We start from the raw sequence: 57671 nt of genomic DNA on the forward strand, positions 1-57671 counted from the left end.
AATAAACAGTCCGGCATAAAGACCCGTTGCATAGGTCAAAAGGTTGCTCGCCCCGGCAAGTGCAAGGATTTCGTCCTTCATGGAAGGGACAACTTCCGTCAGCGCACCAGTGCAGGCCGCCATCATTGATCCACTGCCGATCCCGCATGCCATTGCAAGGGCGCGCGGATCAAAAACATCAATGCTGGCAAACAGCGACGCCAGAATGGCAAAAATGAAGGTGCCGAAAAGTGTGCCGATCACATAGACGCCCATGACACCCGCACCTTCCGGGCTTTTAAGCGTGTAACGGTCGGCAATGATGGCAAGGTTCGGTTCACGTGCGATCGAGAAGGTCGCACCAATGGCCTCACGGCCCATTTTCAGGCCCCAAACCGCCAGCGGGAATGCCAGAACAATCGTGCCGAGGTTCCCAAGTTCCTGCAGCAACAGCGCAGGACCCGCTTCGATGATGGTTTCGATTGCCGGGCCGATGGTGGTTCCGAATTTGGCGATGAACGGCATGATCGCAATGACGATCAGCGGTGAGGCCGCCTTGACTTCTTTTTCACCGATGAACTTGCCAAATTTCGGCATGACATTCGGATTCATAAGGGCTGCCATGATAAAGGCATAAAGCAGCGGCAACAGAAGGATTGCCCCAATTCCCAACGGAATTTTGCGGATGCCGATCAGCTCGGCGATTGCCCCAATGATGATAACGGCTAAATGGAGCTTCCATAGCCCCATTTGTCCCCGAAGCGCATTCATTTCCCAGTCTCCTTGACAGACAGTGGCGTTTACGACGCAAGGACACCTTTCCCATTGATGCGGGAAACCAAACGCGCCTTGTCATCCCTGTAAAATCCGGCGACGCAAAATTCATCGTTTTGCCATTTTTAGATCCGGAATTTCCGACCGAGAATGGGAACATGCCGATTCATGGGCAAGTGCCATTTTGGGATGCTTCTGTTGCCGAAATGGCAACAGGTCACGCAAGGTTATTCATGTTCTTCGGGATACCAGGCGGAGCCAAATGCCTCCATCCGATCGCGGATCATGCCTGTAACAGCCCGCACAGCGGCGGTTTTGGGGCGCTCCTTACGCACCAGCAAGTGTGAAGGAACACGCGCCAGGAAGGGATCGGTCATCGGGATGGCAACGACTTCTCCTCTGCGTAGTTGTCGTGATACCGCAAACGCAGGCAGATAGGTAATGCCGCCCCCCGACAGGACAAAGTGAATGGCAACATTGATCGAATCGGCGGTCAGAAAAGCATCCCGCGCAACGCGATTTCCCGGATCGGCATTTGCCAAAAGTTTGGACACCCCGAAATTCTGATCCAGCAAGGCGGCCGGATAATTCAGCGTTTCATTCAGTTTGCAGCTTTGCTTGGAGGCAAGGGCAAATTCCGGCGGGACCAGCACGCAAAGCGGGCTGTGGTTTTCTGCAAGTAATTCGAGCTCTGGTGTGCGCGGCGGGTTGAAAACCAGCCCCAGATCATAGTCATCGCGTAGAATGCCATGGGTGATCTTCTCGGTTCCGGCAACATCGACTTCAAGCCGAATATCGGGGAACTCGTCGCGCAGAGGGCGGATCACGTGATTAACAAGATCGACAACAAAGCCCTCCCCGGTTGCGATGCGCACCGTCCCGGCAATGGCGCCACGGGCGGCGGCCAGATCAACTGCAAATGCTTCGTCGATTTCAATGCGCTTGCGTGCATGTGCCGCAACCATATGTCCCGTTTCGGTAAAGATGATCCCGCGTTTGGTGCGTTCCATCAAAAGCGTATTCAGATGGGCCTCAAGGCTTGAGATCTGTCGACTGATCGCGGAGGGGGCAATGCGCAAGTTCTCGGCAGCAGTCCGGATCGAACCGGCTTCGAAAACAGCCAAAAAATAACGGAGAGGTTTGTCATCGATCTTCATATCGGGGCTTCGAATTGTGGGGCGATGTCGTAATCAGAGCATATCTGTTGCTGTTTCGGCAACAACATGTTCCGGCAATTGATCTTGAAACAGCGGTGCTTCCGCCGGAAGTTGATCAGGAAATCAAAACAGAAAAGGGCGGAAAAGAGCGGTCAAAGGCGAAGATTGTCAACTTTGATACAGCGCGTAACGACCCCAAAGCAGCAAAGAGGCAGCAATCGTGACACAAACACACATCAATGACAGCGGAACCGTCGGGGTCATTGGGCTTGGAAATATGGGACTTGGCATGGCGCGCACACTTTTGCGCGAGGGTCACGCGGTAACGGGATTTGACCTTTCCGTCGAACGCCAGGCGGATGCTGCGCGCGATGGTGTGACCATTGTTGCCACCCAACAGGAACTTTTTAGTGCCTGTGAGACCATCATTCTTTCCTTGCCGACAGCACGCCACGTGCAAACCGTTCTGACCGGGGATAATGGCCTTGCATCTTGTGATCTTGCGCCGCGCCTGATCATTGATACGACAACGTCTGAACCCGATGTGACCCGCGAACTTGACGCGGCTTTGCGCGTGATCGGTCATGTCCTGATTGATGCGCCGGTCAGTGGTGGCCCCGCTGGTGCCAATAGTGGGCAACTGACCATGATGGTTGGCGGCGATGATGCCGGTTTTGCCAAGGCGATGCCGATTCTTTCAGTTCTGGGTGGCAAGATTACCCATGTTGGCCCGGTGGGGGCTGGTCATGCCGTCAAGATTATCAACAACATGCTGGTTGCGACCCATCTTTTGACCATGCGCGAAGCTGTTGCACTGGGCAAGGCGGCCGGGGTGGATACCAACTACCTGATCTCCGCACTTAATGCCGGTTCAGGGCGCAGTGCTGTTAGCGAAGTCAATTATCCGAAATGGGTTCTCACCGGGCAGTTTGACAGTGGCTTTACCATGGGGTTGATGCGCAAGGACATGCGCCTTGCCATGGATTTGGCATCGCAAAAGGACGTGGCGCTTCCGGTCAGTCAACTGGCCGGACAGATTTGGCAGGACAGCGCAGCGGCGCTTTCCGATGACATGGATTTCAATCGCATCACCGAATTGACCGCGAACACCAACACCGCCAAGGCAGGAGAATGACAATGAGCAGCGCAGATACCCTCATGGCCCGTGACTATGCCAAGGCCATGGCACCGTTCTTTGCCGATGGTGTTGTTGGCAGTTGGGTCAATGGTGCGATCATGCCGGGCAAAGGCGATGATATCGAATTGATCGATCCTGCAACCGGCAAGGCGTTCTTGACGTTCAATGATGCCGGTGGCGATGTAGTCGATGCAGCTATGAAGGCGGCGGTTGCTGGGCAGCGTGTCTGGTGGGCGATGACGGCGGCGGAACGTGGCCGCATTCTTTGGAAAATTGGCGCCCAGGTCCGCGATCATCTTGAACAGCTGGCACTTCTCGAATGCGTTTCTGCCGGTAAGCCGATCCGCGATACGCTGGTCGAGGTGCTTAAAGTCGCGGAGATGTTTGAATATTATGCCGGTTGGGCAGACAAGCTTCATGGCGATGTTATCCCCGTCCCGACCAGCCATCTGAACTATACCCGTCCCGAGCCATATGGCGTTGTTACGCAAATAACGCCCTGGAACGCGCCGATCTTCACGGCCGGTTGGCAGTTGGCCCCGGCCTTGTGTGCGGGCAATGCGGCGGTTCTTAAACCGTCGGAAATGACGCCGCTGACCTCTGTTGCGCTTGGCGTTTTGTCGAAAAAGGCAGGTTTGCCGGATGGTGTTATTTCGGTACTGGCAGGATTGGGCCATACCACGGGTGTTGCGGCGACAACCCACGATGCTACCCGCAAGGTCGTCTTTGTTGGATCCCCCAAAACCGGTTCTGTTATCGCGGCCCAAGCCGCCCAGAATATCGTGCCGTGTGTTCTTGAGCTTGGCGGGAAATCGGCAAACATCGTGTTCGAAGATGCCGATCTTAAGCGTGCCGTGACTGGCGCGCAGGCCGCGATCTTTAGCGGAGCCGGGCAAAGCTGTGTTGCCGGTTCGCGCCTGTTGGTCCAGCGTTCAGTGTTGGATCAGTTTCAGGAAATGCTGGTTACGGGTGCCAATCATATTCCGGTGGGCGATCCGCTTGATACCGCAACCCAGATTGGCCCGATCAACAATGATGCCCAGTATCAGACGGTAAATCGCCTGATCGCGGCGGGGCGTGCTGAAGGGGCCGATATTCTTGCGGGTGGTGCCCGCCCGGATGGGGGGGCTTGTGCCGATGGGTATTTCTTGCGTCCGACGGTTCTTGGCAATGTCCGCAACGATATGTCGATTGCGCGTGACGAAATCTTTGGACCGGTTGTTTCGGTCATCCCGTTTGAGGACGAGGCCGAAGCCATTGCCATCGCCAATGACAGCAAATTTGGCCTGGCCGGGGCGGTTTGGACCGGTGCGGTGGATCGCGCGCACAGGGTGGCAGCCAATGTGCGGGCCGGGACGTTCTGGATTAACAGCTATAAGACCATCAATGTCATGTCGCCGTTTGGCGGGTTTGGACATAGTGGCTATGGCCGATCCAGCGGCAAGGAAGGCTTGATGGAATATATGCAGCCCAAAAGTATCTGGACCGAAACCGCGGCAAATCCGCCGGTTGCTTTTGGCTATGCGCCAGAATGATCAAATGACCAAGTGACCAAATCATCAGACTGAATAATAAGGGCCGCAAAAAGCGGCCCTTATTTGTATGAGGAAAGTCAAAAAGGCTTACATATTCGGATAGTTAGGCCCGCCACCGCCTTCGGGCACGACCCAAACGATGTTCTGGGTTGGGTCCTTGATGTCGCAGGTTTTGCAATGCACGCAGTTTTGCGCGTTGATCTGCAGGCGCTTGCCACCATTGTCTTCGTCTTCGACGAATTCATAGACACCGGCCGGGCAGAAACGTGCCTCTGGCCCGTCATAGACGGCAAGGTTGGTGTTTACCGGAACACTTGCATCTTTCAGCGTCAGGTGGATCGGCTGATCTTCGCTGTGGTTGGTGTTCGACAGGAAGACCGATGACAGCTTGTCGAAGCTGATTTTGCCATCCGGTTTCGGATAGTCGATCTTTGGCATTTCTGCTGCTGGCTTCAGGCAGGCATGATCCGCATGGTTTTTAAAGGTCCAGGGTGCCTTGCCGCCGAACAGATAGGTATCAACCGCACTGTAGGCCATGCCACCCCAGAAGCCCCACTTGGCGAAGCTCGGTCGGATGTTACGCACCTTGTGCAGTTCCGGATAGACCCAGCTGTCTTTCAGACGCTGCGGGTAGCTGTCCATCTGTGCAGGCGTTTCGTCGGCCGTAAGGGCCTCAAACGCGGCCTCGGCGGCCAGCATGCCGGTCTTCATTGCGGTGTGCGAGCCCTTGATCTTCGGCACGTTCATGAAGCCCGCCGAACAGCCGATCAGGCAGCCGCCCGGGAAGACAAGATCCGGGATCGACTGGAAACCGCCTTCGTTCAGCGCACGTGCGCCGTACGAGATGCGACGACCGTTTTCAAAGATCTTGCGGATTTCCGGGTGCGTCTTGAAACGCTGGAACTCGTCAAACGGGCTGAGATGCGGGTTTTCGTAATCAAGACCGATCACGAAACCAACAACCACCTGATTGTTATCAAGGTGATAGAGGAACGACCCGCCATAGGTGTCCTTGTCCAGCGGCCAGCCAACGGTGTGCTGAATCAGGCCTTCCTTGTGGACTTCGGGGTCAACTTCCCAGAGCTCCTTGATCCCGATGCCATAGGTTTGCGGATCGGAATTTTTGCGCAGATCAAATTTCTTGATCAGCTGTTCGGACAGCGAGCCACGGCACCCTTCGGCAAAGAAGGTGTATTTGGCATGCAGTTCCATACCCGGTTCATGGTTCGGACCCGGCGTGCCATCACGTTGCAGGCCCATATCACCGGTGGCGATACCCTTGACCGATCCGTCTTCGTTAAACAGCACTTCGGCGGCGGCAAAGCCCGGATAAACTTCAACACCAAGGGCCTCGGCCTGTTCGCCAAGCCAGCGGCAAACATTGCCAAGGCTTACGATATAGTTGCCCTTGTTGTGCATCTGCGGCGGGGTCGGCAGCTTTTTCGCGCCAGTTTCGCTCAGCATCATGAACTGGTCTTCGCCAGCCGGCACGTTCAGCGGTGCGCCGCGTTCTTTCCAGTCCGGGAAAAGTTCATTGATCGAGCGCGGCTCCATCACGGCCCCTGAAAGGGTGTGTGCGCCGACCTCGGAACCTTTTTCAACCACACAGACGGTGATTTCTTTTTCCTGTTCCTGGGCGAGTTGCATCAGCTTGATGGCCGCTGACAGACCGGATACACCGGCACCAACAACGACCACGTCAAATTCCATGGATTCCCGTTCCATTTGGCCTCTCTCCTTTGGCTGGCGACCGTATCGAACTGTTTCCGTTCGTTGGCCGTGAGCCGGTATTCACCGTTCAGAGTCTCGCCCAAGCCCTGAATTCTCTCATAATTCTCTATGAATACAGCTATACCGATCATGGGATCAGTTGACAATCCATAGTCACGAACGGTGTCGCGTTTGTACTCTGGCACAAAGGACCCAAAATCGTATAAGGTCGTCCCAAGCAGCAGTCGCGATCCCGTTCGCGGTGCAACATACATCGCCTTAGTGTAGATGAGCAAACCAATTACAGACTTTGATGTAAATAATCTCGACCCGTTCGAGGCCCTTGTCTGGCAATTTGAAATGGGCGCGGATGAGGCCATCGCCGACGAGCCGCTTGACCGTTTCAAGGCGTCCGAAAGCCTGCGTCAGAACGCGTCGAACCGACCGGGATTTGGCGCGAATGCGGGCAACAACCCGCAGCGCCCGGCAGGGGCGTCGGCCCGTCCGGTACAGGCGGCTGGCAACGGCCCGGCACCAATCCCTGCTGGCGCGGATGGTGGGTTTTTACTGTCTGACACGCCGCATGAAGCACGCCAGTCCGCACGTGATGCAGCGGCCGCGGCAAACAGTCTTGAGGAACTCAAGGCGGCGATTGAAAAGTTTGAAGGCTGTGCCCTTAAGAAGTCCGCCAGCAATACCGTTTTTGGCACCGGCAATGTCGAGGCCAAGCTGGTTCTGGTCGGTGAAGCACCCGGTGCCGAAGAGGACCGTCAGGGACTGCCGTTTGTCGGGCCAAGTGGCAAGTTACTGGATGCCATGTTGCGATCCATCGGCTTGGCACGTGAAGAAGTTTACATCACCAATATCCTGCCATGGCGGCCACCGGGAAACCGCCAGCCGACCACAGCCGAAGTCGCAGTATGTGAACCGTTTGTGCGCCGTCATCTTGAATTGATCGGGCCCAAGGTTGTGGTGTGTCTTGGCGGCAGTTCGGCCAAGACCCTGATGGAAGAAGATCGCGGGATCACGCGTTTGCGCGGCACCTGGAAGGAAATTTCCTTTGCCGATGGCAAAAAGGCCGACCTGACCGCGATGTTCCATCCGGCCTATCTTCTGCGCACACCGGAACAGAAACGCCTTGCCTGGCGTGATTTGCGCGCGATTGCACAAAAGCTTTAAGGAATTGGCGATAAACTGACTGTATGCATGGGAGATATGCATGCGTTCGGGGTGCGTATTCTGGTGTGGGCCAAGTGCTTGATTCCAGATAAATGATTTCGCGGTTTGGCTGTTTGCTGCTATAAGGGACGCCGTTGCACGAGGGGGAACACCGCAGGCAACGGGTTGCGAGACCAAACTGCTTCGGGATAAACACGCGGCTTGAAAACAAGTCTCGTTGGGGAAACTAATTTTGATCGAAGCAATAAGAACACGCCTGCCGGGTGTCAAAAGCACCTTAAGGCAGGGCCTATTCTTCGCGTTTCTTGGCACCATGACCATCATGGGGGCCACGTCACCTGCTGTTTCCAGCACGCAGGAACAGGCGGCCCTTGGCAGCCCGGTTCTGGATGACGCGCTTTCGACCGTAATCCCCAAGCCACTTTCCGAACGTGACGCCGAACTTTACGAACAGATTTTTGCCGTTCAGGAACAGGGCCGTTGGCAAGATGCCGACCGCCTGATTTCGCGCCTGTCTGATGATGTCCTGATGGGGCATGTGATGGCGCAGCGTTATCTGCATCCGACGGCCTACCGTTCGCGTTACAAGGAACTGAAAGACTGGCTTGCCAGCTATGCAGACCATCCGCAGGCGCCGCGCATCTATAAACTTGCGCTGACACGTCGCGGATCGGCCAATTATCCGAAAAAGCCTGTGGGCAGCTATGTTTCGGGTGCCGGTTATGATTACGAGAACATCACGCCCTATTATCACAAGTCGTCCAAGAAGCTGTCGTCGAAGCAACGTTCGCGCGTCGCGACCCTGAAAAGTCGTATTCGCCATCGCATCGGCAGTGGCTGGCCGACCGGCGCGCTGGAAGTTCTTGAAAGTGATGAGGCGCAGCGTCTTTTTGATGCCTATGAGCAGGACCATGCCAAGGCGGCAATTGCATCAGGTTACTATTACTTTGGCAAACCGGACCTTGCGTTGAAATATGCCGGTGAAGCGGCAAAGCGTTCGGGCAAGTATCTGCCGCAGGCGCATTGGACGGCGGGCCTGACCGCCTGGCGTCTGGGCAAGATGGATGAATCACACGCCCATTTCGCAGCGCTGAGCACCAATAAATATGCATCCAGCTGGACCCGGACCGCCGGTGCGTTCTGGGCGGGGCGTATTGATCTGGCCGCAGGCCGGTTCGAAGAGGCCGATGCCATGTTGAACCGCGCGGCGGAATATCCGCGTTCGTTCTATGGTCAGTTGGCGATGCGCGCCCTTGGCCGTGATGATGTCTTTGACTGGGACAGTCTGGAACTTGATGAAAACCGTGCCAATAAGCTGAAGCTTGATCCGCATGGGCGTCGTGCGCTTTCGCTGTTGCAGATCGGGCAGCGCGATGAAGCCGAACGTGAATTGCGCAAGGCCGCGGCAAAAGATGATGATTCGCTGCGCCGTGCAGTTCTGGCGTTGACCGATACCGCCAACTTTGCATCGCTGACCATGCGCCTTGGCAGCTACATCGCCCAGAAGACCGGTGATGTGTTTGTAAACGCACTTTATCCGGTCCCGCCATGGGAGCCGGAAGGTGGTTACGAAGTTGACCGGGCGGTGATTTATGCCTTCATGCGTCAGGAATCAGGTTTCAACACCGACGCCCGCAGTCATGCCGGTGCGCGTGGTTTGATGCAACTGATGCCGGCAACGGCAAGCTATATCGGCAATACCCGTTACCGCGGTGAAAAGCGTGCCGAGCTGTATCAGCCGGAAATCAACCTGTCACTTGGGCAGAAATACGTTGATCACCTGCTTGAACAGAATGGCGTTGATAACGGCTTCTTGCAGTTGATGGCAGCCTATAACGGTGGCATTGGCAATCTTGGCCGCTGGCAGAAAGCGCTTAAGGACAATGTCGATCCGCTGTATTTCATCGAAAGCATTCCGTCGCGTGAAACCCGACTGTTCATCGAACGCGTGATGGCAAACCTTTGGATGTATCGTTCGCGGTTCGGTCAGGAAACGCCGTCGCTTGATCTTCTTGCCGCCGGTGAATGGCCAACCTATCAGCCGCAGGATCAGGAAAATGATCGCGGCCTGACGGCCCAGCGTTAAGCACAATCATCTGCGATGACAGCCAGTAACGGCGACACCCCGCAAAAGAACCCATCACATGACAAGGACCGCCGCCCGGATCAGGGGACGGTCCTTGATCGTATCAAGATGCCGCCCATGAGCGGCGAAGAAGCGTTGCGACGGTTTAACGAGGGGCAGTCATCGGCAAATGGCGCCGGGAATGCGCCGCAGCCGGGCGAGCTTGAAAACCTTCATCCGATCATAAAGCTGATTGCACTGGGCGGGACATTGGTTCTGATTGTCGCGGTGTTGCTTGGGGTGCTTTATCTGTTTGCGGCCTAGTTACAGCAATCCAGACTAGTCGGCGCTGATCACGGCATCGGCACTGGATTGCAGGGCCTTGATTTCGCTTTCGGTAGCATTGCCAAGCGGGTCGTCCTTTGGAAGGTCGCGATAAAGGTCGCTAAGCACGCGAAGCGCCTGATCGGACTTGCCATTTTGTTTCAGCATCATGCCGTAATAGTAGCGTGCCAACAGATGGTTGGGCATTTGGCCTAGGGCATGAAGTACAAGGTCGCGTGATGTACTGTCGATCTGGCCATCCTGGGCGGTGATGCGGGTATCGGCATATTCGATGGCAAGCAACGGATTGTGCCCTGAAAGGGCATAGGCCTGCGCAAAGGCGGCAACGGCGCGTTCAATATTGCCAAGGCGGAGCGATCCACGTGCGAGCGCGACCCAGCCTTGAAGATTGCGCGGGTTTACCTCAAGCGAGACGACAATCTGATTAAGCAAACGCCTGATCTGTTGATCGGTTTTGAAATCCGGGTCGGTGGCGTTGTCGGCAACGGCGGCGGCTGCGGCCAGGTTGCGTTCACCTGCACGGTCTGCATAGGGCCGCGATGGCAGGGTCGGGCTGCCAATGATCGCATAAAGACCCAGTGCCGCGACGACCGGCAGTGCGGCAAACGTCACACGGCGTGCACGCGATCCGTGCCCGTCGGACTTCGGCAGGCTTGCATAGAGTGCAGAACCCGCCAAAACTGCCAGAACCGTCAAGCCAACCCAGATCACGCGAAACCTCCGACCGGTCGACGATATGTCAGGCGATCACGTTTCATCAGGACTTGCCGTCATCATTTGAAGTGCCAAGAAGTTCGTCCAGACGGTCCTGTTCGTCTTTTGATAGGGATTTGGATGCCGGGGAACCTTCACGCTGCTTGCGGCGATAGAATGCAAAGACCGCCAGCAAGGCCAGCACCACCAGTACAGCCGGGCTTGCCCACAGGATATAGGTTTCCGGTTTTAACGGCGGGTTCAAAAGGACATAGTCGCCATAGCGCGCAACGATATAGTCAATGACCTCTTCGTTATCGTCGCCGGCAACAAGGCGTTCACGCACCAGCACGCGCAGATCACGCGCCAGTTCGGCATCAGAATCATCAATCGACTGGTTTTGACAGACAAGGCAACGCAGTTCCTTGCTGATTTCGCGCGCGCGCTCTTCAAGAACCGGGTTGGACAGCATTTCATCGGGGTTGACCGCAAATGCCGGGTTCGATGCAATGACCGGAACCAGAATGGCAAGTGCGCCAAAAACAAGTTTGAAGCGGCTTATCATCCCTTTAACTCCGCGATTTTCGGCAGCAGGACCTTTTCAAGGACTTCGACCGTAACGGGCCCGACATGCTTGTATCTGATTTGGCCGGTGCCATCGATGATGAAGGTTTCCGGAACACCATAGACACCAAAATCAATGCCGGTCCGGCCCGACAGATCCATGCCGACAGCGGCATAGGGATCGCCAAGTTCGGCCAGCCATTTCACACCGTCCTCGGGATCCTTTTCCTTGTAATTCAGGCCATAGACCGGAACGTTGGCTTCGCGCGACAGGCGTTTGATCAGCGGATGTTCTGCGCGACACGGGACGCACCAGCTTGCAAAGACGTTCAGAACCGATACCTCGCCCTTGGTCAGATCCGCACGCGACAGGCCCTTGTCCCGGCCCGGTAGTGGCGGCAGCGAGAATTCCGGTGCCGGTTTATCGATCAGGACCGATGGCACAACCGATGCATCCTTGTCGATGTTTAACAAGAACACCCCGGCCAGTGCGGCAAACAAAACCAGCGGAATGACAGCGATCGAAAATCTCATGAAGCGGGAACTCCAGTCTTCTTGAAGCGCAGGATTACGCGCGTGAGGATGCTGAAACATCCACCGATCAACATCAATAACATGCCACCCCAGACCCAGGGCATCATGGGCAAATAATGAACCGTTACCACCCGGCCGCCGTCATCATCACGGTCACCGATCGAGACATGCAGATCGCCATCGCGACCATGCCAGATATCGGCTTCGCGGGTTTCAACGCCACGGATCGGGTAATAGCGAATTTCAGGGAAAAGTTCGGTGACCGGCAGGGAGTGCCGATACAGGATAAAGGTCGCCTGACGGGTGGCATAGTTTTCACCAGCCAGAAGCGAGACACCTTCATATTGCAGGTTATAGGGGCCTGCCTGAATGCTTTGTCCGGCACGGGCAGAGACAACAACCTGTTCTTCCCAGATGCTGCTGGCCGATCCACCTGCAATCAGGATTGCAAGGCCGATATGGGAAAGGGTCATGCTGATATAGCGCGGACCCAGAAGTTGCAGATTGCGATATTTGCTTTCGCCGTATTCAGGGTGACGCCAAAGCCGCGCCCACAGATCACTTAGCGACGCGGTCAGAACCCAACCGGCAAGACCGATACCGATCAGCGGTGCGGGGGACAGGTCGATAAAGCGGATGGAAACGAACAGCACCGTGATGAGCGACAGGATGGCTGCAAGCTTCATGCGCCGCCCGATCATCCAGACTTCATCCTGTCGCCAGCGCAGTGCTGGCGCAAAGGCCATCAGAAACAGCAAGGGCAGAACAATCGGGATCAGAGCTTTGACATAGAACGGCGCACCGACCGTGATCGGGTCGCCCGTAATCCATTGCAAAACCAGTGGATAAATCGTTCCGATCAGCACGACAGCAGCAACCAGCGACAGCATCACGCTGTTAAGGAACATCGCACTTTCGCGCGAAATGACATCAAAACCGCGACCATCGCCCATCTGATCGACAGATCGCCAGAACAGGTAATAGGCGACCGCAAACACCAGACAGAACGCGACCAGAAGTCCGGTACTGTCAATCGGCAGAAGCTGTGTTTCGGGCAGGGGCGCAAACAGATCTGATCGGGTCAGGTAGACCCCGAACCATCCCACCGCAAGCGTCGTGATGCCCAGAAAGGCTGTCCAGGCGCGCAGGGTTTCGGTTTTTTCCAAAACAGCCCGGCAATGCAAAAGGGCGGTTGCCAGCAACCATGGTAACAGAAGGCTGTTTTCCGCCGTATCCCAGTACCACCAGCCACCCCATGCCTGTTCGCTGTAGGAGCGATAGGCATTGATCGCAATCGCGGTGCCAAGGCAGACCCAGGAAATAATGGTCCAGGATCGCATGGTTTCGGCAAACCGGCGGTCAATCTTGCGGTCAAGCAACCCGGCCAGTGTCATGGCAAAGATACCGGCAAGCCCCGCCAGACCAAGATAAAGAAACGGTTCACGCAGAACTTTAAGAAGGTCCTGGCTTTGCGGGTTCATCCCACGACCGTCAAGTGGCGCAACAGTGACGCGCAGGAACGGGTCGGCATCAATCAGTGTCACGACACCAAGAATTGTGATCAGTGCGCCAAGAACGGAAAGGGCATTGCGCGCAAAGCGATCGGTACAGATGGCCGCAGAACTGCGCAGTTGGATGGCAATCAGAAGATTGACCAGTGAAAGGGCCAGAAGCCACAGCAGCATGGCCCCGCCATCGGGGGTAAAAGCCGCCCCAATGCGATAAAGCAATGGTGTCGATGAATGACTGACGTTCGAGACGATGGGCAGGGTGAAGTCACTAACGATAAAGGCATTGATCAACGCCCCCTCGGCCAGAAGGCCAAGTATCAGAATGACCGCAGGCAAAAGAAACAGACTGGCCGGTTTTACCGTAGTCTGCCCGAAAGCACCGTCATTATCATCGTCATCGGAAAAGGCGGGGCTGCCTGCCGGTGTGGCAGAAGCCCGTTGCGGGGAGAGCATGAGCAGCGATGCACGTAGCCAAAGCGGGCTGAACAGGATCGCCTGTCCAATTCCCGTGACCACCATCAGCAGCAGGGCAAAATGTCCTAACTCTGCAAACATGTGCGTCTATGACTTCCCCAATAGTTCCCCTGCGCCCTATTGCCCGATCGGTCGGGTACAGATCAAGGGGCAATGGTCGCGGCTATGTTTTTCTTGCGCGTATGGTCGGGCTTTATGGCGGCAGAATGTGGCTTAATTGCGCATTTGTTCGGCGTTCTTGGCTTCGATTTCTTCCCAATAACCGCTTTTCTTAAGCGATTCGGCGACTTCAGGCGGCATGTAGTTTTCATCATGCTTGGCCAGAACTTCGGATGCGACAAAGGTACCGTCGCTGTTCATATGGCCTTCGGCGACAACACCCTGACCTTCGCGAAACAGATCAGGCAAGATCCCGCGATAGGAAACCGGCACACTTTCGGCCATGTCAGTGACGACGAAGGCGATGGTTTGCCCATCATCCTGTTTTGCAACCGACCCTTCAACCACAAGGCCGCCAATCCGCAAACGCTGATCGGGGTCAATCGGTGATTTCTCGGCGATTTCGGTCGGGCTGAAGAAGAACACCACCGAATCTTCAAATGCCGTCAGCATCAGGGCCGCGGCACTGCCAACCGCGAGCAAGATCGCCCCGATGACATACATGCGTTGGCGTTTACGGATTTTTGCGCGGGAAAGTGACACAGTCGTTCTCCGTTCAGGATGCCTGTTGGGTCTTTTTGGTTCGGCGGGGGCGCCGTGATTGCAAAACCGCTTCAAGCTGTTCGCGTTCGATCCGGCTACTGCGTAAGCCGCGTAGCGTTGCAATCAGCAAAACGATCATGGCTAGGGCGGTAACGCCGTAACTTGCCCAGATATAGCCGCCATAGCCGCCCATTGAGAAGAATTCACTCATTGCTTGGCCTCCGCATTGTGACCCGCTTCATAGGCTTGTTCTTTTGCCGATGCCGGGGTTTCGGGATCTTCAAACATGCCTGACAAATGCAGGGCGCGAATGCGTCGTTCGTTCAGTTCCAGTCGAACCCTGAGGATCAGAACAACGAAGTAATAGCAGGTGAAACCAAGGATCATCAGGGCAAGCGGCAATTGCATGCTCGGATCGACGGCCGGGCCATCCATGCGCACGATCGAGGCTGGTTGATGCAGTGTATTCCACCAGTCGACCGAGAATTTGACAATCGGCACATTGACCGCCCCGACCAGTGCCAGCGCCGATCCGGCCTTTGATCCGCGTTCCGGATCGTCAAAGGCATTCACCAGCGCCATGTAACCGAGATACAGGAACAACAGGATCAGCATCGATGTCAGACGCGCATCCCACACCCACCAGGTGCCCCACATCGGTTCGCCCCACAGCGATCCGGTAATCAGGCAAAGGGCGGTAAAGGTCGCGCCGACCGGTGCGGTGGCGCGCGCGCAGATATCAGCCAACGGGTGTTTCCAGATCAGGCTCATCGCGCCGCAAATTGCCATACCGACATAGCAAAACAGCCCCATCCATGCGGCGGGGACATGGATATACATGATCCGCACGGTGTGGCCTTGCTGGTAATCAACCGGCGATCCGATCAGGGAAAAATAGAGGCCGGCCGCGATCAGGATCACGGTCAGAGCCGACAGCCACGGCAGGATCGGGGCTGTAAATTTCAAAAACACACTTGGTTTAGCAAAGCGATGCATTTTTCTTATCCTTGGTGCGGAAATCCGCAAAGGGTCATCCCGTCTCGTCGTCTTGTTGTTTTATTCCATGGCCTGGCGTACGGCATGGGCGGTGGCAAAGGGTGCGGCTGCCAATGTCAAAAGCAGGATGGCGGCCATGATCTGTAATTGCGCGGTCGCCGAAATTCCAAGCAGGGCGGCCTCAACTGCACCGGCCCCAAATATCAGTACCGGAATATATAGTGGTAAAACTAGAAGTGATACAAGAACTCCGCCACGTCGCGCGCCAAGTATGAGTGCTGCGCCAATCGCCCCGATCAGGCTAAGTGCCGGTGTACCAAGCAACATGGCGATCATTAAAGTGACAAAACCGTCCTGATCCATATTGAGCATCACCGCCATCAGTGGGGCCGCAATGATCAATGGAAGGCCGGTTGTCAGCCAATGTGCAAGCACCTTGCCCAGGATCAGAAGTTCGAGTGACACCGGTGACAAGGTCAGAAGTTCAAGCGTTCCGTCTTCGTAATCGGCCTGAAACACGCGTTCGAGCGACAGCATGGCTGCCAGCAGGGCAGAGACCCAAATCACCCCCGATGCGATACGTGCCAGAATATTGACTTCCGGGCCGACACCGAACGGGAACAGCGTGGTGGTAACGATAAAGAACGCCACGACCATCACGGAATCCGCGCCCTGTCGCAGGGCAAGGCGGAGATCACGTTGCAGAATGGCCAGAAAACCGTTCATTGCGCGGCCTCCTGCGATGAGCCTGCACGCTTTGTCGGCGCCATGTCTTCGAGGTCGTCCTGCTCGGCCAGCCATTCGACCATCGGGATGGCAAAATCATCAAGATCGAGAATGGTCGGGTTTTCGACATCAAGATCGATATGGGTTGAATAGACGACAATGCCACCGCGGCCACGAAATTCGGTGATCAGTTGGGCCAGCTCGGCACAGCTTTCGCGATCCAGCCCGACGGTGGGTTCATCCAGCAACCAAAGATCGCTTTGCCCGATCAGAACGCGGGCAAGGGCGGTGCGCCGTTTCTGGCCACTTGAAAGATACCGACCGGTAACCCGTGCAAGATGATGGATTTGAAGGGCTGTTAACGCCCGGTCAATTGCAGGTTCAAGATCACGAACACCGCGCAACTGGCCCCACAAACGCAAATTATCATGCACCGTCAGAACCGGTTTGATCGCATCCTGATGACCCAGATAATGGGTGCGCGCATGATGGGCGGTGCGATCCTCTGCGATGTCTTCACCGTTCCAGCGAAGGTCACCAGAACGCGGTGCCACAAGGCCTGCCATCAGGCGCAACAGGCTTGATTTCCCGGCACCATTTCGACCGCGCAGCATCACGGCGTCACCGGATCTGGCCGAAAAGGACAGGCCGCCAAATACCAGTCTTTCGCCGCGGAGGCAGGTCAGATCAGAACCGCTAAAATCAGCCATATAACCCGTTAGATTGTCTGAAATTCATTCTGTAACACGTCATGATATAACGCGTTACAGCGTATTATTCATGCAATAACCGACAATCGACGGGTTGGCATTGTTTCAAATCAATCCAAACTCACGATCAAACAGGGAATCAGTCGTCGAAACGGACCATGGACGCACCGATGATCGGGCCGCCACGCCCGTTCTGGATCAAGACGGCGATCCCCCCGTCATAGGCGGCTTTCATGGAAAACGGGATTTTCTGCTGACTGGTGCCATCCCATTGGCCAAGGCTGATCATGTCGCGTACGACATTGGCATTCACCAGTCGCTTGCCGGCGTTTTCGCCTGAAAGCACATCGCGCTGATGTTCGCGATCAAAGCCGATCAACCAGATCTGCGAAATCTGTCCCGGGTTTGGTTTGCCAACACCGTGCAAGGAAACAGTGCCCTTTGCCGGAAGCGTGTGATCAATGGTGCTTAGATGGATATCCGCAAGGTCGCGCAACGGGGCAACCGTGGTGCTGGTGGTTTCGATCTGCTGTCTGGCGGTGGCGCGTACCACGTGATCACCATTGATGATGACCTGCGGGGTATAGACGTAACGTTCACGCATGCGATTGGCATAGTCGCGTTGACGTTCGCTATATCGGGCGTCGGAGAACGGATCTTCCCAACCAAGATAGTTCCAGTAATCAACGTGATAGGACAGCAACAAAAGATCATCATGCTGATCTGCCAGATCATGCAGAACCTGATCGGCTGGCGGGCAGGAGTTACATCCTTGGGACGTGTAAAGTTCGACGACCGCGCGCGGCAAAACACTTTCAGCAGCCCTTGCGGGTGAAGATACGGTCATGAGCAACAGTGCAAGCGCACTTAAAAGGGGGCGAGGGTTTTTCATGACATTGATCATGCCTGAAAACCACCATCACCGACCAATCACAAGGCCTTGAAATCAGCAGTAGGTGTAAAGTGGAAGATATTTGCGCGTTTGCGTGGATCTTTGAAAGGAGATTTCCAAAGATTGATGCTATGAGCTGCGGACCAATCGGAACCAGTTCTGGGGAGCTGTCCATTGCAAAGGAACAAACGACCTTTGCGTTAAATGAAAAATGCGGAACTGATCTGCTGGTGGGAGCTTAATCTGGCAAGATCGGTCCAATACGAGGTTTGCAAGCGAATGATGAAACGCGAACACTGGGGCTCACGCCTTGGATTTATTCTGGCGGCCGCCGGGTCGGCTGTTGGACTGGGGAACATCTGGAAGTTCCCGTATATGGCTGGCGAGAATGGCGGTGGCGCATTCTTGGTGATCTATCTCGCGCTGGTCTTTACCATCGGTATTTCGGTCATGCTGGCCGAATTCGTGATCGGCCGCATGTCGGAAAAGAACGCGATTGGCGCATTTGCCAAACTTAAAGGTGGGCTTTGGCCGATCGTTGGTTTGTTTGGCGTTGCTGCCGCCTTCATGATTTTGTCGTTTTATTCGGTCGTTGCCGGCTGGACGCTGTCCTACATGATCAAGGCCGTCACCGGGGCGCTTTTGATCGAAGATCCGGCAGCCCTTGGCGATATCTTTGGCAGCTTCATCAGTGATACGACCTCGCCGTTGATTTTCCATGCGATCTTCATGGCACTGACCATTTTCGTTGTGCTTTCCGGTGTTGGCGCCGGTATTGAGCGCGCGTCGAAAATCCTGATGCCAGCCCTGTTTGCGCTTTTGATCGTTCTGATCGTACGGTCGGTTACGCTTCCGGGCGGCATGGAAGGTGTGGCCTTCCTGCTGTCGCCGGACTTTTCGAAAGTGACCTGGGCAACGGTTTCGGATGCACTGTCGCAGGCCTTCTTCTCGCTGTCGCTGGGGATGGGGGCAATGATCACTTATGGCTCTTACCTTGCTAAGAAAGAAAACCTTCCGGGCTCTGCCGGTTGGGTCACCCTGCTGGACTCGGCTGTTGCCGTTCTGGCCGGTCTTCTGGTTCTTCCGGCGGTGTTTGCCTTCGGCTTTGATCCGAGTGCCGGACCGGGCCTGACCTTTATCACTCTGCCAGCTGTGTTCGCGCAGATGCCGTTTGGTTCGTTCTTTGCCTTCCTGTTCTTCCTGTTGTTGGCGATTGCGGCTTTGACCTCTGCGGTTTCGATCCTTGAAGTGGTTGTTGCCTATTTCGTCGATGATCGTGGGATCAATCGCAAAACCGCGGCTGTGGTTCTTGGTTTCGTGATCTTCCTGCTTGGTATTCCGTCGTCGCTTTCGATGGGGGTCATGGCGGATGTCGAGATCCTGTGGGGCAAGAACTTCTTTGACCTGATGGACTTCGTCAGTTCGAGCCTGCTTTTGCCGATTGGCGGGTTGTTGATTTCGCTGTTTGTGGGCTGGATCGTCTGGGGCAAGGCCCAGGAAGAAATCGCAGCACATAACGGAATTGTACCGGTATGGATCGGTGCGTGGGGCTTGATCGTCAAGTTTGTCGCACCGCTGGCGATTGCCTTTATCTTGCTTAAAGGTCTTGGCGTTTTCTAAGTCAGGTTTGCTGATAGGCATATGCGAAAGGGCGGGGAAATTCCCCGCCCTTTTTTGTTGTTTGCTGGTCGTCTTGGTTCTACAGGGCGGCTTCCCTGGCAAGCTTGGAAACAGATTCTGCGCTCATCGGTTGACCCAGCAGATACCCCTGGATCAAGTCACATCCGGCCTTGCGCAGCACGTCAAGCTGATGCTGGTTTTCGACGCCTTCGGCAACGCAGGTTTTGCCAAGGTTACGCGCCATATTTATGATCGTAATCGGCAAGGTTTCACCATCCGGGCCGTCTTCGATGTCCCAGACAAAACTGCGATCAAGCTTGATCACATCAAAGGGCAATGTGCGCAGATAACTCAGGCTCGAAAATCCGGTCCCGAAATCATCAAGTGCGATGCGCACGCCAAGATCACGCAGGCGCTGCAATTTGGTCCGCATATCGTCGATATTGCGCATGAACAGGCTTTCGGTGACTTCGATTTCCAACCGGTCGGCAGCCACACCCTTGTCAACGATGATGGCGCGAAGCTGTTCGGCAAAATCCATCGATCCATAGAACTGCTGAACTGACACATTCACCGCAAGGCGCAGGTTGTGTAAGCCTTCCTGACGCCAGGCAACCAATTGCTTGCAGGCGGTGCGAATGACCCAGCGGCCCAACTCGCCGATTACACCCATTTCCTCAGCAATCGGGATGAAGGTCGAGGGCGGAATGGTTTTACCCTCGGCCGTCGTCCAGCGCAGCAAGGCTTCTACCCCGGCGATTTCACCGGTTTTTGCATCAAATTGCGGCTGATAGACAAGATGGAGTTCTTCATTGTCGATCGCGCGGCGCAAGGCAGTTTCAAGGGCAAGGTCCGCCCCCTTTTGACTGTGCAGATTGACGCTGTAAAGTCCGACCCGGTTACGTCCCTGTTCCTTGGCCTGAACCATTGCCAGTTCGGCACAGCGAATGATGTTGCTGGTGTCATTGGCATCTTCGGGGAAGGACGCAATGCCAATACTGGCCGAAAGGTAAACGTCTTCGCCCTTTCGGGTCAGATGGGCTTCGCCAAGGCGCATCAGAAGACTTTCTGCGATCCCGACGGCTTCCTGTTCGGTGTTCACATTTGGCAGGATTGCGGCGAATTCGTCGGCACCGATACGGGCGATGACAGCATCCTGGCCAAGTTCGCGGCTGATGCGACGTGATACTTCGACCAGCACATCGTCCCCGATATTATGACCAAGGGCATTGTTGACGCGCTGGAAGTTGTCGATATCGAGCATGGCAACCGTGAGCGGGCGTCCGACCCGGCGGGCGCGTCCGATATGAAGCGACAAAAGCTCCGAAAACCGGCGGCGGTTTGGCATGCCGGTCAACTCATCGGTAAAGGCAATCCGCAGGACATCTTCGCGGTTTTTCTCACGTCCACTGATGTCGGTGAAAATCGAAGCGTAGTGGGTGATTGTGCCTTCGCCATCCCGAACTGCCATGATCGAAAGCCATTCGGCATAAATCTCGCCCGACTTGCGTCGGTTCCAGATTTCGCCTTCCCATTTTCCGGTGCGTGCCAAATCCGCCCAGAGCTTGGCATAGAAAGCCTTGTTCTGGCGTCCCGACTTCAAAATCGCCGGTGTCTTGCCGATCACTTCTTCGGCCTGATAACCGGTGACGCGCGTGAAGGCCGGATTGACGGCCTCGATCTCTGACTGCGCATTGCAGATCATCACACAGTCCGGGGAATTTTCGATCAGTTTGTTGGCAAGGGCCAGGGACTGGCGCGCCTTGGTAATTTCGCTGCCACTGTCTTCGGCCAGACTGCTTAGATGGATCAGGTAATCCTGTTCGATAAATTCAAGCAGATCGGCAAAGGACAAAACCCCGATGGTTTCGCCGTTGTGGTTATGAACCACAAGATGACGGAAATTGTCGCGCATCATCATTCTGCGCGCGTCATCAAGGTTCATGTCCTGACGAATGAAGGTTACCGGGCGGGTGGCGATGTCACCTGCAGTCAAGTTTTCATGTTCTTCTGCCAGATGGCGCAAGATATCACGTTCGGTGATAATGCCGGTTTGCAGTTCTGCCGGTTGGTCGTTCGGGAAACCGGAAATGATCGCGCTGTCGCATTTTTCGGAATGCATGCGCTGACGCAGTTCCCAGACCCGAATGTCCTTGTGGGCAAACACGGTGGATTGGCGAACCGCATCGGCAACATCGTTGGCAATGAACGGCTTTTTGTCACCGACATGACGGATGAGGTCGGTCTGACTGATGATCCCTACAAGGCAGCCATGCGCATCAATGGTGACAAGATGGCGCACGCCACGATCGCGCATGCGCACGATTGCCGATTGCGGGGTGGCATGGACCGAAATTGTATGTACCGGTTGGGACATACGCGTTGAAACCGGTTCAGAAAGGGCGGCCGAGGTTGACGGTGGCAACGATAGCAAATCGTGTTCGGTCAGAATTCCCACAGGCTTGTTGTCCACCACAATAATGACGGAGCTGCTGTTGGCCTTGCGCATTTTGGCCGTGGCGTCGCCGAGGGACGTTTGCGGTGTACAGCTTAAAACTGTTCCGGGGGAAAGTGTGCCGACCGTCAGACCAAACGGGCGTCCATCGGAGGATGTGGGGCGTATCATGCGCGTTTGCTCTGTTCGACTGATCTTTTTCGGTTTTATTCTTAAGGGTGAGACGAAGGCGCCATTCCTAGCAGGTTCGGCGTACTTGAGAATTGTTCTGGATCAAGTCAGTAGCGTTCAATTGAACGTCGCCCAGTAAAATTCGTTACAAACAAGAACACCCCACCGGAAAACCGGTGGGGTGTCAATGTGTAAGCCAAAGATTTCAGATTGAAATCAGGCAGCTTTCATCATGTTACGCAGAACGAACTGCAGGATGCCGCCGTTCTGGTAGTAGAGAACTTCGTTCTCGGTATCGATACGGCAGGTAACAACGATTTCCTCGGTGCTGCCATCTTTGCGCGTGATGCGAACCGTGACGTCCTGAAGCGGGTTGATGCCATCACCGATGCCAAGGACATCAAAGGTTTCCGAACCGTCCAGCTTGTAGGTCGCACGACCTTCGCCGTTCTTGAACTGCAACGGCAGAACGCCCATGCAGACCAGGTTGGTACGGTGGATACGCTCGAAGCTTTCCGCGATCACAGCTTTGACGCCAAGCAGGTTGGTGCCTTTGGCTGCCCAGTCACGCGAAGAACCGGTGCCGTATTCCTTACCAGCGATGACAACCAGCGGGGTGCCTTCGGCCTGATAACGCATTGCAACGTCATAGACCCAGCCCTGTTCGCCCGACGGATAATGAACCGAAACACCACCTTCGGTGCCCGGTGCCATTTCGTTACGGATACGAATGTTGGCAAAGGTACCGCGCATCATGACTTCGTGGTTACCACGACGTGCGCCATAGGAGTTGAAGTCACGAACAGCAACGCCGTGCGCCTTGAGGTATTCACCTGCCGGGCTTTCTTCCTTGATCGAACCGGCCGGGGAAATGTGGTCGGTGGTGACAGAGTCACCCAGGATCAGGAGCGGACGTGCGCCATGAACTTCAGAGAAGTCACCCGGCTCTTTCGCCATGTCGACGAAGTAAGGCGGGTTCTGAACGTAGGTGGACTTGCCATCCCACGCGAAGGTCTCGCCTTCGGTGACTTCGATTTCCTGCCACGGTTTCGGACCGGCAAAGATGTTGTCGTAACGATCTTTGTACATGGACGCCGAGATCGAGGACGCGATGGTGTCAGCGATCTCTTTGTTGGTTGGCCAGATGTCTTTCATGAAGACGTCTTTACCGTTCTTGTCCTTACCGAGCGGATCTTTGTTCAGATCGATCTTCAGGTTACCGGCAAGCGCATAGGCAACAACCAGTGGCGGGGAGGCAAGGTAGTTTGCCTTGACCTGCGGGCTGATACGGCCTTCGAAGTTACGGTTGCCCGACAGAACGGCGGTGACGAGCATGTCGTTACCATCGATCGCGTCGATGATCGGTGCTGCCAGCGGACCGGAGTTACCGATACACGTGGTGCAACCGAAACCGGCCACGTTAAAGCCAAGCTGATCCAGGTAATCCTGAAGGCCTGCTTTTTCGAGGTAGTCGGCAACAACCAGCGAACCCGGTGCAAGCGAGGTTTTCACCCACGGCTTGCTCTGAAGGCCGAGTTCGACAGCTTTTTTCGCCAGAAGACCTGCTGCGATCAAAACGCTCGGGTTGGAGGTGTTGGTGCAAGAGGTGATCGCGGCGATGACGACGTTACCGTCCTTCATTTCGAAGTTTTCGTTCGAAACCGGAACAGAACGATCCGCATCAACACCCGGTGCCATATCGGCAAAGGTCTTGGTGAAGCTCGAAACGGCATCTTTCAGCAGAACACGGTCCTGCGGACGCTTCGGACCCGAAAGGGCCGGCTCGACGGTCGAGATGTCAAGTTCAAGCGTTGCGGTGTATTCGGCTTCATGTGCCGGGTCACGCCACATACCCTGTTCTTTGGCATATGCTTCGACCAGTGCAATCTGGTCTTCGTCACGGCCAGTCGAACGCATGTAGTTGAGCGTTTCGTCATCGATCGGGAAGAAGCCACAGGTCGCACCATATTCCGGTGCCATGTTACCGATGGTCGCACGATCCGGAAGGCTCATGTGGTCAAGCGCATCGCCATAGAATTCGACGAATTTGCCAACAACGCCTTTTTCACGCAGCATCTGAACGACGCGCAGAACAAGGTCAGTTGCAGTGATGCCTTCTTTCATGGAACCGGTCAGCTTGAAGCCGACAACTTCCGGGATCAGCATCGAGATCGGCTGACCAAGCATTGCTGCTTCGGCTTCCAGACCACCAACACCCCAACCGAGAACAGCAAGGCCGTTCACCATGGTGGTGTGAGAGTCGGTACCAACCAGCGTGTCCGGATAGGCAACGGTTTTGCCGTCTTCGTCCTTGCCGGTCCAGACGACCTTTGCAAGATGTTCGACGTTGACCTGGTGGCAGATACCAGCCCCCGGCGGAACAATGCGGAAGTTGTTGAAGGCGTTCTGGCCCCAACGCAGGAACTCGTAACGTTCGCCGTTACGTTCGAACTCGACTTCCATGTTTTTGTCGAGTGCGTCGTCGGTGCCGAAGAAGTCGATCATGACCGAGTGGTCAATGACGAGGTCAACCGGTGAAAGCGGGTTCACCTTCTGGGCGTCACCGCCCATCTTCACGACAGCATCGCGCATCGCGGCAAGGTCAACAACGGCGGGAACGCCGGTGAAGTCCTGCATCAGAACGCGGGCCGGACGATAGTTGATTTCGTGGCTGCTTTTGCGCTCTTTGAGCCAGTCAACAACAGCTTTGACATCGTCGGTTTTAACGGTGAAATCGTCTTCGTAACGCAGAAGGTTCTCAAGAACGACTTTCAGCGTGAAGGGAAGTTTTGAAACGTCGCCGAATTTCTCGGAAGCAACTTTGAGGCTGTAATAGTCGACGGACTTGTCCCCGACTTTCAGCGTGCGGCGCGTTTTCAGGTTGTCTTTGCCACAAATGGACATCAGACCCTCCTCAAGGTGGTTAAAAGGGCTTGTCGTGACAAGACACCCCGACCGTCGGAGCGCCGAGCGGTGGGCTATCTGTGTTGCGTGACGCGGGTCACGGCTACATATCTATGTGCAACGGGGTTACACCACAATTCCCTTTGAAAGTCCAGACCCCGAAAAGGGGTATTGGTGAAAACCCGTTGATCACAGCATGTTGGCAAAGCCCAACAAGCAGTCAAACGGCTTTAGACGATATGTGCCGTGGCTTTTGGCCTTTCAATAGGACAGGCAAAGCACGGAGTCTGTTTTTTCCTGACATGTTTATAAAGCCGCCGGCATTCGCGGCAATGAATGTCGGTGTGGGGCGCAGGATCCGGACGCCTGTAACGACGACTCCGCACCGGAGTCGGGGCGGCGGGTTCGAATTTGCCTGCAAAGCGACATGTTCCCAATGCGCGCGAATTGTGCGGTGCATGATTGCGAAAGATTTTTGCATTGCGGTGTTTTCGCGTGCCGTCTGCGACCTGCAACCTGAGATAACGCTACGTAATCAAGGGTAGAGCGGTCGGTGTATTCTGTCGTCAAATAATTGTGCGGTGCGAATTTGTAGAAAACTCCCAACCCCTTGAGAATCATTGCATTGACGCAATATGCTGAAATTGGTACTTAAATGCCTATTAAATGTGTCAGGCCCGGTTTCCGTAAGGTCAGGGTCATAAAATAAACCGACACATCATCAGGGAAACTGAATAGCGGTTTGCAAATTTTCACGCGAAAGAACCCGAAATGCGGTTCTGCGGCATTTGCGGCCCAAGTCAGGGAGGAATGCGACGGCATGACGTCACAGAGTCCTATTTTAGAGATTAGCGACGTGTCGCTTGTTTTCGGCGGCGTGCGTGCGCTGAGTGATGTCAGCTTCTCCGTTCAGCCGGGCGAGCTTTTTTCGATTATCGGCCCGAACGGTGCCGGTAAGACATCCATGCTGAACTGCGTTTCGGGGCGTTATACGCCAACGACCGGTTCGGTATCTTTCAAGGGCAAGGATGTTACCGGGCTCAAGCCGAATGATCGTGCGGAACTTGGTATCGGGCGTACGTTCCAGAACCTAGCGCTTTTCGGGCACATGAATGTGCTTGATAACATCATGGTCGGCCGTCACCACCTGCTTAAGAACAACTTTCTGAACGGGCCGCTTTACTGGTTTGGCGGCGCGCAGAAAGAAGAGCTCGATCATCGTCGCTTCTGTGAAGACGTCATCGACTTCCTTGAAATTTCGCACATCCGCAAGGCGACCGCCGGCACGCTTTCCTATGGTTTGCGCAAACGGGTCGAGCTTGCGCGCGCTGTTGCGTTGCGTCCGGACCTGATCCTGCTCGATGAGCCGATGGCGGGCATGAACCTCGAAGAAAAAGAGGACATGGCGCGCTTTATCATCGACCTCAATGAAGAGTGGGGCATGACCGTTGTCATGATCGAACACGACATGGGTGTGGTCATGGATATTTCCAACCGGGTTATGGTCCTCGATTTCGGTCGCAAGATTGCCGAAGGCCTGCCGGAAGAGGTCATGGCCAACAAGCATGTCAAAAAAGCCTATCTCGGCGAAGAAGACGACGACACGGACGAAGACGAGCAGGTGGCCTGATCATGAGCAGCAATATCCCGGAATATGCCGACGTTCAGTCGCTTGATAGCTTCCCGAAAGTGCTGGCCTACAACGCGCGCAACTGGCCCAAAGAAGTCGCCATGCGCGAAAAGGAATTCGGCATCTGGCAGGAATTCACCTGGCAGGATTACAATGACCGCGTCAAATGGATGGCGCTTGGCATGCGCGCCCTTGGGCTTGGGCAGGGCGATGTTGTTGGCATCATCGGCGAAAACCGCCCGGAATGGGTTTGGGCCGAAATCGCGGCGCATGCGCTGCGCGGTATGTCGGTTGGTCTTTATCAGGACAGCCTGCACGAAGAAGTCGCCTATCTGATTACCTATTCAGGCGCACGCATCCTGATCGCCGAAGACGAAGAACAGTGCGACAAGCTGCTTGAGCTTGGCGAAGACATCCCGACTGTCGACCACATCGTTTATTGTGACCCGCGCGGGATGCGCAAATACGACGATCCGCGTTTGCTGGATGTCGAAAAGCTTTATGAACTGGGCCGCGAGCTGGAGGCAAAAAATCCGGGCATCTATGACCAGATGGTTGCCGATACCCGTGGCGATGAATGCGCCATTCTGTGCACCACCTCGGGGACGACGTCCAAGCCGAAGATGGCGATGCTCAATTCAGGTGATTTCCTTGATCACTGTGCCGCTTACCTTCGTGCTGACCCGAAATATCCGGGTGACAATTATGTCTCCGTCCTGCCATTGCCGTGGATTATGGAGCAGGTCTATGTCGTCGGTCAGTCGCTAATCAGCCGCCAGATCGTTAATTTCGTCGAAGAGCAGGAAACCATGATGGTCGACCTGCGCGAAATTGGTCCGAACTTCGTCCTGCTGGCACCGCGCGTTTGGGAAACCATCGCGGCGGACGTTCGCGCACGGATGATGGATTCCACACCGTTCAAACAAAAGATGTTTGATTTCGGCATGGCATTGGCGCGCACCGCGATGGATGCCGGTGGCCATTCGAAAATGGCCGATATGATCCTGATGAGCGCGCTTAAAGATCGTCTTGGATTTTCCAATTTGCGTTCTGCAGCGACGGGTGGTGCCGCAATTGGCCCGGAAACCTTCAGGTTCTTCCATGCGATGGGTGTGCCGCTGCGTCAGCTTTATGGTCAGACCGAGCTGTGCGGCGCCTACACCATCCATCAGCCGGGCGATATTGATTTCGATACGGTCGGCGTTGCCTTTGATAATTCCGAGATCAAGGTCATCAACACTGACGAAAATGGTGTCGGCGAAATCATTGCACGCACGTCGGGCATGTTTACCGGATACTTCAAAAATCAGGCCGCCTATGACGAAGATGTCCGGGATGGCTGGATGCATACGGGGGATGCCGGTTACTTCAAGGACGAGAACAAGCACCTTGTGGTGATCGACCGCATGAAGGATCTGGCGGAAACCTCGACCGGGGTGCGCTATTCGCCGCAGTTTATTGAAAACAAACTGAAATTCTCGCCCTTCATTGCCGAGGCCGTGATTCTTGGCAAGGGGCTGCCGTTCCTGTCGACCATGATCTGTATTCGTTATTCGATCATGGCGAAATGGGCCGAGCAGCGCGGGATTGCCTTTACCAACTACACCAACCTGTCAGCCCAGCCGCAGGTCTATGACATGATCACCGAGGAAATCCGCGAAGTGAACAAGACACTTCCGGAAGCCCAGCGGATCAAGCGGTTCCTTCTGCTTTACAAGGAACTGGATGCCGATGACGGCGAACTGACCCGCACACGCAAAGTGCGCCGTGGTGTGGTCGCCGAGAAATATGCCGACATCATCGATGCGGTTTATGCCGGCAATGACAAGGTTGATATCGACACCATGATCACCTTCCAGGACGGGTCGAAAACCCGCATCCAGACGAGTGTGAAGGTCGTTGATCTTGATAATGACAAGGCCGCACAGACGGCCCCGAAAGCCGCCGAATAAGGCAGCAGCATAACTGTGGCCCCGGCCAAAGGCTTGGGTCGCCATTACAGGGATGGCAACATGAATTTCGAACTTCTGTTCCAGCTTCTGCTGAACGGTTTGATTGTCGGGACACTCTATGGCGTTGTCGCCATGTGCTTTGTCCTGATCTACAAATCGACCCAGATCGTCAACTTTGCCCAGGGTGAGTTCCTGCTGATCGGGGCATGGGTGTGTTATGCATTCCTTGTCGAGATGCATATGCCCTTCTGGCTGGGTTTCCTGTTTACCTTGCTGTTTATGATGGCGTTTGGCATCGTTCTGCAGATGGTTGTCTTGCGACCGATGATTGGCGAACCGATCATTTCGGTGATCATGGTGACCATCGGGCTTTCGATCTTCTTCCAGGCAGCAACCAAGTGGATCTTCGGGGCAACCACCGCGACCTATCCGCAGGTGTTTGAAACCCGATCGGTCAACCTTTTGGGGATGCAGATCGAGACGGCCTATATCATGAGCTTCGTGATCTCGTTGTTCATCATGGCCGGGTTCTATTGGTTCTTTAAATATTCCAAGCTTGGCCTTGCCATGCGCGCAACCGCCTTTGATCAGCAGGTCGCGCAAAGCCTTGGTATTTCCGTCAAAACCGTATTCGCGATGTCTTGGGCAATCTCGGCCCTTGTATCGGGTGTTGCCGGGATCGTGATCGGCATGGTCAATGGCGTGTCGTCCGCCCTTTCGGTGATCGGCATCAAGGTGTTCCCGGCGGTGATCCTTGGCGGGCTTGATTCAATTATCGGTGCCATTGTCGGTGGTGTGATCATTGGTCTGCTTGAAAACACCGCGGAATTTGTTGATGGCCAGTATCTGCACTGGGGCAACCTGTTCTCGATCGCACCGTTCTACGTGCTGATCATTATCCTGTGCATCAAGCCATATGGCCTGTTTGGCACCAAAGACATCGAACGTATTTAGGGCCTGTTGATGATCAGGGTGCCGCCGTGGTTGCCGCCTAAGGGCGCGAAATTAGGAGTGAGGACGCAGGACATGCTTGGCATATTCAAGGACGAGGGACGCGGGGTCGCGCCCTTAGGCGGCAATCCCTCTGGGACGGGGCGTATTTTCCCACCTACAGCGTCGCGGCTGGCTTTCGTGGGGCCCGCCACGCAGCGCCATCCACTTCTTGCAGGTGGGAAAATACGATCCCGCCACGACGGCATCCTGATCATCAATAGGCCCTAAGGACGAGGAAGATATACTATGGCTGGATTTTCTATACGTCCTTGCGGTGACTTCCGAACGACTTATCGTCAGGATACCCGCATCTTTGATACGACCTATATCCGTAACGCCGCGATCCTTGGCATCTTTGCGGTCGCCATGATCCCGTTTGTTCTGGATGGCTATTACGTCAACCTGTTCATTCAGATTTCCTATTTTGCGATTGCTGCACTGGGGCTGAATATTCTGGTCGGCTTTACCGGGCAGATTTCATTGGGCCATGCTGCCTTCTTTGGCTTTGGTGCCTTTGCGTCGGCCTGGATTAACAACACAACCGGCATTCCCGTCCTGTTGTCGATCCCGCTGGCCGGTTTGATGACCGCTGCGGTTGGTATGCTGTTTGGGTTGCCGGCGGCCCGCATCAAGGGGCTTTATCTGGCGATTGCGACACTGGCAGCACAGTTCATCCTCGAAGATTTCTTTGCCCGGGCCGAATGGTTTACCGGCGGTTCCTATGGCGCGGCAGCCAATCCGGTCAATGTGTTTGGCTATGAAGTTCTGGATGATTTCAGCTTCTTCTATGTCTGCCTGTTCTTCCTGGTGGTGATGTATCTGCTGGGCACCAACCTGATGCGGACCCGTGATGGTCGTGCCTTTGTTGCCGTGCGTGACCATTATCTTTCGGCTGAAATCATGGGGATCAACCTCACAAAATATCGCCTGATGAGCTTTGCGATTTCGTCTTTCTATGCCGGTGTCGGCGGGGCGATGTATGGCCACTATCTTGGCTTTGTCTCGGCCGAGGGCTTTACCATTCTGCTGTCGATCCAGTTCCTGGGCATGATCATCATTGGTGGTCTTGGTTCCGTCAAAGGGACGTTGATGGGCACGGTGTTTATGGTTTTGTTGCCAGAAGTCATGGAAACCGGTGTCAGCGCACTGAGCGTTTTTGAATGGGCCAATTCGACGGCTGTGACCGACGGGCTGGCCTATATCAAGGAGATGGCAATTGGTCTGGCCATCATCCTGTTCCTGATCTTTGAGCCGGATGGGCTTGCCCATCGCTGGCAACAGATCAGGGCGTACTGGAAGCTTTATCCCTTCTCGTACTGACTAAAACCCCGAACCCGGCCCGCTTACAAAAAACAAAAGGGCCGGGGCAAAAACGGGGCGACCGGGAGGCTTACTTTAGTGAAAACGTCCAAGGGAGACGTCGTTATGAAAAGATTGATTGCAGCGACCGCGATGGTTGCAACGGGGCTGTCGTTCTCGGCAGCACAAGCAGATGACGATATGGTATTTGTCGGCCATCTGATGGATATCACCGGTGCCACCGGCTTTATTGGCAAGTTCTATGCCGATGGTGTGCGCGATGCGCTGTCTTACATCAACACCCATGGCGGTATTGATGGCACGGTTCTGGATTCTGAATCTGTTGACTATGCCTACAAGGTTCCGCAGGCGATTGCGAACTACAAAAAGTGGCGTTCGCGCAACGACATGGTTGCGATGCAGGGCTGGGGTACGGGCGATACCGAAGCCCTGATCAGCTTCGTTGCCAAGGATGAAGTGCCGGTCTATTCCGCATCCTATTCCGGTCACCTGACCGACCCGACGGGCAAAAACCCGAAAACCGCCAAACCGGCACCTTATAACTTCTTCTATGGTGCGTCCTATTCCGACGCCTGCCGTGCGCTGGTTCAGTGGGCCGCAGAAGACTGGAAACAGTCTGGTGGTTCGGGCAAGCCGGTTTTCTCGCATATCGGCGATAACCACCCCTATCCGAACGCCCCGAAGGAAGCCTGTGCGGAATACGCAACCGAGCTTGGCTTTGAAGTAACCGCACCGGTCGTTGTTTCGATGAAGCCGGGTGACTTCAAGGCACAGTGCCTGACCCTTAAGGAAGCCGGGACCAACTATGGCTACCTTGGTAACCTTGGCCCGTCGGTTGTGTCGCTGGTGAAATCCTGTGACACGGTTGGTGCCACCCCGAAATGGCTGGCCAACATCTGGGCTGGTGACTACGAGACCCTTAAAACCATTGGCGATGTCGAAAACTACATCTTCCCGGCGATGACCAGCTTCTGGACCGATGAAGGTGTTCCGGGCATGGATCTGGTGCGTGAAATCTCCAAGATGTCGGACCGTTCTGGCGAAGAGTTCCGTACCCATCACTATATCCGTGGCATTTGCTCTGCCTATTACATGAAAGAAGCCATGGAATGGGCCAAGAACAATGGCGGAATCACCGGCGCGAACATCAAGGCAGGTATGTATGCCCGCCAGAACTGGGTGCCGGCCGGTCTTGAAGGCGTTTGCATGGAAGCAACCTGGACCGCCGAAGACCATCGCGGCATCAACACCGTCAATATCTATAACGGTAGCGCCAAGGGCGGTGAAGCAACGGTCGAAAAAGTAACGACTGTAACGCTGCCGCGTCGTGACGACTGGCTTGGTTACTAAGACCATCCATTAAGACGAATGTCTCCCAGACTGTTCGGAGGCAGGGCATAAGACGCAAGATGCCCTGTCTCCGACAGCTGGAGATCACAAGAAGATCATTCGAAAGGGACACCATGGCAGAGCCCGCCCGCAAAATAGAAACCGCCGAACCGATGCTGTCGGTCAACAATATCGAAGTCGTCTATGACGAGGTGATTCTGGTCCTGCGTGGCGTCTCGCTTGAGGTTCCGCAAGGCAAGATCGTTACCCTGCTGGGCCCGAACGGGGCGGGTAAATCCACGACGCTTAAGGCAATTTCGGGTTTGCTGAAAACCGAAGACGGTGAAGTCACCCGTGGTGACATCAGTTTCATGGGCAACCAGATTGCCAATGGCAATCCCGAGGATATCGTGCGCTCCGGCCTGTTTCAGGTTATGGAAGGCCGCCGTATCATCGAGGATATGACCTGCATCGAAAACCTGCGTCTGGGCGCCTATACGCGCAAGGACAACAAGGTCAAAGACGATATTGAAATGGTCTTTGAATATTTCCCGCGCCTTAAGGAACGGACCGGGCTTGCCGGTTACCTTTCAGGTGGGGAGCAACAGATGCTGGCGATTGGCCGTGCGCTTATGGCGCGGCCCAAAATGATCCTGCTTGATGAACCGTCAATGGGCTTGTCGCCGCTTCTGGTCAAGGAAGTGTTCGGGATCATTGAAAAGATCAATCGCGAACAGGGCATCACCATGCTCATCGTTGAACAGAACGCCAACTTTGCGCTTAAGGTTGCCGACTATGGTTACATCATGGAAAGCGGGAAGGTTGTTCTGGATGGCACCCGTGATGAGCTTCTGAATAACGAGGACGTCAAGGAGTTCTATCTTGGCGGCGGTTCTGAAGAACGCAAAAGTTTCAAGAACATCAAGTCCTACAAGCGCCGCAAACGTTGGCTCTAGGATCGCGACACTGGGGCCGTATATCGGTGTGGTGGACGCCTTTGAATGAAAGACGGGTATGATGCTGAAAACTTACTATGACGAGCGCGAAACGCGAACTCCCGGAAGCCGCGAGGCCGGCTTGATGGCAGCACTGCCGCGCATTCTGCATCATGCCAAATCGCAATCGAAGGCTTATGGTCGACTGTTGGCCGATATCGAGCCGCAAAAAATCACCACCCGCGATGCGCTGGCGAAACTGCCGCTGACCCGCAAGTCGGATCTTTTTGATGCACAGGCCAAGGAACCGCCACTTGCGGGCTTGAACGCAACGCCAATCCCGGCGATGGCGCGCCTGTTCCAAAGCCCCGGGCCGATTTACGATCCGCAGGGCAAGGGCGATGACTGGTGGCGGATGGGCCGGGCGTTCTTTGCCGCTGGCTTCCGCCCCGGCGATATTGTTCATAATTGCCTGTCCTACCATCTGACACCGGGTGGCTTTATCTTTGATAGTGGCGCACGGGCCTGTGGGTGTGTTGTCGTTCCGGCCGGGGTCGGACAAAGCGAGGCACAGGTCAAGGCAATCAGCGACCTTAAGCCAACCGGATATAGCGGCACGCCATCCTTCCTGAAAATCCTGATCGAAAAGGCCGAGGAGCTTGGTGCGGATATTTCATCGATCAAGCGCGCATTGGTATCGGGCGAAGCATTACCAGAAAGTCTGCGATCCTGGTTTGCCGAACGCGATATCGCCATGCTGCAATGCTATGCCAGTGCCGATCTTGGCCTGATTGCCTATGAAAGCGATGCCAAGGACGGCATGATTGTTGCCGAAGACATCATTCTTGAAATCGTCCGTCCGGGTACGGGCGAGCCGGTGGCAGAGGGCGAGGTTGGCGAAGTCGTCGTTACCACGCTTAACATGGACTATCCGCTGATCCGGTTTGCGACTGGCGACTTGTCGGCAATTGCCGAGGGTGCAAGTGGGTGTGGTCGCACAAACCATCGTATCAAGGACTGGATGGGGCGTGCCGATCAGACCACCAAGATCAAGGGTATGTTTGTTCATCCGCAACAGATCGGTGAAATCGTCAAACGCCATGGCGATATTGCCAAGGCGCGGCTTGTCGTTACCCGCGAAAACGATAACGACGTCATGACCCTGACCTGCGAGGGTATTGATGACGGCCAGATTGATGCGATTGCCGAAACCCTTGCCAGCGTTTGCAAACTGCGCGGGACGGTTTTGGCCGCAGAGGTTGGCAGTTTGCCCAATGACGGCAAGGTGATTGATGATCAGCGTGATCTAACCTGATTAAGTTAACTGACTTATTGTTTTATTCCCGCTCGGGAAAACTGTGCCGCTCGGCTTTGCCGGCGGCACTTTTTTTCTTTTAGATCAAACTGGTTGCCTTAAGCACTAGGCCACCTGCAAGCAGCGTAAGCGCCGTTCCGACGATCACGTTTTTAAGGGAAAGCACAGACCCGTCGCCATGGTCATGGTCGTGATCATGATCGTGACCGTGGTCGTGGCCACCATGATCATGCTCGTGGTCGTGCTGTGCTGCTTTCTGACCTTCGCGACGAAGCCACAGCAGGATGCCAATCAGCCCAAAGGCCGCGATGTTGAGGAACAGCGTATAATTGACGCCAAAGGCACTGACCTCGGCGATGTCTCGGCTGCTTTCAGGCAGGGCGCCAATTGCGACAAAGGCATAGTGCAGGATAAGAGCCGTTGCGACGATACTGGCATACATGACACCTGCGATATAAAGCGCAGTTTTCCAGCCATAATACCGGGCATTGACCTTGACCAGTGGCGGGACCATCAGGTCCGAATAGATAAAGCCCATAATCCCGGCAAAGCTGACACCCCCGGCACTCAGAACCGTGGCCAATGGAATGTTCCCCATTGAACCGATAAAGGTCGCGGCCGCGACAAATGGTGCCACAAGGGCATTTTCAAGAACGGTCAGGAACGGCAAGTCTGCTGCCTTACCCGTGCCGTCCCCGGCAAGGAACAGGGTCTGCCAGAATTCGGCCGGGACAAAGACCGCAATAAAGCCGGCAATCGTGAAACCGATCAGTATTTCACGCCAGACCATCTGCCATTCCATGACAAAGCGGTTGCCGACCTGTTGCCAGCCTTCCTGGGACTTGACGCGTTTCTTCCAGTCGAAGTCGTCTTCTTCGCTGCCGGTTTCTTCATCGGCATGTTGCTTGGCGGCTTCAATCATCTCCTTGGGATATGTCACGCGGATCAGAACAGCAGAAATCGCAATCATCAGGATACCCCCAATGATTTCGGCGGCCAGAAACTGCCACCCCATAAACAGGAAGATCAGAACGCCAAGTTCAATGACCAGGTTGGTCGATGCGAACATGAAGGCGACAGTGGCAATGAAATGCGCACCTTTCTGGAACAAGGATCGTGCCGCCGAAAGGGCTGCAAACGAGCACGAACTTGATATGGCGCCAAACAAACCGGCAAGCGAAACGCTACCGATCCCGGCGTCGCCCATATGCGCAGTCAGGCGGTTCTTGGGAACGAAAACCTGAATCGCGGCACTGATAGCGTAACCAAGCACAAACGCCCACAGCGCGTTCCAGAAGAAACCAAGTGCGGTCATGACGCCGTTTGAATATTGATCTAGCAAATCCATTGTGACCTTCCTGCCATTTCAGGTGTCGGGGTACTGTTGAAACGGCTGGAAAGGTGAGGTGTTCCAAGATAGGCATTCGACAACATCTGTGTATGATGGCCGAAATGCCAAAAATGCCGCGGGGGAAGCAAGGTGCGTACGGGCAAGGTTTTTGCCGTTTCCATGATTACGGTCTGCCAGTTGATGGCGCTTGCGCTGTGGTTCTCTGCCACGGCGGTGCTGCCGCAATTGCGCAGCGAGTTTGGCATTGGGGCGCTGCAATCTTCATTATTTACCAGTGCAGTTTTGCTGGGCTTCGTTCTGGGAACTGTAACCAGTGCGATCCTTGGTCTGGCGGATCGCATCGAACCCCGGCGGTTTTGGGCGGCATCGGCGATGATTGCCGCGACTGCCAATATCCTGATCCTTGTTGTTCCGGTTGACGGCGTTGTTGTGATCCTGTTGCGGTTGATCACAGGTGTTTGTATGGCCGGGATTTATCCGATTGGCATGAAGATGGTTGCAACCTGGTCACGCGGGGATACCGGTTTCTTGGTCGGGCTTTTGGTCGGGGCGCTGACAATGGGGTCTGCCATGCCGCACCTGTTTGCGGTGGCAGTGCCCTTGGACTGGCGATACGTGATCATGACCGCCAGTGTAACCGCCTATATCGCGGCGATTGCCATCCTGTTTGTGCATCTGGGTGGGACACCGGGACGGTCGCCCCGCTTTGATCCGAAAATGGTTGGCAAGATCTGGTCAAACAAGCCGCTGCGCCATGCCTGCTATGGCTATTTTGGGCATATGTGGGAACTGTATGCCATGTGGGGCTGGATCGGATTGTTCCTGTATGGCGCGTTTTCAGATCGTGTGATGGATAATCCCGGTGTCTGGTCAGCACTTTCAACCTTTGCCATTGTTGGCATCGGTGCGTTCGGGTCCTTGGCCGGGGGGTATTATGCAGACCGGATTGGCAGAACGACCGTGACGATTGCCGCCATGATCGTCAGTGGCGCCTGTGCGCTGGTTGCCGGTGGGCTATCCGATGCCCCGATTATACTTCTTATTGCGGTCTGCATCGTCTGGGGGATCTCCGTGATCGCGGATTCCGCGCAGTTCTCGTCCTGCGTCATTGAACTGACCGACCCGCATCAGGTAGGAACGGCATTAACCCTGCAAAATGCCATCGGGTTCCTGATTGCGCTTGTTTCCATCCATCTTGTGCCGGTTGTCGCCGATCAGACAGGTTGGTGGGGGGCGTTTGCCATGTTGGCTGTCGGCCCTGTTTTGGGAACGATTGCCATGGTCAGGCTGCGCATGATGCCTGAGGCGATACAGCTCGCAGGCGGTAAAAAGTAAGGTTTGCCCGCTATAATTGCGATCTTTGGTGATCGGCTTCACTTGACAGCAGGGTGTTAAAAAGCTGCGCTGTTTGGGTTTTCTTGACCATTATCAGTACTAATATTAACTTCTGGCGGAATTTTCTTGCTGTCTCGCGTTCGGGGCGATGCGGCGAATATCCAAAAATAAGGGTCTTTCATGAGTCTCACCCTCATTGTTTTGCTTCCCTTCATTGGGGCGGTGTTACCCGCCATAATGATCAGGGCCGGGCGCAATGCTTGTGCCACAGCGACCGGTTCTGTCACGCTGCTTGCCCTGATCTTGCTGATGGCAAAGGCCCCGGCGGTCATTGCCGGCGAGGTATTTCAGGTCAGTTATAGTTGGCTTCCGGAACTAGGTCTGAATGTGACCTTCTTCCTCGATGGGCTCGGGTTGCTATTTGCGACCCTGATCCTGGGTATCGGTCTTCTGATTATCATCTATGCGCGGTTCTATCTTTCCAAGGACGATCCGATGGGCAGGTTCTATGTGTTCCTGCTGTTGTTCCAGGGGGCCATGGTCGGTATCGTTCTTTCCGATAATATCCTGCTGCTGTTGATTTTCTGGGAACTGACGTCGCTGTCATCGTTCCTTCTGATCGGGTACTGGAAACATTTGCCAGAAGGCCGTCAGGGCGCGCGCATGGCGCTTGCCGTGACCGGTGCTGGTGGTTTGGCTATGATTGCCGGGATGCTGATCCTTGGCGATATTGTCGGATCCTATGATCTGACCGTGATCTTGCAGAACGCCGATCTGATCCAGGCATCGCCGATGTATTTGCCGGCCTTGATCCTGATTTTGCTGGGCTGCTTTACCAAATCGGCACAGTTCCCGTTCCATTTCTGGCTGCCGCATGCGATGGCGGCACCGACGCCGGTTTCGGCCTATCTGCACTCGGCCACAATGGTGAAGGCGGGCATCTTCCTGATGGCACGCATGTGGCCGGTTCTGTCGGGCACGCCGGAATGGTTCTATATCGTTGCGACCGCTGGTCTGGTGACCATGGTGCTGGGCGCATGGATTGCGATCTTCAAGCACGACCTTAAAGGTCTTCTGGCATATTCGACCGTCAGTCACCTTGGTCTTGTCACCATGCTGCTTGGTTTCGGGACACCGATGGCGGCTGTTGCCGGGGTCTTCCACATCATCAACCACGCGACCTTCAAGGCGGCCCTGTTTATGACGGCCGGTATCATCGATCATGAAACCGGGACCCGTGATATCCGTCGTTTTGGCGGGTTGCTCAACCTGATGCCGATTGCAGGCACCATCGGGATTATCACCGCCGCCTCGATGGCCGGGATCATTCCGCTCAATGGTTTCATTTCCAAGGAAATGATGCTGGAAGAAGCATGGCACACCATGTGGCTGGATCAGAACTGGGTGGTTCCGCTTCTGGCGACCGTCGGTGCCCTGTTCTCGGTGGCCTATTCCTTCCGGTTTATTTTCCACGTCTGGCTGGGCAAGCCGCGTGATGAAAACTTGCCGCATCATCCGCATGATCCGCCCTTTGGCATGTGGGCACCGCCCGCATTGCTGACGGTTCTGGTTGTGCTGATTGGTCTGTTCCCAGCAACCATTGCCGGACCGCTGGTCGCTGCGACCGCAGGGGCTGTTATCGGTGGTGAATTGCCGGAATATCACCTGTCGCTTTGGCATGGGCTGACACCGGCCCTTGGCATGAGCGTGATTGCGATTATCGGTGGATCGCTTTTGCTGATGCGTCATGGTGGCCTGATGTCGGCAACCGCCAACCTGTCGCGGCCCGATGCCAAGGCAATGTTTGATTGCGGTATGGCCAAGGCCGTTGCGCTCAGCCGTCTGGTTTCGGACAATCTGCATAACGGGTCATTGCAGCGTTATCTTGCCATCACGATCATCGGTTCCATCGGGATCGGGCTTTCGGGCTTCTATGCGCAGCCGGACTTCCAGTCAGGCACGCGTGAGCTTCTTGAAGTTTCGCCGCCTGCCGCCATTGGCTGGTTGTTGCTGGTTGTGACCTGTATTGCGTCGGTCTTTATGCATCACAACCGCTTGCTGACGTTGCTTCTGGTCGGTGTGGTTGGTCTGATTGTATCGCTTGGCTTTATCTATCTTTCGGCACCGGACCTTGCGCTGACGCAGATTTCGGTCGAGGTGGTGACAGTCATTCTGATGTTGCTTGCTCTTAACATCCTGCCCAAGGAAACCCCGAAGGAAAGCCTGCCGGGTCGCAAAATGCGCGATGGTATTGTCTCGATTGCGGCTGGTCTTGGGGTCGGTGGTGCGATCTGGGCGATCATGACCCGCGATCTGCCAAACACGATCTCGTCCTATCATCTGGCGAATTCGAAAACCGAAGGTGGTGGTACCAACGTCGTGAACGTCATCCTCGTTGACTTCCGTGGCTTTGATACCTTTGGCGAAATCATCGTTCTGGGGATTGCCGCACTTTCGATCTTTGCACTGATTGAAACCGTGACCCAGGGCGAGGCGGCCAAACGTCTGGCCAACTGGGTTGTCAGCAACCGTCGCTCGGCCGATCGTCACCCGATGATGATGGTTGTGGCGACGCGTGTGATGTTGCCGCTGTCGCTGATGGTGGGTGTTTACATCTTCCTGCGCGGTCACAATGAACCGGGCGGTGGCTTTATCGCGGGTCTGGTCGTCTCGGTTGCGCTGGTCATGCAGTATATGGCGTCGGGCTTTGGCTGGACCCAGAACCGCATGAAGGTCAATTACCATGGCATGATCGGTCTTGGCGTGATTGCCGCGGCGATTACCGGTGTCTCAGCCTGGGTTGCGGGTCTGCCGTTCCTGACCAGCGGGTTTGTTCATGTTCACCTGCCGATCGTTGGCGAGTTCGAACTGGCATCGGCCATGGGCTTTGACCTTGGCGTCTTCCTGACCGTGGTGGGGGCAGTGATGCTCGCACTTGCTAAACTTTCGCAGGTCGAACGTATGGCCGAACATGTCGAAATAAATACCGAGCCGATGGACCACGATCCGTCGTTGTCGGCAGCACTGGCGGCAACGCCGGGCAAGGAGGCCTGATATGGAATTTCTTGTCGCAAGCAGTATTGGGCTTCTGACCACGTGCGGGACTTATTTGTTGCTGCGCGGGCGAACCTTCCCGGTGGTTGTTGGCTTGGCCCTGCTGTCCTATGCGGTGAACGTCTTCCTGTTCGCCATGGGACGTCTGACCATCAACATGCCGCCGATCCTGCGTGAGGGTGTCACCGAATATACTGATCCATTGCCACAGGCGCTTGTCCTGACGGCAATTGTGATTTCGTTCGGTATGACGGCATTGATCGTTGTTTTGTCGATCCGGACTTTCCTTGAAATCGGTAATGACCATGTTGACGGTCGTCCGGTTGGCGCGCCATCCGAAGCAGGAGATAAAAACTGATGGGTGACTGGATTGTTGTTCCCATAGTGCTGCCCGCCGTGATGGCTGCCCTGATTGTTCTGGCGGTGCGTCACGACATTATTCTGCAGCGCGTATTTTCCATCACGGCAACGGTCGCCCTTGTGGCCGTGACACTTTCGCTTCTGGTTTATGCCAGTGGCAATGGCCCGGAAATGTATGCGCTGTCGGATTGGCCGGCACCGTTTGGCATTGTTCTGGTGCTTGATCGTCTTTCGGCGATGATGGTGTTCCTGACATCGCTTCTTGGTCTTGGCGTTGTTCTTTTCGCATCAAGCGAATGGGACCAGCGCGGCAAGCATTTCCATGCCCTGTTCCAGTTCCAGCTGATGGGGGTCAATGGTGCGTTCCTGACCGGTGACATCTTTAACCTGTTCGTGTTCTTCGAAGTTTTGCTGATTGCGTCCTATGGCTTGATGCTGCATGGCGCGGGGGCAGAACGTTTGAAGGCCGGGATGCAATATGTCGTCATCAACCTGACAGGGTCTTCCTTGTTCCTGATTGGTGTCGGCATGATCTATTCCGTCACCGGGACGCTGAACATGGCCGACCTTGCCATTCAGGTCACCAATGTCGCGTCGGGTGATGCAGCCCTGCTGCGCGCCGGTGCGTTGATCCTGCTTCTGGTGTTCTGTGTGAAGGCCGCACTTGTTCCGGTTCATTTCTGGTTGCCGGGCACCTATGCCAATGCACCGGCACCGGTGGCCGCCCTGTTTGCCATCATGACCAAGGTCGGGGCTTATTGTGTTCTGCGTGTCTATTCGCTGGCCTTTGGCGATACGGCCGGTGACATGGCCTGGCTGGCAGCGCCGTATGTCCTGCCGGCCGCACTGGTAACCCTGGTACTTGGTATGACCGGGGTTCTGGCGGCGAAACGTCTTAACAGTCTGATCGCCTTTTCGGTGATCGGGTCGATGGGGACCTTGTTGATTGCCATCGGGCTGTTTACGCCCGAAGCCATTTCGGCCGGTCTTTATTATATGCTGCATTCGACCTTCTCGGCGGCGGCCCTGTTCCTGATTGCCGATCTTGTGGTGTCACGCCGCGGGCAGTTCGGGGACAGTTTGCATACCGCACCGCGCTTCCATCAGACCGGCTTCCTGGCGGTTTTGTTCTTTATCGGTGCGATCGGTATGGCCGGGATGCCGCCACTTAGTGGCTTTATCGGTAAACTTCAGATTCTTGATGCGGCACGCGATAGTGATGCGATGGTCTGGATCTGGTCGATCATTCTGGTGACGTCACTGATGTGCATCGTCGGCTTTGGCCGGGCGGGCAGTGTTCTGTTTTGGAAAAGTGCCTCCGTCGATGGCGAAATCACGGTCGAAGGTGCGAAATGGCCGGTTCTTCCGATCATTGCCAGTTGCGGTATGGTCAGTGGCCTGATTGCGCTGACCATCTTTGCCGGACCGATTACCGAGTATCTGAACGGCGTTGCGGCACAGTTGTTTGATACGTCGCATTACATCGAAGCGGTGCTGGGCGAAAATGCCCTGTCACTGGTCGGTCAATAAGGGGAGAGGATAGAAAAGATGATAAAACGTTATCTGCCCCATCCGCTTTTGACACTTGTACTGCTTGTTGTCTGGGTGTTCCTGGTCAATGAAGTCTCGGCCGGTGCGGTGATTTTTGGGCTTATTCTTGCGATCATCATTCCGCTGATCACAGCCAGTTTCTGGCAGGATCGACCGCGCTTGCGCAACGTCTATGGGATCTGTGAGTACGGGCTGATTGTGCTGTGGGACATTCTGGTGGCGAATGTGATCGTGGCTGGTTTGATCCTGTTTCGCAAAACCGAAAGCCTGGAATCAAAGTCGGTTGTTGTGCCGCTTGATCTGACCTCGCCAGAGGCGATCACAACGCTTGCCGGTACGATCACCATGACGCCGGGAACCGTGACGATTGATCTGAGTGCCGATGCCAAAAGCCTGCTTGTGCATTGCCTGCACGCACCCGATCCGCAGAGCGTGGTGGACGATATCAAGAACCGCTACGAACGCCGTCTGAAGGAGATTTTCGAATGATCGATTATGCACTGAATTTCGGCTTTATCTGCGTTGCGCTGGCACTTCTGATGAACCTGTATCGTTTGACCGTCGGGCCGACCACGGCAGACCGGGTGTTGGCAGTTGATACCATGGCGATCAATGCCATTGCCCTTCTGGTGCTGTACGGGATTGGCAAGGCAACTGCGATGTATTTCGAAGGGGCATTGCTGTTTGCGATGTTCGGGTTTGTTTCAACCGTGGCCTATTGCAAGTTCGTCTTGCGCGGCGACATCATCGAATAAGGGAGCGTAACGATGCCGTTTGTTGTTGAACTCATCATTTCGCTTCTGATCGTGATCGGCGGACTGTTCTTGCTGGTTGGGTCGTTCGGGATGATCAAGTTGCGTGATCTTTTGCCGCGCCTGCATGCACCGACCAAGGCCAGTACAGTCGGGCTTGGCGGTGTCTTGATTGCGTCCATGCTGTTCTTCTGGATTGAGCGCGGTAAATTCACCATTCACGAATTGCTGATTACGCTGTTCATCTTCCTGACAGCGCCGATCACCGCAAACCTGATCGCCAAGGCGTACATGTTGCTGAATGTTGATCCGAACAAGGAACTGCCGCCCAGCAAACAGAATGAAGGTTGGGCAACCTTTGATCCGATCGGACCAGAGGGGTATGACCCCAGCGAAGAATATCAGGAAAAGGAAACCTGAAAGGGTCAGGACCTTTGATGAATTCAAGCGGCACCGGGAAACCGGTGCCGTTTTGTTGTTAGGGTGTGTTGCCTGCGTGCATCTCAGTTGCTAAGACGAAAGACAGAGAGGGACGGGACAGAGATCACCATGCCGGATTTTGCCATCGAAGATCAGTATCAGGGCCGTATTGCCGGGATCGACGAAGTCGGTCGCGGGCCGTTGGCTGGTCCGGTCGTAGCGGCGGCTGTTATCCTGCCGCGCGATGGACGTCTTCCGGTGGAGCTGCTGTCCGAGCTTAATGATTCCAAGAAACTCTCGGTCAAGAAACGTGATCACCTTTACGGCGTCATCATGAACTGTGCCGAAGTCGGCATTGGTGCCGCATCCGTGCGCGAGATTGACCAGATCAATATCCTGCAGGCGACCTATGTCGCCATGCGCCGCGCTGTCAGTCGCCTTGGGGCTTTGCCTGATCAGGCATTGGTTGATGGCAATCGCGACCCCGGGTTGCCCTGTGCGGTGGAGACGGTGGTGAAAGGCGATAGCAAGTCGCTTTCAATTGCCGCGGCATCAATCGTTGCCAAGGTGGTGCGTGACCGCGCCATGGCCCGCTTGGCCACGCGATATCCGTTCTTTGGCTGGGAAGGTAATGCCGGGTACGGCGTCAAAAAGCATATGGCGGGGTTGGGCGAGGTGGGCCCGACCGCCCATCACCGCAAAAGCTTCAAGCCGATTGCTGATTTGTTTGATGCGATGATGGATGGCCGCTAGGTCCGCTTTCACGGCATTTGGGCCTAGGCCACGGCAGTCTGGTTAAACGGCACGATATGGGCACGCACCAGATCGGTGCCATCTTCTTCGCGGGTGATGGCGGCAAAGCCATCCGCATGACGAATGGCAACACGTTCTTGCACACGGCATTCGCTGCGGAACTGAATATCGAGGCTTTCGGGGTGAAAATCCGGTCGACCATCCGGGCCCGCAACCCCCATGACCCATTGCATCAGGCGCACATTGTTGACGTGTCCATACAGATCAAGATCGGACGGCCGTGCCTTGATGTTATCCATGGTCGGCAAAGGATCGGTGGTAAAGGCTTGTCGCAAAGGTGGTTCGATCAATTTGGGGCCGGGCGGATCTGGCAGGCGTTCGGCCACCCAATCGGGCCATTGGGCCGCACGACGGGTGCCAAGGTCAAACATCACCCAGAAACTTTGCGCGACACCGATGATTTCGCCCTTGCTATTGGTCAGGCGAAAGTCACGGGTGGCGACCCGGCGTGATACCCCCGACGGCCATGTTTCAATCAGGATATCTTCGCCATTTCCCGGATAGTTGCGCATTTGAATGACCATGCGCGCCAGAACCCATGCAATGCCCTGATCAACCGTATCGTCATAGGCCAGTTTCAGGATACGTGCGCCCCAGCCAGCGGCATCCTGCATATAGTCGGCCAAAGCAGACATCATGACCTTGCCATTGTCACCGATCTCGGAATAACGAACGCGATAGGTTCCCTTCCACCCGCAATTGGCCGGAAGAGACGCCGTTGAAATCCTGTTCCAGTCGATGGTCATGGCAGGCCTTTGTATGGGTATCGCGCAATCAATAGGACGGTTTTTGCCGCATTTTCTTGGTATCACCGCGCTTCTTTTTGGAATCGACGCGTTTGCGTTTGGCAGAAAGACTGGGGCGGGTTTTGACCCGGTATTTTTTGCGTTCGGCTGCCTTGCGCAAAAGTGCCAGAAAACGGTCGATCGCATCCTGCTTGTTGCGTTCCTGGGTACGGTGGCGCTGCGCGTCAAAAATGATTTCGCCGTCATTGGTCAATTTGCTGCCGGCTAGTTCACGCAGGCGATTGCGCACATGCATTGGCAATTCGGTCAGGTCATCAATGCGCACACGCATCTGAACAGCACTGGAAACCTTGTTGACGTTCTGCCCGCCCGGGCCGGAGGCACGGACAAACTGAAAACTCAGATGGCGTTCATCCAGATAGAGGCCATTTACAATTTCAAGCATGGGAAACCGTGCAGATTGTCGAACTGTTTCAAGGTGATCAATTAACTGAGTGTGATGGTCGGCGATTGATTGAATTTGCTGATTTCTATGCCTACATTACCGAAGAGCTTGATACCATTCGCTTGTATCGGTTTTGTTCGTGTTCGGCGAACTGTTTGGCAAGGCACAGCGCGCAGGACGATGCGGTGCATCGTTCAAGTGGTGTAACGACGCGAAACATCGCCGAACCGAACCCTACGGGCCGGGACATTCCTCTGCCCCGCAGCGTCAAGAATCTCGACCGTAGCGCCGCTACGCTCTGCGCTTCTTTCCTTGCTGGACAGAGGAATGCCCGCGGCAAAACGATACAAGCGAATGGTATCAAGCTCTGCTCTAACCTGTCAGGGGTCGGGCTGACTGTAAACAGGAAATCAATGCTGCGCGTCTCGCATATCTATCTGGCCCTTGGGTGGCTTTCTGTTGGTCTTGGTGTGATCGGTATTTTCCTGCCGCTTTTGCCAACGACGCCCTTCATGCTGTTGGCCGCTTGGCTGTTTGCCAAGGGATCACCACGCCTGCATGACTGGATATGCAATCATCCGCGTTTTGGCTTGTCGATCCGTCAATGGAACGAGTATGGCGTGATCAATCGCCGTGCCAAAACCCTTGCGATGGTGGCGTTTCTGGTGGTGATTACGGCGTCATTGGTGCTGATCGAGAACCGATGGGTGGCGTTTATTCAGCTTCTGGTCGCCATTCCTGTTAGCTGTTTTATCTTGTCCCGCCCTTCTGAAGCCCGGTTGGCCAAGGTGCAGAACCCAACAGGTAGCAGTCAATAACGTTGGCAAAGGGCAGGGCTCTTAGCCTGCCTTTTTGCGCGACAGTTCTTCCTGGCAAGTTTCTTCAAGTTTGTCGAGCTCATCAAGCGTTGCGTCAATGTCTTCACGCTGCTTACGAAGTGTCGCGCGGCGTTCATTGACCTTGTCGACCAGTGTGGTCAGCTGGGTGATCTCGCTGCGATCGCCGTCATAAAGATCCAGCAAATCGCGAATTTCCTTTAGTGAAAATCCAAGCCGCTTGCCACGCATGATCAGCCGCAGGCGCACACGGTCACGCTGGCTATAGATCCGGGTCTGACCTTGCCGTTCGGGCGAAATCAGTTCCTGATCCTCGTAAAAGCGGATGGTTCGGGTGGTGACTTCGAATTCGCGGGCAAGATCGGTGATGGTGTAGCTGTCGCTCATGGGGGCTCAATCATCTTTACGCTTACGTAAACTGAAAGCTACATGCTTTCGGATGCGGCGACAATCGACAATTCTTTTGGCAGCTCGACACAAAAGGTGCTGCCCTGGCCGGGTTTGCTGGTGACATCGATACCACCACCATGGCGGTCGACGATTTTTTTACAGATCGCAAGACCAATTCCCGTCCCGGCATAATCCCCATAGCCATGCAGGCGCTTGAAGATTTCAAAGATGGTTTCGTGATATTGCGCGTCGATGCCGATCCCGTTATCGGCGACAAAGATCCGATAGCTATCGGGTGTTTCCGAGGCAAAAATCCTGACCTGACCATTTTTCGGATCGCTGTATTTAAGCCCGTTTGACACTAGGTTCTGGAATAACAACAGCAACTGGCTTGCATCCCCCATGACAGTCGGCAGATGGCCTTCGCGGATGATGTTGCCTTCGGGGGTGGAACCGGCACGCCTGAAATTGGTGACAATGGCATCAAACAGATTGTCGAGCGGGACCGGATTGAACGGCTTGCCGTGGCGTCCAACCCGCGACAGGGTCAGAAGGTCATCAATCATCCGCTGCATGCGTTGCGTGCCATCAACCGCGTAATGAATGAATTCGTCAGCAGTTTCGTCGAGTTGCCCCTCATACCGCCGGGCAAGCAACTGCGTGTAGCTTGAAACCATGCGCAGCGGTTCCTGCAAGTCATGCGAGGCGGCATAGGCAAACTGTTCGAGTTCCGCGTTCGAGCGTTCAAGTTCCTGCATCGTGCGCTGGATTTCTTTTTCGTGGCGTTTGCGTTGAGAAATATCACGCAGCGTAATGATGTAGTGGTAGCGCTGATCGGCGGAAAAGTGGCTGATTGCGACTTCAAGCGGCACATTGCGACCACTGAGTGTGGATGCCAGCACTTCGATCACCCCGGTGCCAAGGTCGGTCAAAAGCCGGTTTGGCGGCGGCGGGGTCAGCGGGGTATGTTCGCTATCAGGCAGCAAAAACCGGATGATGTTGCGCAGTTCCGGATCACCCGTCGGACCGCAAAGCTCCTGCGCGCGGGAATTAAGCGGTTCGATGCTGCCATCATCAGAAGCGACAAGAATGGCATCGATGGTGTTTTGCAAAATGGCACGTGTGCGGTCTTCGCTGCGTTTGGTTTGCGTGACAAGGTCGGCCAGCTCGGCGGCCTGCTGGCGCAAAAGACGGTCGCGCTGAACAGCCAGTGTGACGTCGCGAATGATCAATGAACAAAGCGTGCCATTACGCTTGGTCTGGATCGGGTGAACACGAATGGATTGTTCCATACGATCAAAACTGGCGGCAAATTGCGGTAGGGGACGAAGCGGCAAGGCACCCTGATTGAGCGAGGGTGAAATGACAGCTGGCATGCCGAATTTCAGGCAATCTTCAATCGCAAGGCTGACACGGCCCAGTTTCGTGTCGGGGAACACATCGTGCAACGCCTTGCCCATGACCTGATCGGCATCCTTGCCCGACCGGCTTTGCATCCACTGGTTCCAGTGGCAAATCGTCCCGTCCGGGGCAAGCGCAATCAGCCCTGTATCTGCCGTATCAAGCAGTGCTGCAAAAAGATCGGCAGCATCGCTGTCACGGTTCAGATCAAATGACGGGGGTTGGTCCCCCTTAGCGGATTGCGACTTTGTCATTCACCTCTCACCGGTTATCCAAGGGAGTTGGCCAGAAAACGCCGCACCAGTTCACGCAACATCTGGATGGACTCCAAGTCCATCACAAACAGCACATAGCCATCGATATCGTTCTGACGCAGCATGAATTGTACATGCAAAATCATCAAAACGGGATTCGTGGCGGCGCTGCCGCCTGCGGTGTCGTCGTCAAGCAATGCACGCGTTTCGCGTTTGCGAAACGTCGGCATGGAGCAATTGATCGGTTCACCCAGCACGTTCGAAATACTGCCAAGGCAAGCATTGAGGATAATGTTGCCGACCTCCATCAGGGCTTCCTGTTCAAGATCGGTCAGCGTATCAAGCGGTACGTCAACCTTAAGCAAGCTACGGACAAGCTCAAGGCTGCGAACTTCCGGGAAGACAAGCATGGCTTCACCGGTAAACGGTCCATGAAAACTTTGACTGACGGCAGAAACAACTTCGGTCGGGGCGTTGGCCAGTTCGCTGTCGGAAAACCGTTCGACAAACGAGATGGCAGGCACGGTCAATTCAACAGGCTGATCAACCATTTCAGAAAGGGACGACGCGGCACGCCCGACACCAATATTGATCAGTTCACTAATTGTATCATGTTCAAGTTCGGTCAGTTCGATCATCGGGTTGCTTCCCGCGACATGATGTAGTCGCGAATTTTATCCTCAGTCGGGGGCTTTGCGATGAAATCAAGGCCAAGGTTCTCGGCCTTGTTCTGGATCTCCTGTTGAATATTGGCAGTCAGAAGCGCAATTACAGCCCCGGGGAACCGGCCGCGCAGCTTTTCGCCCAGTTCAAGCCCATCCATGCCCGGCATGTTGAAATCAACCAGCATGTAGTCATAGGTTTTGGCATCAACCATCTCAAGCGCCTTGGCGCCATCTTCGGCCTCGTCGATTTCCCAATTGGCAAAATTGCTGGAAATGAACGCCTTGACCAGAAGGCGGGCAAACTTGCTGTCATCAACGAGCAATACGGATTTGGTGTTTGGCATTTTCATCTCGATTTTGCGGGGCAGTGGTGGCGAAGCATCTGTTAATTGGGCGTGTCTGGCGGGCTAGATTTCACTCGACATGTCGATCGATGGTCGTCGAATGTATTGGACAATTTCTTCGGGCGGCAGCGGGGTTGCGATCAGGAAGCCCTGGACTTCATCACAATTGCATTCCCGCAAGAAATTCATCTGTTCCTGGGTCTCGACCCCTTCGGCGATCACCTTGAGGCCAAGGTTATGCCCCATCGCAATAATGGTGCGCGTGATCGCGGCGTCGTCTGTGTCGATCGTGACATCCCGAACGAACGAACGGTCAATCTTGATGGAATTGATCGGCAACCGTTTGAGATAGGCGAGTGACGAATACCCGGTGCCAAAATCATCCACTGCGATCTTTAAACCAAGATGGCGCAGCTCATCAAGGATGGTGGCCGCCTTCTTGATTTCCTGCATCATTGCCGTTTCGGTGACTTCAAGCACAATACGGGCGGCTGGCGTTGCCGTCTCGGCAAGGATGCGTGAAATCGTCTCTGTGATGTGACCCTCGATCAATTGTCTTGGTGACAGATTGACCGCAATTGGCATCGGCGGGAGTGACTGTGCCTCCCACTCGGAAATCTGGCGGCAAACTTCGCGGAAAACCCATTCGCCAATTCTGCTGATCAGGCCGGTTTCCTCGGCAACCGGAATAAACTGCATTGGCGAAATATAGCCCCGACCGGGCTGTTTCCAGCGAATCAGCGCTTCAAGGCCGCAGACCTGGTTTGTCCGCAGATCGACCTTCGGCTGATAATGCAGTTCAAACTCATCCTTCACCAGAGCTTCGCGCAGATCATTTTCGATCACAAGGCGCGCCATGGCACTTTCGTTCATGGTCTTGGTAAAGAAGTGATAGGTGCCACCGCCACTGGATTTCGCACTATACATTGCGGTGTCGGCATTGCGCATCAGGGCTGGAAAATCCTCGCCATCAGATGGATAAAGGGCAATCCCGATGGACGGTGTGACAAAAAGAACGCGTCCCTTGATGTCAAAGGCCGGTGCCAAGGCATCTAGCACGGCCTGCGACAGGATGACGGCATCCTGCGTTTCCTTCAGGTCAGGAATAATGATCAGGAATTCGTCGCCGCCCAATCGACCGACGATTTCCTGTCGCCCGATCACGCGTTGCAATCTGAGTGCGACGGCCTTGAGCATCAGGTCTCCGACATCATGACCAAGGCTGTCATTGATCACCTTGAAACGATCAAGGTCAATGAACAGGATTGCGGTGGCACCGCTGCGTTCAGATGCATTGTTTTTATGGGTGTTTAGGGCTTCTGACAGGCTGCGTTCAAGCATGCTGCGGTTGGGCAGATTGGTCAGCGTGTCATGATTGGCCATATAGACCAGTTGTTCTTCGTAACGCTTTCGCACGGTGATGTCGTTCAGAACAGCCGTCATCAATGGTGTTGCGCTATCTGGGATCAGGCGCAATGCAATGGAGACATCGATTTCCTTCTGATCGGCGCGCACAATCGGCAGGGTAAAGCGTTTTTCAACGGCCTCTGCGCCGGGGGCGTGTGCGGCGAGTTCTTCCAGACTGTGTTCAAGAAGCGGCACGGCACGCGGCAGCAGGAATTCATGTAATGTACGGCCCTTCGGTGTCTCATCGCGCATCAGGCCGAGGATCTCTTTGGTTGCGGCATTGCATTCGACAATGCGACCCGTCGGCGTGATTGTCAGAATGCCGTCCGCGACATTTTGAACGATGGCGCTCAGGCGGCTTTCACGATCGCGGACCTTTTGCTGGCTTTCAAGCAACCTGTCGAGTGTTGATGAAACCCGTTCGACCAGGCCACGTGTTGTCTGCAGGATCATGCCAAGTTCATTGCGGGCATGGTGCGGCGGAATATTGATGGCAGCAGAGTCTGGCTTTTCCGGATCGATTTGGCGCAATTGTGCGGCAATGCCCAGAAGCGGTTTGGTCAGTGTGATATAGAAAAAAGCAACCAGAACCAGACCAAGCAGCAGATTGCGCACAATCCCCGACAACAGAATGCGCGAAGCACGGTTGATGAAACCCTCTGCGATCATGTCGGTATCGATCTTGACACTAAGATGGCCGACCAGACCGTTTGGTCCGTCTGTATTCAGCGGGATTTCGTATTCCTGATTTTCCCCAAACATGATCTGGGTCAGGAATGTGCGGTTGGAATTGATTGGCTGTTCGGTCTTGCGTGCCAGAACATTTTTGAAGTTGTCGCGAAGCTCGGCCTCGTAGACAGGCTCATATTCAAACAGGCCGGAAATAACACGGGCTGCGAGTGTTTCATCCAGACCATATGCGGCCTGGGTCGCAGACTCGCGCAGCGTCGCAAGAACCTGGTTTACGGTTCGGTCAATCAGGTTCTGTTCTTCACGAAGATCCCAGACAATCTGAATGCCACTGAATAACAGGCCGATCAGCAAAGTAAGGCCGACCGCAATCCTTGCCTGTTTGACAGACAAGCGATCGCGCCATCTAAGCCGTTGTTGATCAAGGCCTTTTTCCGGCAATCCGATCCCCACAGTTTCTTCTGTTATACCCCTTGCGAAGCAGACTATGGCTTTGCGGGGGTAAAAGCAATTCTCCGCGGGATTTAGGAACTGGAAAAGCCGCGAGAAATCTGTATGTTCTGCGCTGCACTGCAGCGTTGAGGGCGAACTCGAAGCAGTCGCCACGCAGCCTGTCAGTGCGTCGTGAAGAAAATACTACGTAAAAAATTAGGGTTTTATTGGAGTTGCACACAACTGCTGTGCGTGATAACCCAATTCCCGAGAGAGAACATGGCCGAAAGCGGGTGCAGCCGCAATCTGGCCCCGCAACCTGTACGGAGTTACACCATGACCTATGTGGTGACGGAAAACTGCATCAAGTGTAAGTATCAGGACTGCGTCGAGGTTTGTCCCGTCGATTGCTTCTATGAAGGTGAAAACTTTCTGGTGATTCACCCTGATGAATGCATCGATTGTGGTGTTTGCGAACCGGAATGCCCCGCTGAAGCGATTATTCCCGATACCGAACCGAATCTGGATAACTGGTTGGAAATCAACCGTAAGTTTGCAGAGGTTTGGCCAAATATTACCCGCAAGGGCGATGCGCCTGCCGATGCGGATGAATGGAATGGCAAATCCGGCAAGACCGAATTGCTGTCCGAAGCCCCGGGAACGGGCGACTGATTTTTGGGCTAACCCCCGATATTTCATGCGATTTTTGACCCACTGGTTTGCGCCAGTGGGTTTTGCGCATGGCTGCATTGAACGACTTGCCGGGAAAATTCCTGTAAACTGATGGCGTGTTGTGTTATGGTTCACAATTCGCGCTAAGGGCTCGACAGGCTCGTTCCGAAATGTCGGATTTCCGTATTTGAATTTCCTGTCTGAACCGCGACTTTGCCAAAAAGCTTGGTCGCGTGCAGCTCTTTGCGTCGCTGGTTCTGTAGTGTTGCAGTTGAATGACCAGGCCTGATTGGGCCGGAAGGATGCTTGATGTCGGATAAGTTGCCGTTTGCTGTTGGCGATTACGTTGTTTACCCCGCACATGGCGTTGGCTGTGTTGATGGCCTGGAAACCCAGGAAATTGCGGGGCAGGAATTGCGCCTTTATGTAATTACCTTTGAATCTAGCCGCATGACCTTGCGCGTGCCGGTGAACAAAGTTGGCAACTCCGGTCTGCGCAAGCTGTCCTCGAAGAAACAGATGGATTCCGCGCTGATTACCCTTAAGGGCCGCGCGCGTGTGAAACGCACCATGTGGTCCCGCCGTGCGCAGGAATATGAAGCAAAGATCAATTCGGGTGACCCGGTTTCGATCGCCGAAGTCGTGCGCGACCTTCACCGCAGCGCGACCCAGCCGGAACAGTCCTTCTCCGAACGCCAGATCTACGAAGCAGCTTTCGAGCGCCTCGTTGATGAACTTGCCGCGATTGAAAAAATCGACAAGGACAAGGCTTCTGGCAAACTCGAAAAGCTTTTGCAGAAGGCTGCCTGATTGCGAAGGGCCCTTCAGACAACTATTTATAAAAACCGGCCCGCGATATACGCTTGGGCCGGTTTTATTTTTGTTTTGGGCAGGTTACAGCGATGAGTACAGTTCTGGCGCCGATCAAGCCGGCTGAGCGAATCTGGGTCGTCGGCGCAATCAATGGTGATCATGGCGCATTGTGCGCCGTTCACCAGAAACTTGCGCAACATATGAAACCGGGCGACAGGCTTGTCTATCTTGGCAATTACTGGGGCGATGGCACGGCCGAAAATGTCGTCGCAACCATCAACGAGCTGTTGCTGTTTCGCCGTTTCTTCATTGCCAAGGATGGTGTTGATATCAGTGATATCGCCTTCCTGCGCGGTGCAGCCGAAGAAATGCTGTCCAAGTTGCAGCAGATCCAGTTTGCCCCAAACCCGGGCGAGGTTTTTGACTGGATGCTGACCCGTGGCATCGCCGGACCAGTGCGTGCCTATGGCTTTGATCCGGTCAGTGTCCAAAGAACCATGCATCAGGGCGCACATGCGATCTCGCAGTGGACCTCGGGCTTTGCGGATGCCGTGCGTCGCCATAGCGGCCATAACGCATTGATGTCTGATCTGAAGCACGCGGCCTATTCGACAGATGGGCGCCTGATCTTTGTTCATACAGGGCTGGATGGCTCACGGCCACTGACAGGCCAGACGGATACCTTCTGGTGGGGCGGATCAATGTTTGAAGCCATCACCGAACGGTATTACGACTGTGCCCGTATTGTGCGCGGTGCATCCCAAGGTCAGACAGGCTTGCAGGAACGCGAATTTACCCTGTCGCTGGACGGTGGTGCAGGCCGCGGTGGTCATTTAATCGCGGTTGCCCTTGATGGACAGGGTGCCGTGATCGAGCAGATCACGAGCAGTTAGACTTTCCGTTATCCCCTCGGGGCAGGGCGCAATCGAAAAAGAAAAAGGCAGCATTAATATGCTGCCTTTTGTCGTTTTGGGTTTGGATAGGTTGGCGTTCTAGTGCCGAACCACCTTGACCAGCGACCCGACCGCCGGGGCCTGCCCATCGCGAAGGCCGTTGATAGTTGCAAAGACATCTGCTGGTGCCTTGTCGACTTCCATGTCGTCGATAAAGGTCTGCAGGTCATATTCCGGGTTTACGGCACGTACCTTGATGCGAAGCGGGGTATAGATCTTCTTTTCCCGATCGGTGAGCGGGCGGAAGCTATAGGTCGTGCGGCGCAGTGGCAGGTTATAGCTATCAGCCTGATCAAGCGGTGTGACAAACAGGAACTGATAGGCCGAGCTGCCATGGCGGATCACAACCACGCGCAGGCGTGCAGGACCCGAACGCAACGAGATATCAGCACTGCCGGTGGCGGCTTCCTGACCTTCGATGTCGAGTATTTCAATATTGCGAATGGCGATCTGTTTCGAGAACCCGTTTTGAAGATAGCTATCAAGGCGCATGTCCTTTGCGCCCGGCGCACCTTCGAAGATGATCTGCGCACCTTTGCCATCGCGGGCGATAACGGCATTTGGCTGGTTGGTCATTGTGAAGCCATCGGGGACTTCAAACCGGAAATTCAATGGCACATGGACGAATTCCTGTCCCCGGACATAACCCTGATCCGGGCCGTCGCCATACAGAATACCGTCAATTGCCGTCATATAGCGCACAGCACCACTTTCCGGATTGGCAACCGCGGTGACATTGGCGCTTTGATGGGCCTGTTCAATACGATCAAGCGTGCGCGGATGGGTTGCCATGAAATCATACTGATCGACATCATCGGGGGATCGACCAGCAAGTTTGGCCTGAAGTCGTGAATGGGCACGAAGCTTTTCAAGGAAGGTCGCCATGGCATCTGGGTCATAGCCCGCACGCGTGATATAGCGAATGCCAAGCATGTCGGCTTCGAATTCATGTTCGCGCGAGAAGGATTTGAGGTATGCGTTTGCCCCGGTGCCAATCAGCTCGCCAGCACCGTTTCCGACGGCAACGGCCAGACCACCCGCCAGAATTTGCGTCAGCACACCACGGCTATAACGTTGTGCGGAATGGCGGGCAACGACGTGGCCGATCTCATGGGCAAGGACGCCTGCCAGTTCTGCCTCGTTGGTGGCAAGGGCCGCCAGACCGCGCGTAATATAAACGTATCCGCCTGGCAGGGCAAAGGCGTTGACGACCGGGGAATCGAGGACCGTGAAGGTGAATTTCTCGTTCGGGGTTTCCGAAACCGCGACCAGCTTTTCACCGACTTCTGTCACATAGGTCTGCAGGTCCTTTTCGGTGTATTGACCACCGAATTCCTTGACCATTTTCGGATGTTCCTGCGAGCCGATCTGTTTTTCCTGCTCGGGCGACATGAAGGCCGTAAAGCTGTCTTCGCCGGTCGCCCGGTTGGTCGAACATCCGGCAACGGCAGTACTCAGCGCAATGGCCGCAAGCACACCTGCAATATGTTTATGTGAACGAAAGTTCAGCCAGCCCATTGATATCTTTCCTCGTGTCCTTTGGCCGCGTAAGCTGTGGCGCAATATATTTGCAAAACCAACCGGGAATTGGTAGCGCGTGTTCCTTGATCATTCAATCTTTTCGCATTCACCGATAAAGCATCAAAAATGGGGAAATTTTTGGGCCGGATCGACATTGGTGTGGCGTAAATGCACATTAATGCTGCTTGTTGTCGTCTTTTGCGGGGTCAATCTACCCGTGATGGCCGCAGATTGGCGCTGTGGGGCTGACATCATCGCGGGTGATGCTCAAACGCTGCTCTCAACGGATCCGAGACCGGTTTGGCATGACGTGCAACTTAATATTGAAGCGGTTGATGCATTCACTGCCGCCGAGCTGCCGGGTAAATCATTTCGGCTGGCAGATATTGCGTTTGTACCGGGATATGAAGACGCGGCACGGGCATGGCTAGAACAGGCCAGTACGAACAAGGTTTCGATCACGCCGCTGGCCGAAAGGTCGGACTTTCTCGGGCGACTACCGGTTCGCATTCAAGATGAAGGTGTCGGCGATTGGCATGCAGAACTTGTGGCTGCCGGTCTCGGGATGCTTGTTCCTGAAAGCAGGCAGGATGTGTCAGAGCTGATCGGGATCGAAGACACCGCAATAGAAAATCAGTCTGGCATTTGGTCCGACCCGAGCCCAGAGACAGCTTATTACGTGCGGGCCCATGATGCAGGGGCAGAGAATATCCCGATCGCCCGTGATGCAATCGGCAGATTTGCCGTGATTGATGGCACGATCAGAAGCATCGAACATCAGGAATGGCGTAGTTATCTTAACTTCGGATCGAACTGGCGCGAAGATTTCACCATCGCACTCGATGCCACCTTCCGGGATGCAGTCGCCAACGGCGAAGACTTTCAAGACATCCTGCAGGATTGGGTCGGGCAGGAAGTTCGGGTACGTGGCGTGATTGAAAATCGCGGTGGCCCTTACATCACGCTTGAAAACCCGTTCTGGCTTTGCCTCGCCCGATAGTCGGGGGCGCAATAGAGCTTGTTCTTATACGGTCGTTTATGCGACTTCTTGTACGCGCCGCCACCGGCGAAAAGACAGCGTCCCATTTAATAAAGAAAAGGTCCTTCGCGTGCTCTATCCCGAAATTTCGCCCCATCAGTCGGGTTGGTTACCTCGTGAAGACGGTCACGAGATTTACTGGGAAGAAGTTGGTAACCCCGATGGGCTGCCGGTCATCTTCCTGCATGGCGGCCCGGGTGCGGGTATTTCGCCTAACAGCCGCCGCTTCTTTGATCCGGAAAAGTACCGTGTGATTTTGTTTGATCAGCGCGGGGCCGGAAAATCACGCCCGTTCGGTAGCCTTGAAAATAACACGACCGATCATCTGATTGGCGATATCGAAGCCCTGCGCAAGGAACGCGGCATTGATCGCTGGCTTGTGTTTGGGGGCTCGTGGGGCTCGACTTTGGCGTTGGCCTACGGTCAGGCGTGCCCGGAACGCGTCACAGGCTTTGTCTTGCGCGGTATCTTTCTTGGCACGACATCCGAAATCAAATGGTTCATGGAAGGCATGGGGCGGTTCTTCCCCGAGGCAGAGCGCCGCTTCCTTGATGCTGCTGGTTTCAAAGACAATCCCGGTTATCAGCCCTTGCTTGACCGTTATGCCGATATCTTCTCTGGCAGGGATGGTGAAGACGCGGCCATTGATGCCGCACGCGTGTGGTCAGCCTATGAGGCAACATGCTGTACGCTTCTGCCTGATGATGGTCTGGTCGAGGACTTTGAAGGCGATCAGATCGCGTTGGCGCTGGCCAAGCTTGAACATCATTACTTTGTCCATCGCTGCTTCTTTGAAGAAGACCAGTTGATCAAGAACGTCGGTCGCATTTCCCATGCACCGCTCGTCATTGTTCAGGGGCGTTACGACGTTGTGTGCCCGCCGGTTTCGGCCTTGGCACTTCACAAGGCGTGGGATGGTTCTGAGCTGGTCATCGTTGATGATGCCGGGCATGCGGCCAGTGAACCCGGGATTATCCGGGAGCTTGTGCTGGCGACCAACCGGTTCGATGGCAAGAAGTTTGTGTAAAATTAACCGACAAGCAGCATTGTGTTGTTGAGTTTGAAGCACGGTTGGGTAGTATATCGAACCGATTGATCTAGTGGGGACTTGGTTAATGA

The 57671-nt window shown here is 54.9% G+C and carries 53 protein-coding genes (1 of these 53 running past the window's edge); 29 read left to right on the forward strand and 24 right to left on the reverse strand.

What is annotated here, in order from left to right:
* Together B2T33_RS19065 and B2T33_RS19070 are read right to left on the reverse strand one after the other, a co-directional pair.
* Positions 1-750, reverse strand: a 750-nt coding sequence (locus tag B2T33_RS19065; RefSeq protein ID WP_286792896.1) for a DUF3100 domain-containing protein, incomplete at its 3' end; no start/stop codon positions are given.
* Between the two features lie 230 nt (positions 751-980).
* Entirely contained in the window at positions 981-1910 is a 930-nt protein-coding gene (locus B2T33_RS19070; protein ID WP_008889214.1) for a LysR family transcriptional regulator, read from the reverse strand.
* 14 nt (positions 1911-1924) lie between these two features.
* Here B2T33_RS19070 and B2T33_RS19075 point away from each other — a divergent pair, with 14 nt between their 5' ends.
* From B2T33_RS19075 to B2T33_RS19085, 3 genes are read left to right on the forward strand one after another with little or no spacing between them, the layout of a single operon-like run.
* Positions 1925-2134, forward strand: coding sequence for a hypothetical protein (locus tag B2T33_RS19075; protein ID WP_286792897.1), 210 nt, complete (start codon positions 1925-1927; stop codon positions 2132-2134).
* Positions 2131-3045 (forward strand): NAD(P)-dependent oxidoreductase, encoded by a 915-nt coding sequence (locus B2T33_RS19080; RefSeq protein ID WP_286792898.1) that lies wholly within the window; start codon positions 2131-2133, stop codon positions 3043-3045. Before B2T33_RS19075 ends, B2T33_RS19080 begins: the two co-directional genes overlap by 4 nt.
* Before the next feature lie 2 nt (positions 3046-3047).
* Positions 3048-4583, forward strand: a complete 1536-nt coding sequence (locus B2T33_RS19085) for an aldehyde dehydrogenase family protein (protein ID WP_286792899.1) — start codon at positions 3048-3050, stop codon at positions 4581-4583.
* An 87-nt stretch (positions 4584-4670) separates the two neighbouring features.
* Here B2T33_RS19085 and B2T33_RS19090 read toward each other — a convergent pair whose 3' ends face one another.
* Positions 4671-6308 (reverse strand): electron transfer flavoprotein-ubiquinone oxidoreductase, encoded by a 1638-nt coding sequence (locus tag B2T33_RS19090; protein ID WP_008889217.1) that lies wholly within the window; start codon positions 6306-6308, stop codon positions 4671-4673.
* A gap of 273 nt (positions 6309-6581) precedes the next feature.
* On the opposite strand from B2T33_RS19090, the gene B2T33_RS19095 reads away from it, so the two are divergent.
* The 3 genes from B2T33_RS19095 to B2T33_RS19105 all read left to right on the forward strand — a co-directional run bounded on the left by B2T33_RS19095 (position 6582) and on the right by B2T33_RS19105 (position 9861).
* A complete protein-coding gene (locus B2T33_RS19095) occupies positions 6582-7472 on the forward strand; it encodes a uracil-DNA glycosylase (protein ID WP_286792900.1) in 891 nt (296 codons plus the stop codon).
* Positions 7473-7704: 232 nt separating this feature from the next.
* On the forward strand, positions 7705-9558 hold the full coding sequence (locus B2T33_RS19100; protein WP_286792901.1) for a transglycosylase SLT domain-containing protein: 1854 nt from the start codon (positions 7705-7707) through the stop codon (positions 9556-9558).
* 15 nt (positions 9559-9573) lie between these two features.
* Positions 9574-9861: a hypothetical protein gene (locus tag B2T33_RS19105; protein ID WP_286792902.1), complete on the forward strand. Its 288-nt coding sequence runs from the start codon at positions 9574-9576 to the stop codon at positions 9859-9861.
* 15 nt (positions 9862-9876) lie between these two features.
* On the opposite strand, the gene B2T33_RS19110 is transcribed toward B2T33_RS19105, so the two are convergent.
* From B2T33_RS19110 to B2T33_RS19155, 10 genes are all read right to left on the reverse strand, one after another.
* Complete coding sequence (locus tag B2T33_RS19110; protein ID WP_286792903.1) at positions 9877-10593, reverse strand: tetratricopeptide repeat protein; 717 nt, start codon at positions 10591-10593, stop codon at positions 9877-9879.
* A 46-nt stretch (positions 10594-10639) separates the two neighbouring features.
* Positions 10640-11140, reverse strand: coding sequence for a cytochrome c-type biogenesis protein (locus B2T33_RS19115; protein WP_286792904.1), 501 nt, complete (start codon positions 11138-11140; stop codon positions 10640-10642).
* Positions 11137-11673 (reverse strand): DsbE family thiol:disulfide interchange protein, encoded by a 537-nt coding sequence (locus B2T33_RS19120; protein WP_286792905.1) that lies wholly within the window; start codon positions 11671-11673, stop codon positions 11137-11139. Before B2T33_RS19120 ends, B2T33_RS19115 begins: the two co-directional genes overlap by 4 nt.
* Entirely contained in the window at positions 11670-13739 is a 2070-nt protein-coding gene (locus tag B2T33_RS19125; RefSeq protein ID WP_197146012.1) for a heme lyase CcmF/NrfE family subunit, read from the reverse strand. Before B2T33_RS19125 ends, B2T33_RS19120 begins: the two co-directional genes overlap by 4 nt.
* A 132-nt stretch (positions 13740-13871) precedes the next feature.
* On the reverse strand, positions 13872-14360 hold the full coding sequence (ccmE, locus tag B2T33_RS19130) for a cytochrome c maturation protein CcmE (RefSeq protein WP_008889225.1): 489 nt from the start codon (positions 14358-14360) through the stop codon (positions 13872-13874).
* Between the two features lie 13 nt (positions 14361-14373).
* Entirely contained in the window at positions 14374-14571 is a 198-nt protein-coding gene (gene ccmD / locus B2T33_RS19135; protein WP_008889226.1) for a heme exporter protein CcmD, read from the reverse strand.
* Entirely contained in the window at positions 14568-15356 is a 789-nt protein-coding gene (locus B2T33_RS19140; RefSeq protein ID WP_197146011.1) for a heme ABC transporter permease, read from the reverse strand. The genes ccmD and B2T33_RS19140 overlap by 4 nt, the downstream gene beginning before the upstream one ends.
* A gap of 60 nt (positions 15357-15416) precedes the next feature.
* Positions 15417-16082, reverse strand: coding sequence for a heme exporter protein CcmB (gene ccmB, locus B2T33_RS19145; protein WP_008889228.1), 666 nt, complete (start codon positions 16080-16082; stop codon positions 15417-15419).
* On the reverse strand, positions 16079-16792 hold the full coding sequence (gene ccmA / locus B2T33_RS19150) for a heme ABC exporter ATP-binding protein CcmA (RefSeq protein ID WP_197146010.1): 714 nt from the start codon (positions 16790-16792) through the stop codon (positions 16079-16081). The genes ccmB and ccmA overlap by 4 nt, the downstream gene beginning before the upstream one ends.
* Positions 16793-16931: 139 nt before the next feature.
* Positions 16932-17684, reverse strand: coding sequence for a DUF1223 domain-containing protein (locus B2T33_RS19155; RefSeq protein ID WP_252723984.1), 753 nt, complete (start codon positions 17682-17684; stop codon positions 16932-16934).
* 279 nt (positions 17685-17963) lie between these two features.
* Between B2T33_RS19155 and B2T33_RS19160 the strand changes: the two genes are divergently transcribed.
* A complete protein-coding gene (locus B2T33_RS19160) occupies positions 17964-19304 on the forward strand; it encodes a sodium-dependent transporter (RefSeq protein ID WP_252723983.1) in 1341 nt (446 codons plus the stop codon).
* A gap of 79 nt (positions 19305-19383) precedes the next feature.
* Here the strand turns inward: B2T33_RS19160 and B2T33_RS19165 are convergent, their stop codons facing one another.
* Both B2T33_RS19165 and acnA read right to left on the reverse strand, forming a co-directional pair.
* Positions 19384-21930 carry an EAL domain-containing protein gene (locus B2T33_RS19165; protein WP_286792906.1) on the reverse strand — a complete coding sequence of 849 codons (2547 nt, stop codon included), beginning with the start codon at positions 21928-21930 and terminating at the stop codon, positions 19384-19386.
* A 216-nt stretch (positions 21931-22146) separates the two neighbouring features.
* On the reverse strand, positions 22147-24834 hold the full coding sequence (gene acnA / locus B2T33_RS19170; protein ID WP_063088588.1) for an aconitate hydratase AcnA: 2688 nt from the start codon (positions 24832-24834) through the stop codon (positions 22147-22149).
* An 820-nt stretch (positions 24835-25654) separates the two neighbouring features.
* Between acnA and B2T33_RS19175 the strand changes: the two genes are divergently transcribed.
* The 7 genes from B2T33_RS19175 (at position 25655) to B2T33_RS19205 (ending at position 34308) form a co-directional block, all read left to right on the forward strand.
* A complete protein-coding gene (locus tag B2T33_RS19175) occupies positions 25655-26464 on the forward strand; it encodes an ABC transporter ATP-binding protein (RefSeq protein ID WP_040822694.1) in 810 nt (269 codons plus the stop codon).
* A 2-nt stretch (positions 26465-26466) separates the two neighbouring features.
* Complete coding sequence (locus B2T33_RS19180; RefSeq protein WP_286792907.1) at positions 26467-28416, forward strand: long-chain fatty acid--CoA ligase; 1950 nt, start codon at positions 26467-26469, stop codon at positions 28414-28416.
* A 60-nt stretch (positions 28417-28476) separates the two neighbouring features.
* Positions 28477-29370: a branched-chain amino acid ABC transporter permease gene (locus B2T33_RS19185; protein ID WP_008889236.1), complete on the forward strand. Its 894-nt coding sequence runs from the start codon at positions 28477-28479 to the stop codon at positions 29368-29370.
* Positions 29371-29655: 285 nt separating this feature from the next.
* Entirely contained in the window at positions 29656-30729 is a 1074-nt protein-coding gene (locus B2T33_RS19190) for a branched-chain amino acid ABC transporter permease (RefSeq protein WP_008889238.1), read from the forward strand.
* A 105-nt stretch (positions 30730-30834) separates the two neighbouring features.
* Positions 30835-32079, forward strand: coding sequence for an ABC transporter substrate-binding protein (locus tag B2T33_RS19195; protein ID WP_064779813.1), 1245 nt, complete (start codon positions 30835-30837; stop codon positions 32077-32079).
* 152 nt (positions 32080-32231) lie between these two features.
* Complete coding sequence (locus B2T33_RS19200) at positions 32232-33014, forward strand: ABC transporter ATP-binding protein (protein ID WP_008889240.1); 783 nt, start codon at positions 32232-32234, stop codon at positions 33012-33014.
* Between the two features lie 58 nt (positions 33015-33072).
* Positions 33073-34308: a phenylacetate--CoA ligase family protein gene (locus tag B2T33_RS19205; protein ID WP_286792908.1), complete on the forward strand. Its 1236-nt coding sequence runs from the start codon at positions 33073-33075 to the stop codon at positions 34306-34308.
* A 79-nt stretch (positions 34309-34387) separates the two neighbouring features.
* Here the strand turns inward: B2T33_RS19205 and B2T33_RS19210 are convergent, their stop codons facing one another.
* Positions 34388-35656, reverse strand: coding sequence for a permease (locus B2T33_RS19210; protein WP_286792909.1), 1269 nt, complete (start codon positions 35654-35656; stop codon positions 34388-34390).
* Between the two features lie 132 nt (positions 35657-35788).
* On the opposite strand from B2T33_RS19210, the gene B2T33_RS19215 reads away from it, so the two are divergent.
* From B2T33_RS19215 to B2T33_RS19250, 8 genes are all read left to right on the forward strand, one after another.
* On the forward strand, positions 35789-36994 hold the full coding sequence (locus B2T33_RS19215; RefSeq protein ID WP_286792910.1) for an MFS transporter: 1206 nt from the start codon (positions 35789-35791) through the stop codon (positions 36992-36994).
* A 180-nt stretch (positions 36995-37174) separates the two neighbouring features.
* On the forward strand, positions 37175-40048 hold the full coding sequence (locus tag B2T33_RS19220; protein ID WP_286792911.1) for a monovalent cation/H+ antiporter subunit A: 2874 nt from the start codon (positions 37175-37177) through the stop codon (positions 40046-40048).
* A gap of 1 nt (position 40049) precedes the next feature.
* A complete protein-coding gene (locus B2T33_RS19225) occupies positions 40050-40406 on the forward strand; it encodes a Na+/H+ antiporter subunit C (protein ID WP_064779809.1) in 357 nt (118 codons plus the stop codon).
* Complete coding sequence (locus B2T33_RS19230; protein ID WP_120224246.1) at positions 40406-41938, forward strand: monovalent cation/H+ antiporter subunit D; 1533 nt, start codon at positions 40406-40408, stop codon at positions 41936-41938. Before B2T33_RS19225 ends, B2T33_RS19230 begins: the two co-directional genes overlap by 1 nt.
* Before the next feature lie 18 nt (positions 41939-41956).
* Positions 41957-42448 (forward strand): Na+/H+ antiporter subunit E, encoded by a 492-nt coding sequence (locus B2T33_RS19235; RefSeq protein WP_064779807.1) that lies wholly within the window; start codon positions 41957-41959, stop codon positions 42446-42448.
* Positions 42445-42714, forward strand: coding sequence for a K+/H+ antiporter subunit F (locus B2T33_RS19240; RefSeq protein ID WP_063088598.1), 270 nt, complete (start codon positions 42445-42447; stop codon positions 42712-42714). The genes B2T33_RS19235 and B2T33_RS19240 overlap by 4 nt, the downstream gene beginning before the upstream one ends.
* Positions 42715-42726: 12 nt before the next feature.
* Positions 42727-43131 carry a Na+/H+ antiporter subunit G gene (locus B2T33_RS19245; protein ID WP_064779806.1) on the forward strand — a complete coding sequence of 135 codons (405 nt, stop codon included), beginning with the start codon at positions 42727-42729 and terminating at the stop codon, positions 43129-43131.
* 129 nt (positions 43132-43260) lie between these two features.
* Entirely contained in the window at positions 43261-43884 is a 624-nt protein-coding gene (locus tag B2T33_RS19250; protein ID WP_286792912.1) for a ribonuclease HII, read from the forward strand.
* Between the two features lie 23 nt (positions 43885-43907).
* Here the strand turns inward: B2T33_RS19250 and B2T33_RS19255 are convergent, their stop codons facing one another.
* Together B2T33_RS19255 and arfB are read right to left on the reverse strand one after the other, a co-directional pair.
* Entirely contained in the window at positions 43908-44690 is a 783-nt protein-coding gene (locus B2T33_RS19255; RefSeq protein ID WP_286792913.1) for an acyl-[acyl-carrier-protein] thioesterase, read from the reverse strand.
* Positions 44691-44718: 28 nt separating this feature from the next.
* Positions 44719-45135 carry an alternative ribosome rescue aminoacyl-tRNA hydrolase ArfB gene (gene arfB / locus B2T33_RS19260; protein WP_064787466.1) on the reverse strand — a complete coding sequence of 139 codons (417 nt, stop codon included), beginning with the start codon at positions 45133-45135 and terminating at the stop codon, positions 44719-44721.
* 8 nt (positions 45136-45143) lie between these two features.
* Between arfB and B2T33_RS19265 the strand changes: the two genes are divergently transcribed.
* Positions 45144-45953 (forward strand): YbaN family protein, encoded by an 810-nt coding sequence (locus B2T33_RS19265; protein WP_286792914.1) that lies wholly within the window; start codon positions 45144-45146, stop codon positions 45951-45953.
* 21 nt (positions 45954-45974) lie between these two features.
* Here B2T33_RS19265 and B2T33_RS19270 read toward each other — a convergent pair whose 3' ends face one another.
* The 5 genes from B2T33_RS19270 to B2T33_RS19290 form a co-directional block, all read right to left on the reverse strand.
* Positions 45975-46358, reverse strand: a complete 384-nt coding sequence (locus B2T33_RS19270; protein WP_064779803.1) for a MerR family transcriptional regulator — start codon at positions 46356-46358, stop codon at positions 45975-45977.
* 38 nt (positions 46359-46396) lie between these two features.
* On the reverse strand, positions 46397-48016 hold the full coding sequence (locus tag B2T33_RS19275) for an ATP-binding protein (RefSeq protein ID WP_286792915.1): 1620 nt from the start codon (positions 48014-48016) through the stop codon (positions 46397-46399).
* A gap of 14 nt (positions 48017-48030) precedes the next feature.
* Entirely contained in the window at positions 48031-48654 is a 624-nt protein-coding gene (locus B2T33_RS19280) for a chemotaxis protein CheC (RefSeq protein ID WP_197145990.1), read from the reverse strand.
* Entirely contained in the window at positions 48651-49025 is a 375-nt protein-coding gene (locus B2T33_RS19285) for a response regulator transcription factor (RefSeq protein ID WP_286792916.1), read from the reverse strand. The genes B2T33_RS19280 and B2T33_RS19285 overlap by 4 nt, the downstream gene beginning before the upstream one ends.
* Before the next feature lie 63 nt (positions 49026-49088).
* On the reverse strand, positions 49089-51515 hold the full coding sequence (locus B2T33_RS19290; protein WP_252723982.1) for a putative bifunctional diguanylate cyclase/phosphodiesterase: 2427 nt from the start codon (positions 51513-51515) through the stop codon (positions 49089-49091).
* 375 nt (positions 51516-51890) lie between these two features.
* On the opposite strand from B2T33_RS19290, the gene fdxA reads away from it, so the two are divergent.
* The 3 genes from fdxA to B2T33_RS19305 all read left to right on the forward strand — a co-directional run bounded on the left by fdxA (position 51891) and on the right by B2T33_RS19305 (position 53932).
* The gene (fdxA, locus tag B2T33_RS19295) at positions 51891-52226 is read left to right on the forward strand and encodes a ferredoxin FdxA (RefSeq protein WP_007090191.1); all 336 of its coding nucleotides are present in this window, start codon (positions 51891-51893) and stop codon (positions 52224-52226) included.
* Positions 52227-52535: 309 nt separating this feature from the next.
* Entirely contained in the window at positions 52536-53036 is a 501-nt protein-coding gene (locus tag B2T33_RS19300; RefSeq protein ID WP_008889261.1) for a CarD family transcriptional regulator, read from the forward strand.
* A 92-nt stretch (positions 53037-53128) separates the two neighbouring features.
* The gene (locus tag B2T33_RS19305) at positions 53129-53932 is read left to right on the forward strand and encodes a hypothetical protein (RefSeq protein ID WP_197145976.1); all 804 of its coding nucleotides are present in this window, start codon (positions 53129-53131) and stop codon (positions 53930-53932) included.
* 99 nt (positions 53933-54031) lie between these two features.
* Here the strand turns inward: B2T33_RS19305 and B2T33_RS19310 are convergent, their stop codons facing one another.
* Positions 54032-55510: a M48 family metalloprotease gene (locus tag B2T33_RS19310; protein WP_197145974.1), complete on the reverse strand. Its 1479-nt coding sequence runs from the start codon at positions 55508-55510 to the stop codon at positions 54032-54034.
* A gap of 313 nt (positions 55511-55823) precedes the next feature.
* Between B2T33_RS19310 and B2T33_RS19315 the strand changes: the two genes are divergently transcribed.
* The 3 genes from B2T33_RS19315 to B2T33_RS19325 all read left to right on the forward strand — a co-directional run.
* A complete protein-coding gene (locus B2T33_RS19315) occupies positions 55824-56513 on the forward strand; it encodes a hypothetical protein (protein WP_197145972.1) in 690 nt (229 codons plus the stop codon).
* 109 nt (positions 56514-56622) lie between these two features.
* Positions 56623-57579, forward strand: coding sequence for a prolyl aminopeptidase (gene pip / locus B2T33_RS19320; RefSeq protein ID WP_197145970.1), 957 nt, complete (start codon positions 56623-56625; stop codon positions 57577-57579).
* A gap of 88 nt (positions 57580-57667) precedes the next feature.
* Positions 57668-57671, forward strand: partial view of an acyloxyacyl hydrolase gene (locus B2T33_RS19325; protein ID WP_064779796.1) — the beginning only. Its footprint extends 521 nt past the window's final position; only the first 4 of its 525 coding nucleotides appear in the window; it begins with the start codon at positions 57668-57670; the stop codon falls past the right edge of the window.

The organism is Thalassospira sp. UBA4513 (assembly GCF_002388495.1).
Taxonomy (GTDB): Bacteria; Pseudomonadota; Alphaproteobacteria; order Rhodospirillales; family Thalassospiraceae; genus Thalassospira; species Thalassospira tepidiphila.

Coding starts and splice junctions, on each gene's coding strand:
- B2T33_RS19155 (WP_252723984.1), bottom strand. CDS start 17,684: ATGAAAAACCCTCGCCCCCTTTTAAGTGCGCTTGCACTGTTGCTCATG.
- ccmA (WP_197146010.1), bottom strand. CDS start 16,792: ATGGCTGATTTTAGCGGTTCTGATCTGACCTGCCTCCGCGGCGAAAGA.
- B2T33_RS19175 (WP_040822694.1), top strand. CDS start 25,655: ATGACGTCACAGAGTCCTATTTTAGAGATTAGCGACGTGTCGCTTGTT.
- B2T33_RS19165 (WP_286792906.1), bottom strand. CDS start 21,930: ATGATACGCCCCACATCCTCCGATGGACGCCCGTTTGGTCTGACGGTC.
- B2T33_RS19225 (WP_064779809.1), top strand. CDS start 40,050: ATGGAATTTCTTGTCGCAAGCAGTATTGGGCTTCTGACCACGTGCGGG.
- B2T33_RS19090 (WP_008889217.1), bottom strand. CDS start 6,308: ATGGAACGGGAATCCATGGAATTTGACGTGGTCGTTGTTGGTGCCGGT.
- B2T33_RS19255 (WP_286792913.1), bottom strand. CDS start 44,690: ATGACCATCGACTGGAACAGGATTTCAACGGCGTCTCTTCCGGCCAAT.
- B2T33_RS19240 (WP_063088598.1), top strand. CDS start 42,445: ATGATCGATTATGCACTGAATTTCGGCTTTATCTGCGTTGCGCTGGCA.
- B2T33_RS19180 (WP_286792907.1), top strand. CDS start 26,467: ATGAGCAGCAATATCCCGGAATATGCCGACGTTCAGTCGCTTGATAGC.
- B2T33_RS19235 (WP_064779807.1), top strand. CDS start 41,957: ATGATAAAACGTTATCTGCCCCATCCGCTTTTGACACTTGTACTGCTT.
- B2T33_RS19125 (WP_197146012.1), bottom strand. CDS start 13,739: ATGTTTGCAGAGTTAGGACATTTTGCCCTGCTGCTGATGGTGGTCACG.
- B2T33_RS19285 (WP_286792916.1), bottom strand. CDS start 49,025: ATGCCAAACACCAAATCCGTATTGCTCGTTGATGACAGCAAGTTTGCC.
- B2T33_RS19310 (WP_197145974.1), bottom strand. CDS start 55,510: ATGGGCTGGCTGAACTTTCGTTCACATAAACATATTGCAGGTGTGCTT.
- B2T33_RS19230 (WP_120224246.1), top strand. CDS start 40,406: ATGGGTGACTGGATTGTTGTTCCCATAGTGCTGCCCGCCGTGATGGCT.
- B2T33_RS19140 (WP_197146011.1), bottom strand. CDS start 15,356: ATGCATCGCTTTGCTAAACCAAGTGTGTTTTTGAAATTTACAGCCCCG.
- B2T33_RS19270 (WP_064779803.1), bottom strand. CDS start 46,358: ATGAGCGACAGCTACACCATCACCGATCTTGCCCGCGAATTCGAAGTC.
- B2T33_RS19250 (WP_286792912.1), top strand. CDS start 43,261: ATGCCGGATTTTGCCATCGAAGATCAGTATCAGGGCCGTATTGCCGGG.
- B2T33_RS19115 (WP_286792904.1), bottom strand. CDS start 11,140: ATGATAAGCCGCTTCAAACTTGTTTTTGGCGCACTTGCCATTCTGGTT.
- B2T33_RS19085 (WP_286792899.1), top strand. CDS start 3,048: ATGAGCAGCGCAGATACCCTCATGGCCCGTGACTATGCCAAGGCCATG.
- B2T33_RS19070 (WP_008889214.1), bottom strand. CDS start 1,910: ATGAAGATCGATGACAAACCTCTCCGTTATTTTTTGGCTGTTTTCGAA.
- B2T33_RS19095 (WP_286792900.1), top strand. CDS start 6,582: ATGAGCAAACCAATTACAGACTTTGATGTAAATAATCTCGACCCGTTC.
- B2T33_RS19205 (WP_286792908.1), top strand. CDS start 33,073: ATGATGCTGAAAACTTACTATGACGAGCGCGAAACGCGAACTCCCGGA.
- B2T33_RS19305 (WP_197145976.1), top strand. CDS start 53,129: ATGAGTACAGTTCTGGCGCCGATCAAGCCGGCTGAGCGAATCTGGGTC.
- fdxA (WP_007090191.1), top strand. CDS start 51,891: ATGACCTATGTGGTGACGGAAAACTGCATCAAGTGTAAGTATCAGGAC.
- B2T33_RS19185 (WP_008889236.1), top strand. CDS start 28,477: ATGAATTTCGAACTTCTGTTCCAGCTTCTGCTGAACGGTTTGATTGTC.
- B2T33_RS19195 (WP_064779813.1), top strand. CDS start 30,835: ATGAAAAGATTGATTGCAGCGACCGCGATGGTTGCAACGGGGCTGTCG.
- B2T33_RS19280 (WP_197145990.1), bottom strand. CDS start 48,654: ATGATCGAACTGACCGAACTTGAACATGATACAATTAGTGAACTGATC.
- B2T33_RS19160 (WP_252723983.1), top strand. CDS start 17,964: ATGATGAAACGCGAACACTGGGGCTCACGCCTTGGATTTATTCTGGCG.
- B2T33_RS19120 (WP_286792905.1), bottom strand. CDS start 11,673: ATGAGATTTTCGATCGCTGTCATTCCGCTGGTTTTGTTTGCCGCACTG.
- ccmB (WP_008889228.1), bottom strand. CDS start 16,082: ATGAACGGTTTTCTGGCCATTCTGCAACGTGATCTCCGCCTTGCCCTG.
- B2T33_RS19220 (WP_286792911.1), top strand. CDS start 37,175: ATGAGTCTCACCCTCATTGTTTTGCTTCCCTTCATTGGGGCGGTGTTA.
- B2T33_RS19275 (WP_286792915.1), bottom strand. CDS start 48,016: ATGACAAAGTCGCAATCCGCTAAGGGGGACCAACCCCCGTCATTTGAT.
- arfB (WP_064787466.1), bottom strand. CDS start 45,135: ATGCTTGAAATTGTAAATGGCCTCTATCTGGATGAACGCCATCTGAGT.
- acnA (WP_063088588.1), bottom strand. CDS start 24,834: ATGTCCATTTGTGGCAAAGACAACCTGAAAACGCGCCGCACGCTGAAA.
- B2T33_RS19210 (WP_286792909.1), bottom strand. CDS start 35,656: ATGGATTTGCTAGATCAATATTCAAACGGCGTCATGACCGCACTTGGT.
- B2T33_RS19105 (WP_286792902.1), top strand. CDS start 9,574: ATGACAGCCAGTAACGGCGACACCCCGCAAAAGAACCCATCACATGAC.
- B2T33_RS19300 (WP_008889261.1), top strand. CDS start 52,536: ATGTCGGATAAGTTGCCGTTTGCTGTTGGCGATTACGTTGTTTACCCC.
- B2T33_RS19190 (WP_008889238.1), top strand. CDS start 29,656: ATGGCTGGATTTTCTATACGTCCTTGCGGTGACTTCCGAACGACTTAT.
- B2T33_RS19200 (WP_008889240.1), top strand. CDS start 32,232: ATGCTGTCGGTCAACAATATCGAAGTCGTCTATGACGAGGTGATTCTG.
- B2T33_RS19245 (WP_064779806.1), top strand. CDS start 42,727: ATGCCGTTTGTTGTTGAACTCATCATTTCGCTTCTGATCGTGATCGGC.
- ccmD (WP_008889226.1), bottom strand. CDS start 14,571: ATGAGTGAATTCTTCTCAATGGGCGGCTATGGCGGCTATATCTGGGCA.